The 57,671-nt window shown below is 57.6% G+C and carries 50 protein-coding genes and 2 pseudogenes (2 of these 52 running past the window's edge); 26 read left to right on the top strand and 26 right to left on the bottom strand.

Translation table 11 applies throughout. The annotated features are described in order from the left end of the window. The 12 genes from hpxK to btsR all read left to right on the top strand — a co-directional run. A protein-coding gene (hpxK, locus tag FEM41_RS12065; protein WP_138096208.1) for an allantoate amidohydrolase crosses the window boundary here: on the top strand, positions 1 to 318 show its final stretch. Its footprint begins 948 nt before the window's first position; 318 of the gene's 1,266 nt are visible here — the last part of the coding sequence; its start codon lies off the left edge, out of view; the stop codon is at positions 316 to 318. Between the two features lie 100 nt (positions 319 to 418). Further along, positions 419 to 634: a hypothetical protein gene (locus tag FEM41_RS12070; protein WP_138096209.1), complete on the top strand. Its 216-nt coding sequence runs from the start codon at positions 419 to 421 to the stop codon at positions 632 to 634. Positions 635 to 885: 251 nt separating this feature from the next. Then, entirely contained in the window at positions 886 to 1,062 is a 177-nt protein-coding gene (locus FEM41_RS24530; protein WP_168198794.1) for a hypothetical protein, read from the top strand. Next, on the top strand, positions 1,055 to 1,747 hold the full coding sequence (gene lapG, locus FEM41_RS12075; protein WP_206665527.1) for a cysteine protease LapG: 693 nt from the start codon (positions 1,055 to 1,057) through the stop codon (positions 1,745 to 1,747). The genes FEM41_RS24530 and lapG overlap by 8 nt, the downstream gene beginning before the upstream one ends. Positions 1,748 to 1,756: 9 nt before the next feature. Continuing rightward, a complete protein-coding gene (lapD, locus tag FEM41_RS12080) occupies positions 1,757 to 3,700 on the top strand; it encodes a cyclic di-GMP receptor LapD (protein ID WP_138096210.1) in 1,944 nt (647 codons plus the stop codon). Between the two features lie 23 nt (positions 3,701 to 3,723). After that, complete coding sequence (locus tag FEM41_RS12085) at positions 3,724 to 4,065, top strand: tryptophan synthase subunit beta (RefSeq protein ID WP_138096211.1); 342 nt, start codon at positions 3,724 to 3,726, stop codon at positions 4,063 to 4,065. Between the two features lie 92 nt (positions 4,066 to 4,157). Continuing rightward, positions 4,158 to 10,241, top strand: coding sequence for a retention module-containing protein (locus FEM41_RS12090; protein ID WP_138096212.1), 6,084 nt, complete (start codon positions 4,158 to 4,160; stop codon positions 10,239 to 10,241). Between the two features lie 193 nt (positions 10,242 to 10,434). Beyond that, positions 10,435 to 11,793, top strand: a complete 1,359-nt coding sequence (locus tag FEM41_RS12095) for a TolC family outer membrane protein (protein ID WP_138096213.1) — start codon at positions 10,435 to 10,437, stop codon at positions 11,791 to 11,793. 83 nt (positions 11,794 to 11,876) lie between these two features. Further along, positions 11,877 to 14,063, top strand: coding sequence for a type I secretion system permease/ATPase (locus FEM41_RS12100; RefSeq protein WP_138096214.1), 2,187 nt, complete (start codon positions 11,877 to 11,879; stop codon positions 14,061 to 14,063). After that, complete coding sequence (locus FEM41_RS12105) at positions 14,050 to 15,414, top strand: HlyD family type I secretion periplasmic adaptor subunit (protein ID WP_138096215.1); 1,365 nt, start codon at positions 14,050 to 14,052, stop codon at positions 15,412 to 15,414. Before FEM41_RS12100 ends, FEM41_RS12105 begins: the two co-directional genes overlap by 14 nt. Positions 15,415 to 15,563: 149 nt before the next feature. Beyond that, complete coding sequence (locus FEM41_RS12110; protein WP_138096216.1) at positions 15,564 to 17,255, top strand: sensor histidine kinase; 1,692 nt, start codon at positions 15,564 to 15,566, stop codon at positions 17,253 to 17,255. Further along, complete coding sequence (gene btsR, locus FEM41_RS12115) at positions 17,249 to 17,968, top strand: two-component system response regulator BtsR (RefSeq protein WP_138096217.1); 720 nt, start codon at positions 17,249 to 17,251, stop codon at positions 17,966 to 17,968. The genes FEM41_RS12110 and btsR overlap by 7 nt, the downstream gene beginning before the upstream one ends. A gap of 4 nt (positions 17,969 to 17,972) precedes the next feature. Here btsR and FEM41_RS12120 read toward each other — a convergent pair whose 3' ends face one another. From FEM41_RS12120 to rutA, 10 genes are all read right to left on the bottom strand, one after another. Further along, entirely contained in the window at positions 17,973 to 18,281 is a 309-nt protein-coding gene (locus FEM41_RS12120; protein ID WP_138096218.1) for a CcdB family protein, read from the bottom strand. 2 nt (positions 18,282 to 18,283) lie between these two features. Further along, entirely contained in the window at positions 18,284 to 18,523 is a 240-nt protein-coding gene (locus tag FEM41_RS12125) for a type II toxin-antitoxin system CcdA family antitoxin (protein WP_138096219.1), read from the bottom strand. Between the two features lie 124 nt (positions 18,524 to 18,647). Then, positions 18,648 to 20,801 (bottom strand): carbon starvation CstA family protein, encoded by a 2,154-nt coding sequence (locus FEM41_RS12130; protein WP_138096220.1) that lies wholly within the window; start codon positions 20,799 to 20,801, stop codon positions 18,648 to 18,650. A 267-nt stretch (positions 20,802 to 21,068) separates the two neighbouring features. Beyond that, positions 21,069 to 22,391, bottom strand: coding sequence for a solute carrier family 23 protein (locus FEM41_RS12135; RefSeq protein ID WP_138096221.1), 1,323 nt, complete (start codon positions 22,389 to 22,391; stop codon positions 21,069 to 21,071). Positions 22,392 to 22,401: 10 nt separating this feature from the next. Beyond that, positions 22,402 to 22,917 (bottom strand): flavin reductase, encoded by a 516-nt coding sequence (locus FEM41_RS12140; protein WP_138096222.1) that lies wholly within the window; start codon positions 22,915 to 22,917, stop codon positions 22,402 to 22,404. A 10-nt stretch (positions 22,918 to 22,927) separates the two neighbouring features. Next, positions 22,928 to 23,518 (bottom strand): malonic semialdehyde reductase, encoded by a 591-nt coding sequence (locus FEM41_RS12145; RefSeq protein ID WP_138096223.1) that lies wholly within the window; start codon positions 23,516 to 23,518, stop codon positions 22,928 to 22,930. After that, complete coding sequence (gene rutD / locus FEM41_RS12150) at positions 23,515 to 24,324, bottom strand: pyrimidine utilization protein D (RefSeq protein WP_138096224.1); 810 nt, start codon at positions 24,322 to 24,324, stop codon at positions 23,515 to 23,517. The genes FEM41_RS12145 and rutD overlap by 4 nt, the downstream gene beginning before the upstream one ends. Continuing rightward, complete coding sequence (rutC, locus tag FEM41_RS12155) at positions 24,321 to 24,713, bottom strand: pyrimidine utilization protein C (RefSeq protein WP_138096225.1); 393 nt, start codon at positions 24,711 to 24,713, stop codon at positions 24,321 to 24,323. The genes rutD and rutC overlap by 4 nt, the downstream gene beginning before the upstream one ends. 10 nt (positions 24,714 to 24,723) lie before the next feature. Beyond that, entirely contained in the window at positions 24,724 to 25,422 is a 699-nt protein-coding gene (gene rutB / locus FEM41_RS12160; protein WP_138096226.1) for a pyrimidine utilization protein B, read from the bottom strand. Further along, on the bottom strand, positions 25,422 to 26,510 hold the full coding sequence (gene rutA, locus FEM41_RS12165) for a pyrimidine utilization protein A (RefSeq protein ID WP_138096227.1): 1,089 nt from the start codon (positions 26,508 to 26,510) through the stop codon (positions 25,422 to 25,424). The genes rutB and rutA overlap by 1 nt, the downstream gene beginning before the upstream one ends. A 307-nt stretch (positions 26,511 to 26,817) precedes the next feature. Between rutA and FEM41_RS12170 the strand changes: the two genes are divergently transcribed. The 3 genes from FEM41_RS12170 to FEM41_RS12180 all read left to right on the top strand — a co-directional run bounded on the left by FEM41_RS12170 (position 26,818) and on the right by FEM41_RS12180 (position 28,004). Continuing rightward, on the top strand, positions 26,818 to 27,126 hold the full coding sequence (locus FEM41_RS12170) for a monooxygenase (protein ID WP_138096228.1): 309 nt from the start codon (positions 26,818 to 26,820) through the stop codon (positions 27,124 to 27,126). A 97-nt stretch (positions 27,127 to 27,223) separates the two neighbouring features. Beyond that, positions 27,224 to 27,793 (top strand): hypothetical protein, encoded by a 570-nt coding sequence (locus tag FEM41_RS12175; RefSeq protein ID WP_138096229.1) that lies wholly within the window; start codon positions 27,224 to 27,226, stop codon positions 27,791 to 27,793. Then, entirely contained in the window at positions 27,777 to 28,004 is a 228-nt protein-coding gene (locus FEM41_RS12180; RefSeq protein ID WP_138096230.1) for a hypothetical protein, read from the top strand. The genes FEM41_RS12175 and FEM41_RS12180 overlap by 17 nt, the downstream gene beginning before the upstream one ends. Before the next feature lie 45 nt (positions 28,005 to 28,049). Here FEM41_RS12180 and FEM41_RS25175 read toward each other — a convergent pair. The 5 genes and pseudogenes from FEM41_RS25175 to FEM41_RS12205 form a co-directional block, all read right to left on the bottom strand. After that, positions 28,050 to 29,344, bottom strand: a pseudogene (locus FEM41_RS25175) (MFS transporter). A 166-nt stretch (positions 29,345 to 29,510) separates the two neighbouring features. Beyond that, the gene (locus FEM41_RS12190; RefSeq protein WP_138096231.1) at positions 29,511 to 29,978 is read right to left on the bottom strand and encodes a nuclear transport factor 2 family protein; all 468 of its coding nucleotides are present in this window, start codon (positions 29,976 to 29,978) and stop codon (positions 29,511 to 29,513) included. Positions 29,979 to 30,136: 158 nt separating this feature from the next. Beyond that, entirely contained in the window at positions 30,137 to 31,318 is a 1,182-nt protein-coding gene (locus tag FEM41_RS12195) for an OmpP1/FadL family transporter (protein ID WP_138096232.1), read from the bottom strand. A 179-nt stretch (positions 31,319 to 31,497) separates the two neighbouring features. Continuing rightward, entirely contained in the window at positions 31,498 to 32,883 is a 1,386-nt protein-coding gene (locus FEM41_RS12200) for an APC family permease (protein ID WP_138096233.1), read from the bottom strand. A gap of 386 nt (positions 32,884 to 33,269) precedes the next feature. Further along, on the bottom strand, positions 33,270 to 34,688 hold the full coding sequence (locus tag FEM41_RS12205; protein WP_138096234.1) for a glutamine synthetase family protein: 1,419 nt from the start codon (positions 34,686 to 34,688) through the stop codon (positions 33,270 to 33,272). Positions 34,689 to 34,901: 213 nt separating this feature from the next. Here FEM41_RS12205 and puuD point away from each other — a divergent pair, with 213 nt between their 5' ends. The 7 genes from puuD to ccdB all read left to right on the top strand — a co-directional run bounded on the left by puuD (position 34,902) and on the right by ccdB (position 41,067). Beyond that, positions 34,902 to 35,666 (top strand): gamma-glutamyl-gamma-aminobutyrate hydrolase, encoded by a 765-nt coding sequence (gene puuD, locus FEM41_RS12210; RefSeq protein ID WP_138096235.1) that lies wholly within the window; start codon positions 34,902 to 34,904, stop codon positions 35,664 to 35,666. A gap of 24 nt (positions 35,667 to 35,690) precedes the next feature. Continuing rightward, positions 35,691 to 36,248, top strand: a complete 558-nt coding sequence (gene puuR, locus FEM41_RS12215; RefSeq protein ID WP_138096236.1) for an HTH-type transcriptional regulator PuuR — start codon at positions 35,691 to 35,693, stop codon at positions 36,246 to 36,248. A 135-nt stretch (positions 36,249 to 36,383) separates the two neighbouring features. Beyond that, positions 36,384 to 37,874 (top strand): aldehyde dehydrogenase PuuC, encoded by a 1,491-nt coding sequence (gene puuC, locus FEM41_RS12220; protein ID WP_138096237.1) that lies wholly within the window; start codon positions 36,384 to 36,386, stop codon positions 37,872 to 37,874. Between the two features lie 2 nt (positions 37,875 to 37,876). Continuing rightward, positions 37,877 to 39,157, top strand: coding sequence for an NAD(P)/FAD-dependent oxidoreductase (locus FEM41_RS12225; protein WP_138096238.1), 1,281 nt, complete (start codon positions 37,877 to 37,879; stop codon positions 39,155 to 39,157). A 174-nt stretch (positions 39,158 to 39,331) separates the two neighbouring features. After that, a complete protein-coding gene (locus FEM41_RS12230) occupies positions 39,332 to 40,417 on the top strand; it encodes a malate/lactate/ureidoglycolate dehydrogenase (RefSeq protein WP_138096239.1) in 1,086 nt (361 codons plus the stop codon). A gap of 121 nt (positions 40,418 to 40,538) precedes the next feature. Next, positions 40,539 to 40,757, top strand: a complete 219-nt coding sequence (gene ccdA / locus FEM41_RS12235) for a type II toxin-antitoxin system antitoxin CcdA (RefSeq protein WP_138096240.1) — start codon at positions 40,539 to 40,541, stop codon at positions 40,755 to 40,757. 1 nt (position 40,758) lies between these two features. After that, positions 40,759 to 41,067, top strand: a complete 309-nt coding sequence (gene ccdB / locus FEM41_RS12240) for a type II toxin-antitoxin system toxin CcdB (protein ID WP_138096241.1) — start codon at positions 40,759 to 40,761, stop codon at positions 41,065 to 41,067. A 41-nt stretch (positions 41,068 to 41,108) separates the two neighbouring features. On the opposite strand, the gene FEM41_RS12245 is transcribed toward ccdB, so the two are convergent. Both FEM41_RS12245 and FEM41_RS12250 read right to left on the bottom strand, forming a co-directional pair. Next, complete coding sequence (locus tag FEM41_RS12245; RefSeq protein WP_138096242.1) at positions 41,109 to 42,452, bottom strand: NCS2 family permease; 1,344 nt, start codon at positions 42,450 to 42,452, stop codon at positions 41,109 to 41,111. Then, entirely contained in the window at positions 42,433 to 44,265 is a 1,833-nt protein-coding gene (locus FEM41_RS12250) for an adenine deaminase (protein ID WP_138096243.1), read from the bottom strand. The genes FEM41_RS12245 and FEM41_RS12250 overlap by 20 nt, the downstream gene beginning before the upstream one ends. Positions 44,266 to 44,392: 127 nt before the next feature. Here FEM41_RS12250 and FEM41_RS12255 point away from each other — a divergent pair, with 127 nt between their 5' ends. Then, positions 44,393 to 45,304, top strand: coding sequence for a LysR family transcriptional regulator (locus tag FEM41_RS12255; protein WP_138096244.1), 912 nt, complete (start codon positions 44,393 to 44,395; stop codon positions 45,302 to 45,304). A 7-nt stretch (positions 45,305 to 45,311) separates the two neighbouring features. Here the strand turns inward: FEM41_RS12255 and FEM41_RS12260 are convergent, their stop codons facing one another. From FEM41_RS12260 to FEM41_RS12270, 3 genes are all read right to left on the bottom strand, one after another. Then, entirely contained in the window at positions 45,312 to 46,190 is an 879-nt protein-coding gene (locus FEM41_RS12260; protein WP_138099178.1) for a dihydrodipicolinate synthase family protein, read from the bottom strand. A gap of 31 nt (positions 46,191 to 46,221) precedes the next feature. Continuing rightward, entirely contained in the window at positions 46,222 to 46,584 is a 363-nt protein-coding gene (locus FEM41_RS12265; RefSeq protein ID WP_138096245.1) for an antibiotic biosynthesis monooxygenase family protein, read from the bottom strand. Positions 46,585 to 46,655: 71 nt separating this feature from the next. Further along, on the bottom strand, positions 46,656 to 47,348 hold the full coding sequence (locus FEM41_RS12270; RefSeq protein WP_138096246.1) for a B3/B4 domain-containing protein: 693 nt from the start codon (positions 47,346 to 47,348) through the stop codon (positions 46,656 to 46,658). 43 nt (positions 47,349 to 47,391) lie between these two features. Between FEM41_RS12270 and FEM41_RS12275 the strand changes: the two genes are divergently transcribed. Further along, positions 47,392 to 47,994 carry a helix-turn-helix domain-containing protein gene (locus FEM41_RS12275; RefSeq protein WP_138096247.1) on the top strand — a complete coding sequence of 201 codons (603 nt, stop codon included), beginning with the start codon at positions 47,392 to 47,394 and terminating at the stop codon, positions 47,992 to 47,994. Positions 47,995 to 48,169: 175 nt separating this feature from the next. Further along, positions 48,170 to 50,281 (top strand): TonB-dependent receptor PqqU, encoded by a 2,112-nt coding sequence (pqqU, locus tag FEM41_RS12280; protein ID WP_138096248.1) that lies wholly within the window; start codon positions 48,170 to 48,172, stop codon positions 50,279 to 50,281. 51 nt (positions 50,282 to 50,332) lie between these two features. Here the strand turns inward: pqqU and FEM41_RS12285 are convergent, their stop codons facing one another. Genes FEM41_RS12285 through admX form a run of 3 tightly spaced genes read right to left on the bottom strand, consistent with a single transcriptional unit; the run spans position 50,333 to position 52,895 of the window. After that, positions 50,333 to 50,686, bottom strand: coding sequence for a RidA family protein (locus tag FEM41_RS12285; protein ID WP_138096249.1), 354 nt, complete (start codon positions 50,684 to 50,686; stop codon positions 50,333 to 50,335). A gap of 1 nt (position 50,687) precedes the next feature. Continuing rightward, positions 50,688 to 51,935 carry a D-amino acid dehydrogenase gene (locus FEM41_RS12290; RefSeq protein ID WP_138096250.1) on the bottom strand — a complete coding sequence of 416 codons (1,248 nt, stop codon included), beginning with the start codon at positions 51,933 to 51,935 and terminating at the stop codon, positions 50,688 to 50,690. A gap of 45 nt (positions 51,936 to 51,980) precedes the next feature. Continuing rightward, a complete protein-coding gene (admX, locus tag FEM41_RS12295) occupies positions 51,981 to 52,895 on the bottom strand; it encodes an HTH-type transcriptional regulator AdmX (protein WP_138096251.1) in 915 nt (304 codons plus the stop codon). A gap of 234 nt (positions 52,896 to 53,129) precedes the next feature. Between admX and FEM41_RS12300 the strand changes: the two genes are divergently transcribed. Beyond that, positions 53,130 to 54,563, top strand: a complete 1,434-nt coding sequence (locus FEM41_RS12300) for a gluconate:proton symporter (RefSeq protein ID WP_138096252.1) — start codon at positions 53,130 to 53,132, stop codon at positions 54,561 to 54,563. A 140-nt stretch (positions 54,564 to 54,703) separates the two neighbouring features. Here FEM41_RS12300 and FEM41_RS12305 read toward each other — a convergent pair. The 3 genes and pseudogenes from FEM41_RS12305 to malF all read right to left on the bottom strand — a co-directional run. Further along, positions 54,704 to 55,644 (bottom strand): annotated as a pseudogene (locus tag FEM41_RS12305) (Rpn family recombination-promoting nuclease/putative transposase). Positions 55,645 to 56,181: 537 nt separating this feature from the next. Continuing rightward, a complete protein-coding gene (malG, locus tag FEM41_RS12310) occupies positions 56,182 to 57,072 on the bottom strand; it encodes a maltose ABC transporter permease MalG (RefSeq protein WP_138096253.1) in 891 nt (296 codons plus the stop codon). 14 nt (positions 57,073 to 57,086) lie between these two features. After that, positions 57,087 to 57,671, bottom strand: partial view of a maltose ABC transporter permease MalF gene (malF, locus tag FEM41_RS12315; RefSeq protein ID WP_138096254.1) — the final stretch only. 951 nt of this gene lie beyond the right edge of the window; the window shows 585 of its 1,536 coding nt (coding positions 952-1,536); the start codon falls outside the window, past its right edge; it ends in the stop codon at positions 57,087 to 57,089.

Below are 57,671 nucleotides of genomic sequence, written 5' to 3' on the forward strand. Positions count from 1 at the left end.
GACATCGCCCAACGTCGCGGTGTGCAATTTAGCGCTGAAGAGTATTACCGGATGGCGGCAACGCGCTGCGATCCCGAACTGCAACAGCGGCTGGTACAGGCGGTATCCCGGGTGCAGGGGCGTGCGCTGTCGCTCCCCAGCGGCGCCGGGCATGACGCTATCGCTATCTCAGGCTGCTGGCCCGTGGGTATGCTGTTTGTACGCTGTCAGGGCGGTATCAGCCATCATCCGGCGGAATCGGTCATGGCTGCGGATGTGGCGCTGGCCATTGAGGCATTCTGTTATGCGGTAAATGCTGTTGCATGCGGTGATTCTTAATGGGAATTTCATTGGGCGTTTCGGCGTCTGACTAAAAATAGCGCAAGGCTGTTAAAAATATGTTTTTATCAGCAGCGTGGAATGCGTATCAGGCATTCGCATGAAGACTGATTTTGTTTGGTGGTTGGGTTTAAGAAGAATCTTGAGTTTTTTTATTCTGGTGATTATTTCTTCTGTTGTTAATAGTTTTGGGTGGGATTATTTCACCAGGAAAACGCCTGAGCCTGCAGTGGGTGTGTTGCGTGGTTTTTCTTCAATTATTTGTTTTTTAATCATTTATTTCTCTTGTTGGCAGAGCGGTATGCTGGGTTGGTAATGACATTACTTCAGGCTTTACTTTACCTTGCTTAAATAATCGGCCAGAATAACCCTGTCTGAAAAATTACAGTAGCGACAGACGGTTATGATTTAATTTTATGTTCATTAGCTGTATTTAACCTGTTGCTTTTTTATTGTGCGATTTCTTCCATTACGTTAAAAACAAGATGCGGTTAGCTATTTTTTGTGCCGGTCGGGCACTCAATTCGGCTAATGATTAACGATCGTTATCCGCGACAGGATACCCTGATGTCACTAAGTCATTTGCCTGGGTTGATTCGACCGGCGGCAGCGCAGCTGCGGGCCGCGCCATTGCCTGAGCCCTGTCCTGACTGGACGATCGTTGATGTAGTGCACTCTCTTTCCGGCTATGTCGCCTGGAGCAAGTCTTTGCGGCAGCGGTTGCCAGAGGTTCTCCATGCGTGACGGGCTGCTGCGAACAGTAACGCTGCGCCGCTGGATGGCTGTCTGGCTGCTGGCTCTGCTGGCGTTTTCACCCCAGCTGGCCGCCAGCTGGGACTTCGTTGCCATCAATGCCCGGACCCAGAAGCTGTACGGCCCGGCAACGCCTGCTGCCCAGCGGCGTATCGATGAATGGGCTGCGCTGGTAAGTCGGCCCGTGAATGGTGATGTGCAGGGGGCGCTTAACCGCGTAAACCGCTTTTTTAACAGTCGGATGGCGTTTCGCGATGACCGCGTGGTATGGGGTCAGCAGGATTACTGGGCCACGCCCGTCGAGTTTTTACGTAAGGGGGCCGGCGACTGCGAGGATTACGCCATCGCCAAATATTTCTCGCTACGGAAAATGGGGATTCCGGCCAGCCAGCTGCGCATCACCTACGTTAAGGCGCTGCGCCTGAATCAGGCGCATATGGTGCTGACCTGGTATCAGACGCCGGACGCTATCCCGCTGGTCCTTGATAATCTTAACGGTACCATTTTACCGGCGACTCAACGTCCGGATCTGCTGCCAGTCTATTCGTTTAACGGCGCCGGGCTGTGGTTGCCGAAGGCGGATGGCAGCCGCCAGGTGGGCGACAGTAAGCGCCTGTCGCGCTGGCAGGATCTTCTGACCCGGATGCGTGCGGAAGGGTTTTCCATCAATGAATAGGAAGTAGCCATGTCTCTTTATAAACAGCTACTGATTGGCATTTGTCTGTTCGCCATCGTGGTGTTCTGCGGCAACTTTTATGTGGCCCTGGAGTCATCACGCGAGCAGTACCATAACCAGCTTGGCGCCCACGCTCAGGATACGGCGACGGCGCTGGGGGTTTCACTGACGGCGAATATTGACGATCCCACCATGACGGATCTGCTGGTCAGTTCGATTTTCGACAGCGGCTACTTCTATCGTATTCGGGTGGTCAGCCTGAAAACCCAGAAGGTACTGACTGAGCGTCACGGAAAGCCGCAGGATGCAGGGCTGCCCGGTTGGTTTGTGCGGATGGTGAACCTTAACCCGGGGAAGGGTGAAGCGATTGTGATGCGCGGCTGGACCCAGTATGCCCGGGTAGAGGTGGTCAGCCACCCGATGTTCGCGCTTCAGCGTCTGTGGGAAAGCATGGTGAATAGCTTCTTCTGGTTCGCCGGGTGCAGTTTGCTGTGCGTAATAGGCGCCACTGTTTTCCTGCGTCGCCGTTTGCGTCCGCTAAACTATATTGTGAAACAGGCCACGGCCATCAGCCACCGTGAGTTCCTGAGCCTGCCGACCCTGCCGAAAACCCCGGAGCTGCGGCGAGTGGTGGAGGCCACCAATATGATGGTGATGCAGCTCAAGGCGCTGTTTAGCGAACAGGCGCAGCGTACCGAGACGCTGAGGCAGGAGGCCTATCACGACAGCCTGACCGGTCTGAATAACCGCCGGGCCTTCGACATCCACCTGCAGGCGAGACTGAGCGATGAAGATAAATCCACCGGACATCTGTTGCTGGTGCGGGTTCAGGATCTGATGGGGCTGAACCAACGTATGGGCGGCGGGAAAACCGACGAGCTGCTGAAGGCCGTAGCCGGGATGCTGGGCGAAACCCAGAAGCGTTTCTTTCCCACGGACGGTTTTCTGGCCCGTATCCGTGGCGGCGAATTCGCCCTGGTCGGGCAGGAGATTCTGCCGCAGGAGATGGAGAACCTGGTCAGCCAGCTCGGCACCCAACTGAAAGCCTTGTATGAAACCGGCATTAGCGATGTTTCGCCGGTGGCGCATCTGGCGCAGGTCACTTTCCAGTCGGGCGATGCCTCACAGGCTGTGCTGAGGCAGGCGGATCAGTCGCTGGCCGAGGCCGAAACCCGAATGCGCTTCTTCGCAAACCCGGTAGTAGCGCAGGTCACTGACGTTGATGGCGATCGTCATAGCTGGTTCGCCCGGCTGACGGCGGTACTGGATGCGGAGTCATTTGAGCTGTTTTCCCAACCGGTGTTTGAGTGCAACAACCAGCGGGTGGTGCTGCACCACAAAATTCTGGCGCGGATTAAAACGGCGGAAGGGGAAACCCTGCCCGCCAGCCGCTTTATGCCGTGGATCCACCGGCTGGCGCTGGGTCAGCGTATGGATCAGGTAATGCTGAAACAGACGTTGCGCGAAATGGATCGCACGGACGGCGTGCTGTCGCTCAGTATCTGCGGTGAAAGCGTGGCCGACGACGAAAGCCTGGAGGCGCTACTGCTGCCGTTGAAGCAGACGCCGACGCTGGCGGCCAGGCTGACCCTGGAGCTGGATGAAAATGAACTGCCGGATGCCGAGCGCATGAGCGAAGTGGTCCGGCGCCTGAAAATGGTGGGCTGCCGCCTGGGGATCCAGCACTTTGGTGGGCAGTTCCATCTCATCGGCAACCTGCCCCAGTGGGGGCTGGCCTGGATCAAAGTCGACGGCAGCTACGTACGCAATATCGATACTGAAGAAGATAAACGTCTGTTTATTGAAGCGATTTACTGGGCCACCCGGCAGATTGATTTACCGCTGATAGCGGAGCGAGTGGAAACGGCCGGCGAGCTGGCGATACTGGAACGTATTGGCTTGTACGGCGCTATGGGGCGCTACTTTGCCGATGCCAGTACGCTGCGCGGTTAATCGTTTATCAAGGAGTCGTACCTATGTATTACATCGAACGAGATGCCGCAGGGCAGATAACCCGGGTGGATAGCACCCCTTTTACCGGTATGACGGAGCATAGCGAAGCCCGCACAGCGGAGCTCGACAGGTGGCTGAAGGCCCAGGAGGCCAGAGAGGCGTCGCTGCGCAAGCTTCAGCAGAGCGATCTGGAGATGGTTCGCGTACTGGAAGACCTGATTGAAGTGTTGATGAGTAAAGGGGTGATTAGCATTACCGATCTGCCGGAAGCGGCTCAGGCCAAACTGATTAACCGCGCCCAGGCGCGCCGGAGTCTGAGCGGTCTTGAGGGACTGATCGATGACGATGATGAAGGGCTTATTTAGGGCATCGGCGGCGCGTTCCGGCGCTGAGCGTCATTTGCTGTTCCATTTTTGATCCGGATGGATCGGTTTTGAAGTGACTGAGAGAAGATAGCATGAGCGGTGTTGCGGGCATTATAAAAGCCGTTATTGGGCAGGTTTTCGTGGTTTCCCCCGATGGCAGCCAGCGTTTGCTGGTGGAAGGCGACAGAGTTTTTGATGGCGAACAGGTGATGACCGGCGCGGAAGGGGCGGTCACTATCGCGCTGGCGGACGGTAAGACGCTCGATCTGGGGCGGGATTCGGTATGGAACAGTAGTGGTATTACCGCAAGCCAGGCCGCTACCGATCAGGTGGATGAAGTGGCCGCGTTGCAGCAGGCCATCGCCGACGGGCAGGACCCGACCCAAACTCTGGAAGCTACCGCAGCCGGTCCGCAGGTCGTGAATAATGACGCTAACCCCGGCGGCAGCGGCGGCGGATCCCATACCCATGTGGTGCTCGATCTGACCGGCGAAATCGTCGACCCCACCGCAGGCTATCCGACCGAAGGTATTGATTTTCCCGATGGCGCGCCGCCGGAAGAACTGACTTATTTGCTGAATGATGATGGCGATGCGGATGCGGATGCGGATGCGGATGCGGATGCGGATTCGGATTCGGACGCCGACAGTGACTCCGATTCGGACAGTGACTCCGACTCGGACAGTGATTCCGACTCCGACAGTGACTCGGACGCCGACAGTGACTCCGATTCAGACAGCGACTCTGACTCGGACAGCGACTCTGACGCCGACAGCGATTCCGACTCAGACAGTGATTCCGACTCGGACAGTGATTCCGACTCGGACAGTGACTCGGACTCTGACAGCGATGCTGACTCCGACAGTGACTCCGATTCGGACAGCGATTCAGACTCCGACAGTGACTCCGACTCGGACAGCGATTCCGATTCGGACAGTGATTCTGACTCTGACAGCGACTCTGACGCCGACAGCGATTCCGACTCAGACAGTGATTCCGACTCGGACAGTGACTCGGACTCTGACAGCGATGCTGACTCCGACAGTGACTCCGATTCGGACAGCGATTCAGACTCCGACAGTGACTCCGACTCGGACAGTGATGCTGACGCCGACAGCGATTCCGACTCGGACAGCGATTCCGATTCGGACAGTGATTCTGACTCTGACAGCGATTCGGATTCGGACAGCGACTCGGATTCGGACAGTGACTCTGACTCTGACTCTGACAGTGATTCCGACTCTGACAGCGATTCGGACTCGGACAGCGATTCCGACTCCGACAGTGACTCCGATTCGGACAGTGATTCGGACTCTGACAGTGACTCGGACTCGGACAGCGATTCTGACTCGGACAGCGATTCGGATTCGGACAGCGATTCTGATTCAGACAGCGACTCCGATTCGGACAGTGACTCTGACGCCGACAGCGATTCCGACTCAGACAGTGACTCTGATTCCGACAGTGACTCCGACAGCGACTCCGATTCGGACAGTGATTCCGATTCGGACAGCGATGCTGACTCCGACAGCGACTCCGATTCGGACAGTGATTCCGATTCGGACAGCGATGCTGACTCCGACAGCGATTCCGATTCTGACAGCGACTCAGACTCCGACAGTGACTCGGATTCGGACAGCGATGCTGACTCCGACAGCGACTCGGATTCCGACAGCGATGCTGACTCGGACAGCGACTCTGACGCCGACAGCGATTCCGACTCGGACAGTGATTCTGACTCTGACAGCGATTCCGATTCCGACAGCGATTCGGATTCGGACAGCGACTCGGATTCAGACAGTGATTCAGATTCCGACAGCGACTCGGATTCCGACAGCGACTCCGACTCAGACAGCGATTCTGACGCCGACAGTGACTCCGATTCCGACAGCGATTCAGACTCCGACAGTGATTCGGATTCTGACAGCGACTCAGATTCGGACAGCGATTCTGATTCAGACAGCGACTCCGATTCGGACAGTGACTCTGACTCTGACTCTGACAGCGATTCGGACTCGGACAGCGATTCCGACTCCGACAGTGACTCCGATTCGGACAGTGATTCGGACTCTGACAGCGATTCCGACTCGGACAGTGATTCTGACTCTGACAGCGATTCCGATTCCGACAGCGATTCGGATTCGGACAGCGACTCCGATTCGGACAGTGACTCTGACGCCGACAGCGATTCCGACTCAGACAGTGACTCTGATTCCGACAGTGACTCCGACAGCGACTCCGATTCGGACAGTGATTCCGATTCGGACAGCGATGCTGACTCCGACAGCGATTCCGATTCTGACAGCGACTCAGACTCCGACAGTGACTCGGATTCGGACAGCGATGCTGACTCCGACAGCGACTCGGATTCCGACAGCGATGCTGACTCGGACAGCGACTCTGACGCCGACAGCGATTCCGACTCAGACAGTGATTCCGACTCGGACAGTGATTCTGACTCTGACAGCGATTCCGATTCCGACAGCGATTCGGATTCGGACAGCGACTCGGATTCAGACAGTGATTCAGATTCCGACAGCGACTCGGATTCCGACAGCGACTCCGACTCAGACAGCGATTCTGACGCCGACAGTGACTCCGATTCCGACAGCGATTCAGACTCCGACAGTGATTCGGATTCTGACAGCGACTCAGATTCGGACAGCGATTCTGATTCAGACAGCGACTCCGATTCGGACAGTGACTCTGACTCTGACTCTGACAGCGATTCGGACTCGGACAGCGATTCCGACTCCGACAGTGACTCCGATTCGGACAGTGATTCGGACTCTGACAGCGATTCGGATTCTGACAGCGACTCGGATTCGGACAGCGATGCTGACTCGGACAGCGATTCTGACTCCGACAGCGACTCCGACTCGGACAGCGATTCTGACTCGGACAGCGACTCGGACAGCGACTCCGATTCCGACAGTGACTCGGATTCGGACAGCGATGCTGACTCGGACAGCGATTCGGATTCGGACAGCGATTCGGATTCTGACAGCGACTCAGATTCGGACAGTGATTCTGATTCGGACAGTGATTCAGACTCCGACAGCGATGCTGACTCGGACAGTGACTCGGACTCGGACAGTGATTCCGACTCGGACAGTGATTCAGATTCAGACAGCGATTCCGACTCCGACAGTGACTCCGATTCCGACAGTGATTCTGACTCGGACAGCGACTCGGACAGCGACTCCGATTCCGACAGTGACTCGGATTCGGACAGCGATGCTGACTCGGACAGCGATTCGGATTCGGACAGCGATTCGGATTCTGACAGCGACTCAGATTCGGACAGTGATTCTGATTCGGACAGTGATTCAGACTCCGACAGCGATGCTGACTCGGACAGTGACTCGGACTCGGACAGTGATTCCGACTCGGACAGTGATTCAGATTCAGACAGCGATTCCGACTCCGACAGTGACTCCGATTCCGACAGTGATTCTGACTCCGACAGTGACTCGGACTCTGACAGCGATGCTGACTCGGACAGCGACTCTGACGCCGACAGCGATTCCGACTCAGACAGTGACTCTGATTCCGACAGTGACTCTGACTCGGACAGCGACTCTGACTCCGACAGTGACTCCGATTCGGACAGCGACTCAGACTCCGACAGCGACTCAGACTCTGACAGTGACTCGGACGCTGACAGCGATTCGGATTCTGACAGCGACTCGGATTCGGACAGCGATGCTGACTCGGACAGCGATTCTGACTCCGACAGCGACTCCGACTCGGACAGCGATTCTGACTCGGACAGCGACTCGGACAGCGACTCCGATTCCGACAGTGACTCGGATTCGGACAGCGATGCTGACTCGGACAGCGATTCGGATTCGGACAGCGATTCGGATTCGGATTCCGACAGCGACTCGGATTCGGACAGCGATGCTGACTCTGACAGCGATTCCGACTCGGACAGTGATTCTGACGCCGACAGCGACTCAGACTCTGACAGCGATTCGGATTCGGACAGCGACGCTGACGCCGACAGTGATTCCGATTCAGATAGTGACTCGGACTCTGACAGCGATGCTGACTCCGACAGCGACTCCGACTCGGACAGTGATTCTGACGCCGACAGTGACTCCGACTCAGACAGCGACTCGGACTCGGACAGTGATTCCGACTCGGACAGCGATTCGGACTCTGACAGCGATTCGGACTCTGACAGTGACTCGGACGCTGACAGCGATTCGGATTCTGACAGCGACTCAGACTCCGACAGCGACTCCGATTCCGACAGCGATGCTGACTCGGATTCAGATGCTGACGCAGATGCCGACGCTGATAGTGATTCAGATGCGGATGCGGATGGAGACACAGATTCCGATGTGCACTTAACGGTGACGGTGACGCCTGGGGATAAAACGACGGATACGACAGATGATGACATCATCCACGTTAACGGCGGGGCTGGAGATCCGAACGGTTATGACATCCAGAATGGTCAGATTGTCGCGATCGGCTCGAATGTAAATATCTGGCTGACGCCGGATAGCCCGGATGGTGCCATTAAAGGCGATCTTGTCCCTCAGTGTGACGATCCGGATTCACAGATCCACTATTACGATGATTCGGGTAACGCCAATGCTGGCGATAGCAGTTCGGGCACCACCGATATCTTCGTCGTGGGCGATCATACCGGCGGCTACTATCAACAGAGCGACTGGCCGGACTCTCAGTACGAGTTCCGTCCGATCAACGGCATAACCGGCAACGGTAACGTGCCTGAGGGTGATGCCGGTAAAGACTATGTCTTCGTTGCTGGTGGTGATAGTAATGATTACGACACTAGCGGCGTTAATAACCCGAATAACGGCACCAATAACACCTGGGATAATGTCCATATCAATGGCGGATCCAGTGCGTTAGCCAATATCAATATCAACCATATCGAAGATGTCGTTTTTGCTGATGGCGAAACTAATGGCGGTGGGGCGACCACCACCACGGAGGTGACGCTGAATGTGGATGTGGATCTGGACAGCACTGATGCAGACGACCATTTAACCAGCATCACGGTGAGCGGTCTGCCTGAGGGGGCGACCTTTACGGGGAATTATCAGGATGTCACCTGGGATGCCAACAGTGGCACCTATACGCTGACCTTTGATGAAAATACCACAGACTATTCCGGTCAGGTCTCCGTCACGCTGCCGGACGGGCAGGATTCGCTGGGGGATCTCGAACTGGAAATTCACTCCACCGCGGACGATCAGCACGATACCGATTACACCTTTGATGGCGATACCGGTGAGCAGATAGAGAGTCATGGTTTGCAGGCCACCAGCCTGAACGGCGTAGAGAGTGAGCATCATGGCGAAGCGATTTCGGACGACAGCCACGAGCCGGACCACAGCGATTCCCACGAAGCTGGCGCTGATATTTCGCAGGATTCGGACCACGGTGATTCCCTGAACAGCGGCACTGATGTTTCGCAGGCGTCAGAGCACGGTGATTCCCAGGATAGCGAGACTGACGCTTCACAGAGCCAGGATCCTGTCGATTCCCAGGATTCAGGTGCTGATGCTTCGCAGACAACGGAGCATGGCGACACTGCGGATAGTAACACCGACGCTTCTCAGGGGCAGAGCGATGCTTCCAGTGGCGAACTAAATGATGAACAGGCCGATCAGACTCAGAATGAGACTAACACCGGCTCAAACAATGAGCCCGCCCAGTCTCATGGCGACAGCGCTGACGACAGCCATACGGATAACGCGAACGATACCGACCATTCATTGCTGATTGATGATGACAATCTGCTGATTCAGCAGGGCGATAGTGCGTCTGTAGAACAGACCAGCGATGCTCACAGCGAGGCATCGCTCAGCAATCTGCTGGGCGATGAGTATGACAATACCCACGCTGCTGGCGAGGAGAGCGCTGCCGACTCGCAGACCGATACCGGGCAGGAGGCTGGCGTGACGCTGAGTGATGCCGAGCCGATTAACTTTGCCGATGTCATTAGTGACGACGAAGATGGTAACGATCTGAGCGCGCTGATTAAGGTCACCGGTGAAGACAGCGCCAGCGAGCCTGACCACGTTCCGGCGGAATCCGGCGCGCTTGATGGTGAAGGGGGCGACAGCGGTTACGACGGCGGCCATGACGACCACCTGGATAACCTGATAGCCAAACCCGACCCGCATGCCTGATGCGTGTGGCGCAGTTTTTCCATAACAAGGAAAACAGCGGCTATATTTTTTAATGATTTCAATAAGTCAAAAAACAGGATTCAGGTGAGGGAGTACCTGAACATTTCATGATGATGGATAGCTAATCAATAGAAACTTCTGCCTGTACTGCCTTGCCTGCATGTGGGGTAGTCCGCAAGAGAAGGACGTGATAATGAATCGTGGTAGTCAATTTTTTGTAGGGGCATCGCTTTCACTCCTGACGGCCAGCCTGGCGCAGGCCACCACCCTGGAGCAGGCGATTAAACAGACGCTGACTTCGCATCCGCAGGTGAGCGCCTCGGTTAACAGCCGCTATTCAGCGGATCAGGATTTACGGGCGGCGCAGGGAGGATATCTGCCTTCTCTGGATGTCACGGCGGGAACCGGTTGGGAACAGACCGATAACACCTCTACGCGCGGCGCCGACGATCACCGCCGTAATTTGCACCGTAGCGAATCCAGCATCAATCTGACACAAAATGTCTTTAATGGTTTTGGCACCACCAGCGAAGTGGCCCGCCAGCGGGCAACCGTGGATTCCCGGGCCTGGACCGTGATGAACACCAGCGAAAATACGGCGCTGGCGGCTATCCAGAGTTACCTGGATGTACTGATGCGAAAGCGAATGGTTGGGCTGGCAGAAGAGAATCTGAAAAACCACGAGCGGGTGTTCGATCAGATCAAACTGCGTACCGAGCAGGGAGTAGGGCGCCAGGCAGACTATGAGCAGGCGGAGGCACGACTTTCCCAGGCCCAGAATAACCTGCTGACGGAACAGACCAACCTGGAAGACTCCATCGCCACTTACCACAGCGTGGTGGGGGCCGATCCTCTGGATCTCGCTATGCCGACAAAGCTTGCGGCTCCGGCATCGCTGGAAGCGGCCCGCAAATCGATGCTGAAAAACAGCCCGCTGCTGAAACAGGCCGACGCCGACGTGGAAGCGACACATCAGCAGTACGAAGCGGCGAAATCGAAATTTTACCCCAACGTGAATGTTGAGGTGGGACGGCGTATGGATAACAACGTTGACGGCACCCGCGGGCACGACCAGGAATGGCAGGCGATGGTACGCATGCGCTACAACGTTTACAACGGCGGCACCGACCAGGCGACGCTCAGCTCCTATGCTTACAAGATGCGAGAAGCGAAGGATGTGAAAAACAACGCGCTGCGTCAGCTCAACGAAGAGCTGCGCCTGGCGTGGAACGCTTACCAGAACGCCGAGCGCCAGTTGCCGATTGCCAAAAACTATGCCGAACGCAGCCAGGCGGTGCGCAGCGCCTATCAGGAACAGTTCAGCCTGGGCGACCGTACGCTGCTGGATATGCTGGACAGTGAAAATGAAGTCTTCACCGCGAAGCGACGCTACGTGGAGCTGCAATTTCTGGAAATGTTTAACACCTATCGCATCAATGCCCGTACCGGCGAGCTGCTGAGTGCGCTGAAAATTCAGGCGCCTTCCGCAGCCCAGGCCATTGATACGACGGCGGCTTCCATGCCGCAGGATTCACTACCCGATATCGAATAACGCCTGGGTTATTTCATCTCGTGATAACTCTGTATTTCCCTGTGTCGGTGCGGCGTAATGCCGCCCGCACCTGAGGGCCGACTATGACACCAGACACCGATTCCCGGGATCTTAATGGTTCCGATTCAGATGACATTATCAGAAACGATCCACGCCAGAACCATGACGATCCGCTGCTGGATTGCCTGATGATCATGTGCAGGCTGCACGGTATTACCACCAGTCGCAATATCCTGACCGCCGGGTTACCCCTGAAGGCCAATACCCTGACCCTGAGTGCGCTGCCCCGGGCCGCAGGGCGCGCCGGGCTCAAAGCGCGGGTGATTCAGCGCCCGCTGGCCAATATTCAGGCTATCTCTCTGCCGGCCATTATTCTGCTGAACAATCAGCAGGCGGCGGTACTGACCGGCTGGGACGAGCAGCAGCAGGCAAAACTGCTGAGCGCCGACACCGAAGGCGGCGAACTGCGGGTGCCGCTGGAAGAGCTGGAAGCCAGCTATAGCGGTAAAACGGTGTTCATGCAGCCGGAGCATGACTACGATTCACAGCCCACGGCGACCATTCCGCGTACCAAATCCTGGTTTCAGGATACGCTGCGGCTGTCGAAGCTCCTCTATCTGGATGCCGTGGTCGCCAGTTTTCTGATCAACATCATCGCTCTGGCGGCACCGCTGTTTGTGATGAACGTCTATGACCGGGTGGTGCCGAATCAGGCCACCGCTACCCTGTGGGTGCTGGCTATCGGCATTACCATCGCCTTTGTTTTCGATTTCGTATTAAAGATATTGCGCGCTATCTGCCTGGATATTGCCGGTAAGAAGACTGACCTTATCGTTTCCGCCGGGCTGTTTGAACGGCTGCTGGGCATGAAGATGAAGCTACGACCGGCGCGGGTGGGGAGCTTCGCTCAGAACTTTCAGGAGTATCAGTCGCTGCGGGACTTTCTCTCTTCGCTGACGCTGACCGCGCTTATCGATTTTCCGTTTACCCTGCTGATTCTGCTGGTGATCGCCATTATCGGCGGTCCGCTGGTGCTGATTCCGCTGCTCTGTTACCCCCTGGCGATACTGATTAACTGGATGATTCAACGACCGCTGATGTCCAGCATTCAGAAATCCTTCCGGCTCTCTTCCGAGCGTCAGGCGATGCTGGTGGAAACCCTGACCGGCCTGGATGCGATTAAGGTCAATAACGCGCAAAGCGAACGTCAGTATCTGTGGGAGCAGATTATCGGCCAGTTGAGCAAGCTGGAACTGCGGGTGAAGTCGCTCTCTTACGTGGCGGTGAACTTCACCTTCTGGCTGCAACAGGCCAGCGGCGTGGCGCTGATTGTCGCGGGGGTGTACACCATTATGGGCGGCAACCTCACCACCGGCGGGCTGATTGCCTGCTATCTGCTGCATCGCCGGGCCATGCTGCCCATCGGCCAGTTCTGTAGCCTGATGACCCGTTACCAGCGGGCCAGAATGACCAAGGGCACCATCGATCGCATGATGAGTCTGGAACAGGAAACTCAGGAAGACGAAGTGCCGCTGCGTCGCGAATCCCTGTCCGGCGCCATTGAACTGCGGGACGTAACCTTCTGCTACCCGGGCAACCGCTATACCTCGCTGAATAATATCTCTCTGACCATTACGCCGGGCGAGAAGGTGGGGATTATTGGCCGCACCGGCTCCGGCAAGAGTTCGCTGGCCAAACTGCTGCTGGGCTTTTACCAGCCGGATGCCGGTAGCGTGCTGATCGATGGCATCGATGCCCGCCAGCTCGATGTTCACGACCTGCGCCATAACATCGGTTACGCCCCCCAGGATATCCATCTGTTTAGCGGCACGCTGCGCGATAACCTGGTCTATGGCGCCAGCTACGTGGATGAAGAAACCATGCTGCGGGTGGCGCGCCTGACCGGAGTGCATGAATTCGCCCGCCGTCACCCTTCCGGCTACAACATGCAGGTAGGCGAGAGGGGGATGAACCTTTCCGGCGGCCAGCGTCAGGCGGTGGCGCTGGCGCGATCGCTGCTGCTCGATCCGCCGATTCTGCTGATGGACGAGCCGACCAGCTCCATGGATAACACCAGCGAAGATCTGATCAAGAAAGCGCTGGTGCCGGTCGTTGCCAGCAAAACGTTGCTGCTGGTGACGCACCGCGCCTCGCTGCTGAGCCTGGTGGACCGGTTAATCATTCTCGACAACGGCAAAATCATCGCCGATGGACCGAAAGAGAGCGTGATGAGCGCGTTGAAGAAGGGGCAAATCCATGCGAATCGTTGACAGGCTTCGCCGCCTGATGAGGTGGCTGTCCGGGGATAAACACGCCGAACAATTTACCACTAACGAAGTGAATAAAGCGCTGCTGGATGACTCGCCCCAGGTGGTAAGGGTGACTATCTGGGCCATTCTGGCGTTTATCCTCGTCATGCTTATCTGGTCGTCGCTGGCCAGTATCGACGAAGTGACTCGCGGGGAAGGGCGCACCGTGCCCTCATCGCGGCTGCAAAAGATCCAGAACCTGGAAGGGGGGATTGTCTCTCAGGTTTATGTACATGAGGGGCAGATAGTCAAACCCGGCGAACCGCTGGTGCGGCTGGATGACACCCGCTTTCGCTCCAATGCCGGTGAAACCAAAGCTGACCGGCTTTCTCTGGAGGCCCGCATTCAGCGGCTGACCGCGCAGCTTAACGATGCGCAAACCCTGACCCTGGCGCCGGAGATAGTTAACCAGGCGCCGGAAATCGCCGATGGCGAAATGAAACTGTTTACCAGCGTGAAGAATCGTATTCAGGGCGAAATTGGCGGTCTGGAAGAGCAACTGGTGCAGAAGAAACAGGATCTGCTGGATTTTCGGGCCAAAGAGGGACAATACCGCAACAGTCTGAGCCTGCTGCGTCAGGAGATCAGAATGTCTGAGCCGCTGGTGGCGAAGGGGGCTATCTCCAAAGTGGAAGTGCTGCGCCTGCGCCGTTCAGAGGTGGAAACCCGCGGTCAGCTGGAATCGGTGACTCTGGCTATTCCTCGTGCCGAAGCCGCCGTGAAAGAGACCGAAAGCAAGATTGCCGAAACCCGTGGCCGCTACCGCAGCGAGGCGCTCTCGCAGCTAAACGAAGCCCGCACTGAACTGAGCAAGACCCAGGCTTCAGGTAAAGCCATTGAGGACAGGGTTAACCGAACCCTGGTCACTTCGCCGGTGCGCGGTATTGTGCAGCAGGTGTTGGTGAACACCATCGGCGGCGTTATTCAGCCTGGCAGCGATATGGTCGAGATCGTCCCGCTGGACGACACCCTGTTGGTTGAGGCCAAAATCCGGCCCCAGGATATCGCCTTTCTGCATCCCGGCCAGGAGGCCAGCGTCAAGTTTACCGCCTACGACTACACCATCTACGGCGGTCTGAAAGGAAAACTGGAGCAGATAAGCCCGGATACCGTGACGGATAAAGAGGGCAATAGCTACTACGTCATCCGTATCCGCACCGACAAAAACCACCTGGGCAGCGATAACAAACCGCTGTTGATTATTCCGGGGATGGTGGCGTCGGTGGATATTATCACCGGCAGAAAGACCATTCTTTCCTACCTGCTGAAGCCGATTCTGCGCGCCAGGGCCGAGGCGTTTCGCGAGCGGTAATCACTCTTTTTATCCCCCTCTCCCTCCGGGAGAGGGACGGGGTGAGGGTAAAAGACCGCTTCAGCGTGCCATTTTTTGGCGGAATTCAAAGAAAACCTTAGATTTCCAGGATATGTTACCGGGTCGTGTCAGGAAGAGGTCGGCCAGGTATGTACGGATTTAATTTAGTGTTACTGCTGCTACAGCAGATGTGCGTGTTTCTGGTCATCGCCTGGCTAATGAGTAAGACCCGCCTGTTTATCCCCCTGGTGCAGGTCACCGTGCGCCTGCCGCACAAATTTCTGTGTTACGTCGTTTTCTCTATTTTCTGCATTATGGGCACCTGGTTCGGGCTGCATTTCGAGGATTCCATTGCCAACACCCGCGCCATTGGCGCCGTGATGGGGGGACTGCTGGGGGGCCCGGTGGTGGGCGGCCTGGTGGGGCTTACTGGCGGATTGCATCGCTACTCGCTGGGGGGCATGACGGCGGTCAGTTGTATGATTTCCACCATTACCGAAGGGCTGCTGGCGGGGTTGATGCACCGCTATCTGATCCGGCGCGGGCGGGCCGATAAAGTTTTCAGTCCGCTAACGGCGGGCTGCGTCACCCTGGTGGTGGAAGTCATTCAGATGCTGATTATCCTGGCGGTGGCCCGGCCGTATCAGGAAGCGCTCAACTTGGTCAGCAATATCGCCGCGCCGATGATTATTACCAACAGCGTAGGTGCGGCGCTGTTTATGCGCATACTGCTGGACCGGCGGGCTATGTTTGAAAAATATACCTCGGCTTTTTCCGCCACCGCGCTGCGGGTGGCGGCAGCCACCGAGGGGATTTTGCGCCAGGGCTTTAACCAGGAAAACAGCCTCAAAGTGGCTCAGGTGCTGCATCACGAGCTGGATATCGGCGCCGTGGCGATTACCGATTGCGAAAAGCTGCTGGCCTTTATCGGCACCGGTTCCGATCACCATCTGGCCGGGCGCCCGGTCTCTTCCGGGTATACCTGGCGTGCGATAGAGACCGGCGAAGTGGTCTATGCCGACGGTAATGAGGTGCCTTACCGCTGTTCTCTGCATCCCAACTGCAAACTGGGATCCACTCTGGTGATTCCCCTGCGCGGCGAAAACCAGCGGGTGATTGGCGCCATTAAGCTTTATGAAGAGAAGAACCGGTTGTTCAGCTCCATTAACCGAACCCTGGGCGAGGGTATCGCCCAGCTACTGTCGGCCCAGATTCTGGCGGGGCAGTATGAGCGCCAGAAAGCGCTGCTGGCCCAGTCCGAGATCAAACTGCTGCACGCTCAGGTGAATCCTCACTTCCTGTTTAACGCCCTGAATACGCTAAAGGCGGTGATTCGCAACGACAGCGAGCGCGCCGGACAGCTGGTGCAGTATCTCTCGACCTTCTTCCGTAAAAATTTGAAACGCTCGTCAGAGGTCGCCACGCTGGGCGACGAGCTGGAGCACGTTAACGCCTATCTGCAAATTGAACAGGCGCGCTTTCAGTCCCGGCTCCATGTGGCGCTGGAGGTGCCAGAGGATCTAAAGCAATATCAGCTTCCGGCCTTCACCTTACAACCCATCGTAGAAAATGCCATTAAGCACGGCACTTCGCAGCTACTGGGCGACGGCGAAGTGATGATTCGCGCCAGTCTTGAGCAACAGAACCTGATGCTGGTGGTGGAAGATAACGCCGGGCTGTATTGCAGTGACAATATCAGCCATCAGGGCCTGGGAATGAACCTGGTGGATAAGCGTCTGCGGGCGCGTTTTGGCGACGACTACGGCATTTCCGTCGCCTGCGAGCCGGAACAGTACACCCGTATCGTGCTGCGGCTGCCCGTTGAGGAGAGGATATGTTAAGGGTACTGATTGTCGATGATGAACCGCTGGCCAGGGAAAACCTGCGGGTTCTGTTGCAGGATGAAAGCGATATCGAAATCCTGGGGGAGTGCGCCAACGCCGTCGAGGCCATTGGCGCGGTGCACCGGCTGCGCCCGGATATTCTGTTTCTGGATATCCAGATGCCGCGCATTAGCGGGCTGGAAATGGTCAGCATGCTCGACCCGGAACGGCGCCCGTGGGTCGTCTTTCTGACCGCGTTTGACGAGTACGCCCTTCAGGCCTTTGAAGAGCACGCCTTCGACTATCTGCTCAAGCCCATTGAGGCGGCCCGACTGGAAAAGACGCTGAACCGCTTGCGTCAGAGCCGTCAGGCCCAGGATCTGTCGCGGCTGCCCGGGGGAGAGCCGCCGCTGAAGTTTATCCCTTGTAGCGGCCAGAATCGTATCTGGCTGTTGCCCATCGACGATGTCGCTTATGTCAGTAGCCGCGCGGGCGGGGTCTGGGTGGCCAGTAAAGAGGGCAAGGAAGGGGCCACCGAACTGACGCTGCGTACCCTGGAAGAGCGCACGCCGCTGCTGCGATCCCACCGTCAGTACCTGGTGAATATGGCGCATTTACAGGAAATTCGCCTGGAGGATAACGGCCTGGCCGAACTGCGGTTACGTAACGGTCAGACCGTGCCGGTCAGCCGCCGTTACCTTAAAACGTTGAAGGAGGCGTTGGGGTTGTAGGGGGTTAGAATCCATCCAGCATAAAATCCAGCGCGGCCTTGATTTCCTGGCGCCAGGGGCTGGCATCCATGACCTCGTTACCCAGTTGAGTACGCCGGACGCTGGCCATTTCATGGGTCATGACCAGATAGTCGTGACCTTCAATGGCAATCAATGGTGTCAGGCGTTTTACCGGTTGTGTACGCATCTGCGTAGCCGGGAATAGGGGAATAACCAGGAGAGTGTGCAACTCATCGATAATATTGCTTTGAACATCAAGCAGATAAGGGTACGCCTTGCTGTTGCCGTTATTACGATAAATTCGATATTGCATCGTTAAAATGTCCGGTCATCGTCAGACAGCAGTCCATGCTCATCGGAAATTCGGTTGAGCTCCTGGAGTCCGGCGCGGTTTTCCCGTTTCCATGCCTCTTCTTCATTTTTGCGAATTTCGTGCTTTAGCGCTTCCGCCAGGGTTGCGGACAAATTGATCCCGGCAGCTCTGGCCTGCTGCAGTAGCCAGGGTTCCAGCGTTACGCTGATGGTCTTTTTAGGTTGGGCATAAGCTTGTGACATGGGTTTTTCTCCATAGCAACATGTGTAGTTAACACATGTGAGCAGTATGGTGGCAGGCTATGGTTGAATCAAGAAATAAAAAAAGGGGCCGTCACCAGCCCCTTTGACAATTCACCTCGCGGCATTAATGCCCCGAAGAGACCTTCACACCGCCTTCCGGAATCGGAACGTACGGCGTTTCTTTGTCGGTGCGCTCCGGATTATTACGCACCTGTAGCCAGGTCTTCACGCCATAGAACAGGATGCTGTACACCACCACCAGGAACAGAATGCTCAGGGTGGCGTTGGTGTAGTTGTTCACCACAATGTGGTTCATATTGGTAATCTGCTCTGCGGTCAGGCTGGAACCCTGCTGTGCGATCTGCTCCTTATACAGCCGGGCCATATAGAAGAAGCCTTCCATCTGCGGGTTGTTGCTGAACAGCTTAAGGCCCAGCGCCCAGGTGGTGCAGATAAGCAGCCAGATAGCCGGCAGCATGGTGACCCAGATGTAGCGGGTGCGCTTCATCTTAATCAGGATCACGGTGCCCAGAATCAGCGCCACGGCGGCCAGCATCTGGTTAGAGATACCGAACAGCGGCCACAGGCTCTTCACGCCGCCCAGCGGATCCACCACGCCCTGATACAGCAGATAGCCCCACAGCCCTACGCAACCGGCGGTGCCGACGATACCGGCAGGCAGCGAGTTGGTTTTCTTCAGGAACGGAATAAAGTTACCCAGCAGATCCTGGAGCATAAAGCGACCGGAGCGGGTACCGGCGTCCAGGGCGGTCAGGATGAACAGCGCTTCGAACAGAATCCCAAAGTGATACCAGAAGCCCATATCGGCCGCCGGAATGATCTTATGGAACACGTGGGCGATACCGACTGCCAGGGTCGGTGCGCCGCCTGCGCGGTTCAGCACCGAAGGTTCACCGATATCCTTCGCGGTTTGCAGGATCTGCTCCGGCGAAATCACAAAGCCCCAGGAACTGACAGTCGCTGCCGCATGGACCGTGGCCTCTTTCAGTTGGGCCATAATCATCGGCGCCTGATCGGTGCCCAGTTCATGCAGGTTCGGCATGGTAATGCCAAGACCGGCTGGTGGAGTGTTCATGGCGAAGTAAAGACCCGGCTCGATAATCGATGCCGCCACCAGCGCCATAATGGCGACGAAGGACTCCATCAGCATGGCGCCGTAGCCAATGAAACGGGCGTCGGTTTCACAGGCCAGCAGCTTAGGCGTGGTGCCGGATGCGATAAGCGCATGGAAGCCGGAAACCGCGCCGCAGGCGATGGTGATAAACAGGAACGGGAACAGCGCCCCTTTCCACAGCGGACCGGTACCGTCGATATACTGAGTCACCGCCGGCATTTTCAGATCCGGGTTCAGGATCACAATCCCCAGCGCCAGACCGACAATAACCCCAATCTTCAGGAAGGTGGCCAGATAGTCGCGCGGCGCCAGAATCAGCCAGACTGGCAGCAGAGCGGAGACAAAAGCGTAACCGATCAGCGCATAAGTGATGGTGGTGTCTTTAAAGGTCAGCGCCGGTCCCCAGTAAGGATCGTGGGCGATAACGCCGCCAAACCAGATGGAAGCCACCAGCAGCACAATGCCGATAACGGAAACCTCACCCACCCGGCCCGGGCGAAGAAATCGCATATAGATGCCCATAAACAGCGCAATCGGCACCGTGGAGCAGACGGTAAATACCCCCCACGGGCTTTCGGCCAGGGCTTTCACCACAATCAGCGCCAGCACCGCCAGGATGATAATCATGATCAGGAAGCAGCCGAACAGCGCGATGGTGCCCGGAACCCGGCCCATCTCTTCTTTGATCATCTCACCCAGCGAGGCACCGTTACGGCGCGAGGAGATAAACAGCACCATAAAGTCCTGCACTGCGCCCGCCAGCACCACACCGGCCAGCAGCCACAGGGTTCCCGGCAGGTAGCCCATCTGGGCGGCGAGTACCGGCCCCACCAGCGGACCGGCACCGGCAATGGCGGCAAAGTGGTGACCGAACAACACATAGCGGTTGGTGGGCACGTAGTTAAGGCCATCGTTGTTGATGACCGCAGGGGTGGCGCGCGTCGGATCGAGCTTCATGACCTTCTGCGCGATATAGAGACTGTAATAGCGATAAGCGACCAGATAGACCGACACCGAGGCGGCGACTATCCAGAGTGCGCTGACGTGTTCGCCGCGCCGTAGCGCAACCACCGCCAGACAGCACGCACCGAATATCCCCAGTGCGACCCAGGGGATGTGCCTGATGAGTTTGTTGTTATTCATAGGGACCTGCTTGTCTTTTTTTTGCTGTTTGTTGACTAAGAGAAGGCCGCACTGACTCCTGTCGCGGCCGGGGGTAAAAAAGGTTTTTTTAAGCGTTGGCCCGTATAGTCGCAAATTTGTACAGCGGTCTGGGGGAAAGTTGATTAAGCGGTCGTATGGCGTGGCGAACGGTTGCTGCGTCGCCCGAGCGGTTATCCGGCGTCGCTAACGGCTTGAAATATGTGATTAATGTCTCATAAAACGGGCCGCCGGACGGCAGCCCGGGGTTCAGGTATCGCCAATGGTTGATGCATTACTGGCGCGAGCGCGACGGCGGCTCAGCAGCGCATTAAGGGCGATGGCGCTGAAGGTTGCCGTGCCGATGCCGCCCAGGGTGAAGCTTCCCAGCGACAGGGTAAAGTCACCGGCGCCAATCGTCAGCGTGACGGCCACCACGATCAGGTTATCGTTACGGCTAAGATCGACCTGGTTCTGTAGCCAGATTCGGGCACCGGCCACGGCTATCAAACCAAAGACCACGATAGAGGCGCCGCCAATAACCGGCGCGGGAAGGATGTGGATGAGCGTGCCGAATTTTGGCGAAAAACCCAGCGCTATCGCGATAACAGCGGCGGCAGCGAACACCAGCGTCGAATAGACCCGGGTCACGGCCATCACCCCGATGTTCTCAGCATAGGTGGTGACCCCTCCGCCCCCCACGGTGCCGGAAAGTATGGTCGCCAGCCCGTCGCCAATAAAAGCGCGCCCCATCCAGGGATCCATAGAGCGCCCGGTCATTCCCGCCACCGCTTTCAGGTGGCCGAGGTTTTCCGCAATCAGAATCATGGCCACCGGCGCAATCAGCATGATGGCCTGACCATCGAAGGAGGGGGAGCTCAGATGAGGCACGCCAAACCAGGGGGCGGCGGCCAGCGCCTGAAAATCCATCGGCTTACCCAGATCTAAAAAACGGGTCAGCACGACATATAGCAGACAGGACAGCAGTAGGCCGACCAGAATCAACAATCGCTGGATCATGCCGCGGCTAAAGACCGCCACCAGACCGATACAGAGTACGGTGAGCACCGCCATCCAGCTATCGAAGGCGCTGGCTGAAACGCTGCGAACCGCAATCGGCGCCAGATTCAGTCCGATGGCCATTACCACGGCACCGGTGACCACCGGCGGCATCAGGCGTTCTATCCAGCGGGTGCCCGCCCTGAGTACCGCCAGCCCGGCCAGCGTATAGACCAGGCCACAGGCGATAATACCGCCCAGCGCTACCCCGATATTGGGGTTTGCCCCCTGGCCGTTAAATCCGGTTGCCGCAATCACCACGCCGACAAAGGCGGCGCTGGATCCAAGGTAGCCCGGAACCCGCCCGCCGGTAATCACAAAAAACAGTAATGTGCCAATACCGGACATCAGCACCGCCAGATTGGGGTCAAAGCCCATCAGTAGCGGCATCAGCACGGTGGCGCCAAACATCGCTACCGTGTGCTGAATCCCCATCATCAGGGTCTGGGGGAGCGGCAGCCTTTCGTCCGGCGCCACTATCCCTTGCGGGTCGTCGGCCGGTTTACGCCATTGTGGAAACCCGATGCTGGCCATCTTTGCCTCCTTATCCCGGAATACCGGGGAGCGGCTGCCCGATGCCGGGCAGGGGGTGCCAGGTGCGGTCAAACCAGACCAGACCGTGGCTGTCGTCGTTGCGGGTAATGGCGTTAATGGTGCAGAACAGAATATCGTGAGTGCCCACGTTCACGACCTGGCTGACCTGACAGTCGCACGACAGCAGGGCGCCTTCCAGCCGTGGGCAGCCGTCCACGCCGTCGTTCCAGCGTGCGGCGGCGAAGCGTTCCTCCATTGGCGTTTTACCGCCGAAACGGAGCGCCAGATCCTGCTGACCCGCCGCCAGAGTGTTGACGCACAGGTGGCGATGGGCCGTGAACACCGGCCAGACCGAGGCGCTACGGTTCAGGCAGATAAGCAGCGTGGGCGGCGAGTCGGTAACGCTGCATACCGCTGAAGCGGTAAAACCGGCCCGACCGGCGGGACCGTCGGTGGTGATGATATTGACTGCCGCGCCCAGGCGGGACATGGCGTCGCGAAAAGCGGCTTTATCAGGACGGATCATCGTTCGCTCCTTACATCAGTTGGCAGGCATCTTCGAATCCCAGGCGCGGCAGGCGTGGGTGCAGGCACTGCTCATCGCCGTAGCCAATGTTGATCAGCAGATTGCTTTTCCAGAGGCTGTCAGCAAAAAATTCACGATCGACCCGATCGCGATCGAAACCGGACATCGGCCCGGTATCCAGCCCCAGCGCCCGGCAGGCGAGGATCAGATAACCCGCCTGCATCGCGCTGTTACGCATTGCGGTTTCTTCCACCAGCTCAGGGCTGCCGGTAAACCAGGCGCGGGCATCGGCCCAGGGAAACAGCTCCGGCAGGCGATCGTAGAAGGCGTCGTCCCAGGCGACGATAGCCGTCACCGGCGCGCTCATGGTTTTATCCAGATTTCCGGCGGAAAGCGCCGGTTTTAGCCGCGCTTTTCCTTCAGGCGTGCGGATAAACACAAAGCGGGCTGGCGAACAGTTGGCCGAGGTGGGGCCCATGCGCAGCAGCGCATAGATTTCACGGATCTTCGCCTCGGTAACCGGCGTATCGCGCCAGACGCTGTGGGTTCTGGCGTTCAGAAACAGGCGTTGTAGCGCTTCGGGCGTTAAGGCTTCATTCATAACATTTCCCCGGAAATGGATAGATGGGGTGCCATATGGCGGCTTAACCAGGTGCGGATAAGGGCGTTAATCGTGGCGCTTTGGGTGATATTGCAGGCGTGAGCGCCCTGGTCGACAATCTCCAGTTGGCTATGGGGAAGGGCGGCGTGTAGCTCCTGGCTACACTGCCAGGGCACCAGCAGATCGTCGCGGGCGCCAACGATCAGGGCCGGTTGCTGGATCGTCGCGACCAGTTCCCGGAAGTCTGCCGCTTTCAGAGCCTGAAGACGGCGATTCAGGTTATGGACGCCCTTGAAGTGTCTGGCCTGCTGCCGGGCCTCATGCTCCAGTTGTGCCTCGTGTTCGCTCAGCCAGGGGGCGGGGTAGAGGAACAGCGGCTGGGCCGCTATCCAGGCTTCAGCGCCCCTGGCGGCCAGTAGCGTTTCACGCAGGACAAAGCAGCGGCGGGTGCGGGCGCTCAGAGAGAGCCAGCCGTTGATAACGATCAGGGCGCTGAGCGACCGGGGGGCATCGAGCGCCAGTTGCAGACCGACCAGCCCACCCAGCGCGTGCCCCAGCACCGCATAATGCCGGATCCTGGCCTCCGCCAGCGCCTGGTGGAGTTCCGCGGCCATGGCCGCCAGGCTGTAGTCGTCTGGCAGGGTGGCCGGGTTGTCTCCGGTGCCGCGCTGATCGTAGCTCACCAACTGGAAGACTTGGTCCAGCGGCTGTTGGGGGCGCCAGTAGCCGGCGGTGCCGCCCAGGCCGGAAATCATCACCAGCACCGGCGCATCAGGAAACGGCGCCGGGCCGATATTCAGCTTCATGGCCGCCTCCCTATATGGGCCACGCTGGCGATCTCCACCAGCGCTTCCGGTTTGACCAGCCCGCACTGGATACAGAAGCGGGCCGGTTTGTCGCCGGGGAAAAATTCGGCGTATACCTCGTTAATCGCGGCGTAGTTTTGCCAGTCGGTGATAAAGATATTGTTGAAGGTCACATCGTCCATCGTGCCACAGGCAGTTTCGATCACCGACTGGATTATCCCGAGCACGTGGCGGGTTTGAGCCTTTGGGTCGTTGGGGTACACCACATTGTTCTGCGCGTCGAACGGCAGGGTGCCTGATACATAGACCACGCCATCGGCTTCGGTGCCTGGTGAATAGGGGGCCAGCGGCACGCCGCTTCCGGGGGGGACGATAATTTGTTTAGGCACAGGCGGCTCCTCAGGCGATACGGGCGACGGCGGCAGGCGTCAGGGCATCGCAGAAAGTGGCGACATCGCTGACCCAGCCGAAGAAGGTTTCAATATTGAACAGCGCCGCCTTCTGGGCGAACGGTGGTCCGGCCTGGTGGGTGGCGTCTTCCAGTACCACGCCGAAATACTCCAGGAAAAAGCCGTCGCGCAGCGTGGATTCCACACAGACATTGGTGGCGATGCCGGTAAAGGCCAGATGGCGAATGCCGCGGCTGCGCAGGATGCTGTCCAGCGGGGTATTAAAGAAGCCGCTGTAGCGGGGTTTGGGCAGCACGATATCCTGGGGTTCCGGCACCAGTTCATCGACCAACTGGTAGTCCCATCCTCCTTTTGCCAGCAGCTTGCCCTGTAGTTCCGGGCGCTGGCGCATGGTTTTCAGGGCGTTGGATTTATGCCAGTTGGGGGAACCCGGCCCCCCGGCCTCAACGTAGTTCTCATCCCAGCCGTTCTGGAACCAGACAATTGGCATTCCGGCCGCGCGGGCCGCAGTAACCGCGCGCCGAATTTGCTCAATCACTGGCCGGGTGGCGGAAACATCGAAACCGGCCAGATCCAGATAACCGCCCTGGCTGGCATAGGCATTCTGCATATCGACAACAATCAGCGCCCCCTGAGCGGGATCGAATTCCAGTGCTTCGGGACGGGCGGGAAGGGTAATGGCGCTCATCAGGCCACCTCCTGGTTGAGGGTGATATGGCTGCGGGATTGCATCAGCGGCTGGATGCGTTCGCCGAACGCTTCGATGCCGGAAAGGAAATCGTCAAAGGTGAGCAGAATGCCCCCGGTGCCTTCGACGGTGGCTACCTCGTCCAGCATCCGGGCCACGCTACGATAAGAGCCGACCAGGGTGCCCATATTGATATTGACCGCCGAGGTGGGATCGGCCATCTGGCGCACGTTGGTGTCACTACCGGAACGGGTATCCTTCTGGCTCTGCTCGGTAAGCCAGGAGAGCGCTTCATGGTCAGCGCCTGCCTTGTAGTGCTCCCATTTGGCCCGGGCCGCCTCATCGGTTTCGTCGGCGATAACCATAAAAAGGACACAGGAGCTGACCTGACGACCGGTCTGGTCAGCGGCCTGTTTCATTCGGGCCGCGGTGGGCGCAAACGCGGTGGGGGTGTTGACGCCTTTGCCAAAGCAGAAGTTAAAGTCGGCATAGCGGGCGGAAAAGGCCATACCTGCGTCGCTCTGTCCGGCGCAGATGACCTTCACCGGCCGGGCAGGGCGCGGGCTCAGGCGGCAGTCATTCATGGTAAAGAAGTCGCCCTTCAAATCGCTTTTCCCGGTGCCCCACAGGTCACGCAGCACCTGAACGTACTCGGTCAGATAGTCATAACGGCGGGAGAAATAGTCGTCTCCGGGCCAGATGCCCATCTGTTCATATTCGGCTTTCTGCCAGCCGGTGACCAGATTAACGCCGAAGCGCCCTTCGGCGATGGAGTCGATGGTGGAGGCCATACGCGCCACAATAGCCGGTGGCAGGGTGAGGGTCGCCGCGGTGGCGTAGAGCTGAATGCGGGAAGTCACCGCCGCCAGGCCCGCCATCAGCGTGAAAGATTCCAGGTTGTGATCCCAGAATTCGGTTTTACCGCCGAAACCGCGCAGCTTAATCATGGAGAGAGCAAAGTCGAACTGGTAGTGCTCGGCTTTCTGGACAATAGCCTTATTCAACTCAAAGGTCGGTTGATACTGAGGGGCATGGGTGGAGATCAGCCAGCCGTTGTTACCGATGGGAATAAAAACACCGATTTTCATTGCGAACCTCACTTTGTCGTCATGAAGGGGCGTCGGGCAACGGAACGTTGCGCCCGAGCCATCTGTTCATGACTCACAGAGCAATTAGGGTGCCAGTTTTGTAAAATTGTTTTTTATCAAATTGTTAAGTGATTTCCTTGCCAGAAAGGGGAGAGCAAACTGGACCGTATGGTCAAAATTAATGCACAAAATATGCGCACGCTTGCGCGTAAATGGTGCGCAGGATCACGATTCTCTGTGGATGGTTCATCTGCTTTATCAGGTCGGTGGGATAATCGGCTAGTGTTACCCAGGAAGGAGAATAACAATGGCAAAACTCATACAGATTCACTTCGATTTCAGCGGCCCGTTTGGGGCGCGGATGGCGGCACAGCTTAAGGAGCTGGCCGAATCCATTAACCAGGAGCCGGGATTTATCTGGAAGGTCTGGACCGAAGATGCTCAGCGCCAGCTGGCGGGGGGCGTCTACCTGTTTGAAGATGATAAGAGCGCCCGGGCCTATATGGCTAAGCATACTGCCAGGCTTCAGGCCATGGGCATTAACGAGGTGGTCTGCGAGCTGTTTGACGTTAATGAGCCGCTGACGGCGATAAACCATGGCGTTACGCAGCGGTAAGCATAACCCTAATGATCAAAGGTGGTGTTGATACATCCTTTGGCGGCGGCCCGTTGTTACTCAGGCATGATAAAAATCTCCAGGAAGGAGGCGATAGGTGCGTATTGAGGAAGAGGAATACCTTGATGATTACAGGTTGAGAAGAAAGAAATTTATTTATGATCGTCGGGTTCATCATAGTTATGTTTTTTCTGCTGGTCATCAGTTCTACATGGTTATTGTTGGCAGTCTGGTTGATGAGGACATATTTACCCGAATAGGTTATGAGATGCCGAATGGTATTCCTTTCCCTGGTAATGGTATGGCTGAAGTGTACTTTGATGTCTTTGATGGAACGGATATCTCTGGTGACTTCAGGCACGTACAGTTCGCTGGCCTGGGGAGTGCCATTGTCCTTCAGACTGTCTCCCTGGCGTTGATCTCCCATTTTGAGACCTTTAACGTGGGTGGTTTCGTTTTTCAGGCGGCGGCTGGAGGTGTGGTTGACAGGGGGCGTAGCATCTCACTGGAAGAGACTTACGACTACATCCTTGGGTTAAAAAATGAACCGAGGTATAATCAACATACTGGGTTGCCAAAAAAGATTCCGCGCTCACTGTTACCAGAAGAGTTACGAGCATATAAACATGTTGTCGAAGGGAGGGCATGCTATGCCATATTGTCGTAAGCAATCTCGTTCAGTTCCTTTCGCCTGGGACTACAACAAAGATAAGAGAGTGTTTAAGGCGTTGGTCGATGCCGCAGTGGTGAATGCAAATGAACCCTTTGAGTCGAAGTATTTGTTTGAAAAAAATGGAAAAAATAACCACTCTTCATCGACCTTGTTGAGAATGAAGTTGAAACAAAAAGCGCTTAATCGCAAGCTATGTGAAATCTGAAGGCTCCGTAAGGAGCCTTTCTTTTATCACACGCTAAATCTCCCCTTACTCGCTTTTCTGCCTTCCGTCGTTTGCCTCTATCGGCTTAATATCTTTCAGAACAAAGAGATAGATAAGCGCCCCGGCCAGACAGGCGCCGCCTGATACTGCCAGCGCCGGAATAAAGGAGCCGTTGTTGCTGGCGATCAGATAGCCGGTCACCACCGGGCCAAGAATGCCGCCGCAGTTGGCGATCGCGTTCTGCATTCCCGCCAGCAGCGAAGTCATATTGCGCGGCGCGATATCGCCTGGCAGGCACCATAGCGCCGATGCGGCGAAGGCCAGACCGGTATAGGAAAGGCACAGCAGCGCCAGCATGCCCTGAGTGGATTCGGTAATCCCCGCCAGGGCGATGCTGGTGGCAAGGAGCATGCCGCCGACCAGGTTTATCTTGCGGGCGATATTCAGGTTGCCGGTGCGGGCGTACAGATAGTCGGTAAACCAGCCGCCGATATACTGGCCGACAATGCCGCTCAGCGGCGGCAGCATGGCGGCAAAGCCCATCTCCACCAGACTCATGCCGCGTTCGTTCATCAGGTAGGTGGGGAACCAGGTAATAAAGAAGAAGATGGCGTAGTTCAGCATAAAGAAGCCCGCGCACATGGCGATGACGTTGCGGTACTTAAACAACTGATACCATTTCATGGGAATGCGGTTATCGATCCCCTCTTTTTTGGCCTGTCCGCTGCGGATCCAGTCGAGTTCATCCTGGCTCACGGCCGGGTGGCTTTCCGGATCGCGGTAGACCCGCAGCCACCATATCGCCCACAGCAGCCCCAGCCCGCCGCACAGATAAAAGGCGGCATGCCACCCCAGGTGGCAATGGCCCACACCACCAGAGGCATGGCGAAGGCGGTGCCGAATTTGGAGCCGCTGTCGAACAGCGCCACGACTTTGCCGCGTTCGCGGTCCGGGAACCATTTGGCGGTAACGCCGTTGTTGCAGGGGTAAGCCCCGGCTTCGCCGATCCCCATAAAGACCCGGGCGGAAACAAAGGCCAGCGGCGTGCGGGCCAGGCCGGTTGCCATGGTTGCCAGCGACCACCAGATCACCGATACCGCCAGAGTCCGACGCTGGCCGAAGCGGTCAGCCAGATACCCCGCTGGTATCTGACACAGGGCATAGCTCAGGAAAAAGGCCGACATAATCCAGCCCATCTCTTCGGCATTCAGCGCCAGCTCTTTTTCAATCACCGGCGCCGCCGCCGACATCACGGTGCGATCCAGATAGTTAATGATGGTGGCGAACAGCATCAGGATGGCGATATGGAACCTGACGTTGGTCTTGCGGATGGCCTGCATAATCGGGAACCTGTTGGTATGGTAGCGTGTTATGAAAATGTAAACCACTGTGCCGCCACGGAAAGCGCAGGCGCGTAAAAGTGCGATCGCGGTTACAGGATTTCCTGTTAATACAATGCTTTTTGGTATGGCATGGCGGCGCGGAGAGTACCGCGCCGGAGGAGGATCAGAACATGGTGTTGGCGTTTTGCGCTTTATCCGCCACCGCCTGGATAACGTCCCAGTGCTCGACGATCTTACCGTCGCGAACCCGGAAAATATCCACTACCGCTTCACCGCGATCGCCGTCGCGCTCCGTGGAATGAACGTGCAGCCAGACCCTGTCGCCATCGACGGCGCTGCGTACGATACGCGCCCGGGCGCCGGGGTTCTGTCGGAAATAGTCGCGGAATCCTTCCACAAAGGGCCTCTTGCCGTCCGGCACCTGGGGATTATGCTGCCGGTAATCTTCCGCCACCACCCGGGCGGCTGTATCCACCTCGTGGCGGTTAAAAAAGTCGTTATAGAAATTAATCACCAGCTGGCGATTTTTTTCCTGCTGAACGGGGGAAATATTCTGCGCCAGGGCGCTGGAGCAAAAAGCTGCCGCCAGCAGCGTCGCCGCCATCGCCATAGGTTTTACTGCACTTTTCATACCCGGTTTCTCTTTGTGATGGCGCGGGGAAGCCCCGGCCATAAATAACCCAATAGCCGATATAACATGCTGATGAATAAAGAGTCTGTGTATCAGACCCGGCTTATTATTAGCAAAAGGCCGGGGGCACCACAAGTAGTTACCTTAGGGTAATAGTTTCAAAACTGATAGCTGTAGTTGACGCTGGCAAACCAGAAGTAAGGATGACTGTATTCGCCTTTAATCATCTGGGGCGACTGCACTTTTGACGACTGCATATGCAGATATTCCACGGCGAAACCGATATTGCTGGACGGCGTAATCTGGTACTGGGCGCCGGTCGCGAAACGCCATTCATCGCCGGTCGGCAACGACAATGACACATCGCTCTGGGAATCGTAGATGGTGCTGTCAAACGCGATGCCGCCATTAATGCGCCACTTCTCATTTGGCCGGTACTGAACCCCCAGCGAGGTATGCCAGGAATCCTTCAGGCGGTTGCTGTGGGTGAGATCCCGGTTACCGGCCGAGATTTCCGGGCTGCCAAACTGGCTCCAGTCCTGCCAGCCTAAATCCCCCATGACGGACCACTGGCGGTTAATATCATGCACCAGACTGACCATAATCTGCTGGGGTGCCCGCACCTGGGCGGAGAGCGGCAGGCTATTTTCCCTGTTCGGCAGGTTAGGGAAGCGAGCGGTGCTATCGATATCGAAGTCGTAATCGGTTTTGCTGGTCCAGGTAATGCCCATACGGGTCTGATCGGTCAGATCCATCAGTAACCCAAGCTTGTAATTCATGGCCCAGTCGCTGTCATGCTGGCGTTCATCGCTGCCGTTAAGGTCGCGTCTCAGGCTCAAATAGCCGTAGTTAATACCGGGACCGAAACCGACAGAGACTTTATCGCTCAGCTTCCAGGCAATGGAGGGGCTGAGTGTAACGCCCACCATTGTTGCTTTATTGATTAACCGTTCTCCCGCCCAGTTGCCAAAGTCCAGACCGAGACCAAAGTTACCGTACATACCGATACCAGCATAGAGGTTGTCGCTCAGACGTTGGCTGTAGAACAGGCTGGCATTGGGAAACGGCCGCATGACGTCGCCAGGATCTCTGCCGTTATTCTCCATATCGTAGGAGACATCGCCGTTCATCACCTGAACGCCAGTGGTTAACATATGGTCCGGCAGGCGGGTCATGCCCGCCGGGTTGGTGGCAATGGTCGAGGCGTCCTGGGCTCGAGCGGCCTGCCCGGCACCGGCCAGCGCGGTATCCTCAGTGCCGATTTCATAAAAGTAGAGCGCGCTGGCCTGGCTCATGCCCGAGAACAGCAGCCCATAGCAACAAATCGCGAGTTTTTTCATAGCGTACCGGCTTAATAGTGTGATGATGAGAGTTCAACCTGACGATAGACAATAAAGCGTCGTTGCGCTTAATTTTTGCGCGCCGGAATAGTAACAAAGGAGAGAGCGGAAAGCGGTGAATGTCAGATTTAGCGCTACTTAATAGTAGAGGCCGGGTTCGACCTCTACTAAAGCACAGGTTAATCCAAGACCTGCTCGACCTTAGCCGCATCGTACTGCGGCGGCGGTTGATGGAAGCGGCGGGTCAGCCAGGTCAGGTACAGTAGTCCCAGCGCGGCCCATACCAGTCCCAGCGTCAGGGACGTGGCCTCAAGATTGATCCACAGCACGGCGACGGTGGCGGCGCCCACCAGCGGCAGCACCAGGTAGTGGAACTTCTCTTTGCGGGTTTTATTACGGCCTTCCCGGCGATAGAAGAAGTTAAATACCGAAAGATTAACGAAGGTGAAGGCCACCAGCGCCCCGAAGTTAATCAGCGCCGTGGCGGTCACCAGGTTGAAGAACTGCGCCGACAGCGCGACGATACCCACCATAATCACGTTCAGCGCCGGCGTGCGCCACTTCGGATGTACATAACCAAAGACCCGCTCCGGGAAGACCCGGTCGCGCCCCATCACATACAGCAGTCGCGAGACGCTGGCGTGGGAAGCCAGTCCCGATGCCAGGGTGTTGATAAAGGTGGTACACAGGAAGATTGACTGAAACAGCTTGCCGCCGACGTACAGGGCAATTTCCGGCAGCGCAGCGTCGGGATCCTTAAAACGCGCGTTGTCCGGGAAGAACAGCTGCATGGCGAACGAGGCGACGATAAAGATAAACCCGCCGTAGAGCGCGGTCAGAAATATCGCTTTGGGGATCTTTTTGGCGGCGTCTGGCGTCTCTTCCGAAAGCGTAGTCACTGCATCGAAGCCCAGAAACGAAAAGCAGACAATGGTCGCACCGGTGATAATCGGCAGCAGGTGGGCGTTTTCGCTGATAAACGGCTGTAGCGACCAGACGGTGCCCACTCCTTCGCCGCGCCGTAACCCGTGAACCACCAGGAAGATAAAGACGGCGATAATAGCCACCTGCACCAGCACGAACAGGGTATTAAAGTTGGCGACCAGATTAATGCTTTTCAGGTTAGCCGCGGTCAGGATAATCACAAAACCCACCACCCAGATCCAGGATTCCACTTCCGGGAACAGCGCGGTCAGGTAGATTTTCGCCAGTAGCACGTTAATCATTGGCAGGAACAGATAGTCGAGCAGCGACGACCAGCCCACCATAAAGCCAACGTGGGGGCCAATGGACTTTTGAGCGTAGGTATAGGCCGAGCCCGCCTGGGGGAACTGGCGTACCAGCTTGCCGTAGCTGATGGCGGTAAAGAGCACGCCCGCCAGCGCCAGCAGGTAGGAGGCCGGAACATGGCCGTTGCTGACCCCGGAGACGATGCCGAAGGTATCGAATACCGTCATTGGCGTCAGATAGGCCAGGCCCATCATCACCACCTGCCAGAGCTTCAGGGATTTGCGCAGCTGCGGTTTGGCGACGGCGGCGGTATTGAGCGAGGTGTTAGTGGACATGGCGCGCCCCCCCTTTGCCGGTAACGATTTGCTGTAGTGTGATCCTTATTGCAAACCGCCTTAGCAAGGGGGTAAATCGCGCTGTCGGGAACCAGGGAAACGCGCCGGTATTCAGGCATTCAGTTGGCCCATATTCACTGTGGCCCGGGCGCAGGCCCTTAAGCGGCGGGTAAGCTGAGAACGGCATCATGTTCTTTCCTCGTCAAAATCTGTCTGTTATCGGAAGACCCGCTGCCGCCTGCGCTCCCTGGACGGCATTCGGAAAATGTCCCTGCGAACGTCGGCTGTGGTGGGCCTCGCGTTGGGAAAATTATGACGGCCCGGTTCCACTCAGGCCGCATGATGCTACTGATTATTTGCCCCCGACGGGAGCGTTTTTTACGCCCTCAGGCGTTTTTTAGCATCCAGTCGATTTCGGTGTCGGTAATCAGACGTTCGAACTGGGTGAGTTCGTCGTTTTTACAGGCCAGCCAGACGTGGCTGAAGCGTTCCCCCAGCTGCTCGCGCAGCGTCTGATGGCTGGCGAAGGTCGATAGCGCATCGCTCTGACGAATGGGAAAGGGCACGCCTTCCTGTTCCAGACCGTTGCCTTCCACCCGTGACGGCAGCGGCAGTGTGTTGTCCAGACCGTGCAATATGCCGGCCAGTATCGCGGCCATCACCAGGTAGGGGTTGGCATCGGCGCCCGCCACCCGGTATTCCACCCGGTGGTTGTTGCGATCGCCGCAGGGAATACGCAGCGCTACGGTGCGGTTGTTGTGGCCCCAGGAGGCCTGAGTCGGTACGTACATGCCGGGCTGAAAGCGACGCCAGGAGTTCACATTCGGCGCCAGAAGCGTCATGGAGGCGGGCATCAGATCGATCATACCGGCCAGCGCGCGCTTCAGTAGCGCCGAATCTTCGCCGTTATCGTCCGCCAGTACGTTGTGGCGCTGGCTGTCGACCAGGCTGATATGGATGTGCATACCGCTGCCGGCGTGCTCTTCGTACGGCTTGGCCATGAAGGTGGCGTGCATATCGTGTTTTTCCGCCACCACTCGCACCAGGCGCTTAAGGGCCAGGGCGTCGTCACAGGCATCCAGCACGTTATCGGTATGGTTAAGGTTGATTTCGAACTGTCCGGGAGAGGCTTCGGCTACCGCACCGTCGGCGGGAATGAGCTGCAGGCGGGCCAGCTCGTCGATGTCGTTCAGTACCCGGGCGAAGTGATTCAGGTTATCCACCGAATAGACCTGACTCTGGGTATTGCGGTCCTGGGTGCCTGGGGCGCAGGGGGGTTGCAGATAGCCGTCGGCATCGCGTTGCTTATCCAGCAAATAGAACTCCATCTCTACCGCTACCACGGGGAACAGGCCGCGGCTGCGCAGCTGCTGCCAGAGCCGGTTGACAACGTTCCGTGGTTCAACGTCAAAGGGAGTGCCATCTTCATCCAGCATCGTCAGCAGCAGCTGGGCGATGGTTTGTGGTTCGGCGGCAGAAGGGGTCAGAGTGCCCGGCACCGGGATACAGGTGCGATCCGGTTCTCCCAGCGCCTGGCCCAGCCCGGTCTCTTCGACCACGTTGCCCAGAATGTCCATGGCGAACACCGATGCCGGAAAATAGCAGCCTTTGTCCAGTTTATGCAGGCCGGAGACCGGAATACGCTTGCCGCGGAAGCAACCGTTAAGGTCGGTCAACAGCACATCCACGTACTGGGTTTCCGGATAGCGTTCCAGATAGCGTTTTACCTCAAGGCCGAACGCGCTACTTCGCCTCTCTTCAGAATGCTGAATAAAGCTCTCAACTTCCAGGATATTGGTTTCCATGATTCACCATCGTTGTCTTGGTTGCGAACGGTTTGGACGACTGTTAAATATAATGTCCGTTCTGTTGAATTTGTATCCAGTCAATATGTTTGTCAAATGTTAATTTAAGTTTGAAAAATGGTTATTGCACTGCTAGATTGTGAAAATATTGAACGGAAAGTGGCAAAATGGAAGTGTTTTGGAAATAATTTAGTCCAGCATGTGAGGCCGATCATGGGCAATATATTTGACATACCGACTATTGGTGTTGTGATGTGCAGGAACAGGATTAAGGGACACGAGTCCCAGACCCTGCAAGAAAAGTACCTGGATGCGGTTTTATTTGCTGGCGGTCTGCCGATTGCGCTACCGCATGCGCTGGCTGAACCCCAGCTTCTGGTGGCGCTACTGCCCAAACTCGACGGTATTTTCCTGACCGGAAGCCCCAGCAACGTGCAGCCGCACCTTTATGGTGAAAACGGCGATGAGCCTGACGCCGATCCCGGGCGTGATCTTCTGAGCATGGCGCTAATCGACGCCGCGCTCGAAAGGCGCATCCCCCTTTTCGCCATCTGCCGGGGGATGCAGGAACTGGTTGTCGCCACCGGGGGGACTCTGTATCGTCGCCTGTTTGACGAACCGGCGTTTCTCGAACACCGCGAGGATCCGGAACTTCCGGTGGAACAGCAGTATGCGCCTTCCCACGAAGTGCAGGTGCAATCGGGCGGGTTACTTTCGCGTTTGATACCGGGATGCAGTACCTTTTGGGTGAACTCATTACACGGGCAGGGTGCGAAAACGTTAGGCCCGCGGTTGTGTATTGAGGCGCGCGCGCAGGATGGACTGGTAGAGGCGGTCAGCGTTCACGACCATCCCTGGGCGCTGGGCGTGCAGTGGCATCCGGAATGGAACAGTCGCGAGTATGAACTTTCGCGTCTGCTGCTGGCGGGCTTTATCAGCGCCTGTCAGAACTATCACGCTGAAAAACAGCAGGTTTGACCATAATTTTAAGGAAATACGCATATGAGCGATCAGGCCCTGGCTCCGGGGAAGCGTCTGGCGGAAATTCGCCAGCAGCTGGGTCTTTCACAGCGCCGGGTGGCGGAACTGTCGGGGTTAACCCACAGCGCCATCAGCACCATCGAACAGGACAAGGTCAGTCCCGCCATCAGTACCCTGCAAAAATTGCTCAGGGTGTATGGACTGTCGTTGTCGGAGTTCTTTGCCGAGTCGGATAAACCCGACCAGCCCAGGGTGGTGATTGAACAGCAGGATCTGATCGAGATCGGCAGCCAGGGGGTATCGATGAAGCTGGTGCATAACGGCAACCCCGAGAGGCAGCTCGCCATGATGTTTGAAACCTATCAGCCTGGCACCACGACAGGGGAGCGGATTAAGCACCAGGGGGAAGAGATAGGTACGGTGCTGGAAGGCGAAGTGGTACTGACCATCAGCGGTCAGAGCTACCACCTGACCGCCGGGCAGAGCTATGCCATCAACACCGGAATTCCCCACAGCTTTAGCAATACATCGGCGGGTATCTGCCGCATTATCAGCGCGCATACCCCCACCACATTCTGATTTCTAAAGTGGCCTGATTCATTCAGGCCTTTGGCTGGCTTTTACGGGAAATATTTCCCGGGGCCGCCTGCGGCCGCCTTTTGCCGCAAACAGAGCGATGACCTGTTATATCCAATTGAAAATTAAGGGGTAATTATGGACTTCCATTCACAGGAATACTGGCAGGAAAAGGCGCGTCATTGCGTGCCGGAAGGGCGTCTGTTTATTAACGGTGAATATTGCGCGGCCCGGGACGGAACAACCTTTGCCTGTATTAATCCTGCCACCGGCCAGACTCTGGTCGAGGTGGCACGCGGCAAAAAGGAGGACGTGGACAGGGCGGTGGCCGCCGCGCGGGCGGTCTTCGAACGCGGCGACTGGTCCCGGGCGGCGCCTGCGCAGCGCAAGGCGGTGCTCAACCGGCTGGCCGATTTAATGACGCAGCACGCCGAAGAGCTGGCGCTGCTGGAAACCCTGGATACTGGCAAACCGATTCGCCATAGCCTGCGCGACGATATTCCCGGCGCCGTGCGCGCCATTCGCTGGTACGCCGAAGCTATCGACAAGGTCTATGGCGAAGTGGCGAACACCGGGGAGGATGCCCTGGCGCTGATCGTTCGCGAACCGGCAGGCGTGGTGGCCGCAGTGGTGCCGTGGAACTTCCCGCTGATGCTGGCCTGCTGGAAGCTGGGGCCCGCTCTGGCAGCGGGCAACAGCGTGGTGCTGAAACCGTCGGAGAAGTCTTCACTCAGTGCGCTGCGCCTGGCGGCGCTGGCGCAGCAGGCGGGGCTGCCGGACGGCGTGCTCAGCGTGATTAGCGGCTACGGCCATGAAGCCGGGCAGGCGCTGTCGCAGCATATGGATGTCGACGTGATGGCCTTTACCGGCTCCGGACGCACCGGGCGCCAGCTACTGCGTGACGCTGGCGACAGCAATATGAAACGCGTCTGGCTGGAAGCGGGCGGCAAGAGCGCCAACATCGTTTTCGCCGACTGCCCGGATCTGGAAAAAGCCGCCGCCGCTACGGCCGCGGGCATCTTCTATAACCAGGGACAGGTGTGCATTGCCGGTACTCGCCTGCTGGTAGAAGAGAGCATTGCCGACCGTTTCCTGGAACTGTTGAAGCAGCAGGCGCAAAACTGGCTGCCGGGGGATCCTCTCGATCCCGCATGCGCCATGGGTACGCTAATTGACAGCGCTCACGCTGACAGCGTGCACGGTTTTATCCGCGACGGTGAAAACAGCGGCGCGCAGCTACTGCTGGACGGGCGTGACTGTGAGCAGGTCGCGAGCCTGGGACCAACTATCTTCGCGGTCAGCGACCCGACCCTGCGTCTGTCCCGGGAAGAGATTTTCGGCCCGGTGCTGGTGGTCACGCGCTTCGACAGCGAAGCGCAGGCGCTGGCGCTTGCCAATGACAGCGACTACGGCCTGGGTGCGGCGGTCTGGACCCGCGATCTCTCCCGGGCGCATCGCCTGAGCCGCCGTCTGAAGTCCGGGGCGGTATTTGTGAATAACTACAACGACGGCGATATGACGGTGCCTTTCGGCGGAGTGAAGCAGAGCGGCAACGGACGCGATAAATCACTGCACGCGCTGGATAAATTCAGCGAACTGAAAACCATCTGGATTGCTCTGGAGTGTTAATCATGACTGAACATACCGAAAGTTATTATGCCGCCAGCGCTAACGAATATGCGCCGTTTCCCGCCCTGACGGAGTCCATTCACTGTGATGTCTGCGTGGTGGGCGGCGGTTTTACCGGGCTCTCATCGGCGTTGCATCTTGCCGAGCAGGGCTATGACGTGGTGGTTCTGGAATCTGCGCGGGTCGGTTTCGGCGCCAGCGGGCGCAACGGTGGGCAGTTGGTAAACTCCTACAGCCGTGATATCGATGTGATTGAAAGCAGCTATGGAGCCGATGCCGCAAAAATGCTGGGCAGCATGATGTTCGAAGGCGGTGAGATTATCCGCGAGCGCATCAGTCGCTACCGGATCGACTGCGACTACCGCGAAGGTGGGCTGTTTGTCGCTCTGAATCACCGGCAGATGTCGACACTGGAAGAGCAGAAGGCCAACTGGGAGCGTTACGGCAATAGCCAGTTAACGCTGCTGGATGAAGAAGCTATCGGCCGCGAAGTGGCGAGCGAGCGCTACGTCGGTGCGCTGCTCGATCGCAGCGGTGGCCATATTCACCCGCTCAATCTGGCGATTGGCGAGGCTCAGGCCATCAAACTGAATGGCGGACGGATTTTCGAACAGTCGCCGGTGGTGAAAATCGAACATGGTTCACCGGCGATCGTAAAAACGGCCCACGGCCAGGTAACGGCGCGCTATGTGTTGATTGCTGGTAACGCCTATCTGGGCGATAAGCTGGAGCCTAAACTTGCGAAGCGCAGCATGCCGTGCGGCACGCAGATTGTCGCTACCGCGCCGCTGCCCGCCGATGTGGCGAAAAAGCTTATACCAGCCAATTACTGCGTTGAGGACTGTAACTACCTGCTGGATTACTATCGCCTGACGGCGGACAACCGGCTGCTGTACGGCGGCGGCGTGGTCTATGGCGCCCGGGATCCGGATGACGTGGAACGTCTGATCGTCCCGAAGATGTTGAAGACTTTCCCGCAGCTGGAAGGGGTGAAGGTAGACTACCGCTGGACCGGCAATTTCCTGCTTACCATGTCGCGGATGCCGCAGTTTGGGCGGCTGGAGAATAATATCTATTACATGCAGGGCTACAGCGGGCACGGCGTGACCTGTACCCACCTGGCCGGCAGACTGATCGCCGAAGCGCTGCGCGGCGATGCCGAACGCTTCGACGCCTTCGCCCGTCTGCCGCACTATCCGTTCCCGGGGGGCCGCAACCTGCGCATTCCCTTTACCGCTATGGGAGCCGCGTACTACAGTCTGCGGGACCGGCTGGGCGTGTAGCGGCTTACGCTTCCGTCGCCGTGGGCCGACAGCGCAAGGGCGGCGGAAGGGTTTTCTTTATGGCGCCGAATCAAATCTATGACTCGCTTATTGATCTCCTGCCCCTCTGCGCGCAGCATAGCCTGTTGAAAAATAACAAACGCAACCTATCCCCGGCACAAACAGGAGCTCACCATGAATAGTGGACATCGCTTCCACGCGCAGACGTTGCACGACTTTATCCAGGCTATTTTCCGTCAGATGGGTAGCCATGAGCAGGAGGCGCAGCAGGTTGCCGATCATCTGATCGCCGCAAACCTTGCCGGACACGATTCGCACGGCATTGGGATGATCCCCAGCTATATCCGCTCATATTCACTGGGACATCTGCAAATTAACCAGCATGCCAGCGTGGTGAAAGACGCCGGTGCGATTGTGACGCTGAACGGCAATGGCGCCTTTGGTCAGGTGGCGGCCCACGAGGCGATGGCGCTTGGCATCGACAAAGCGCGTGAGTTCGGTATTGCGGCCGTCGCCCTGCACAATTCCCACCATATCGGACGTATTGGCTACTGGGCTGAACAGTGCGCAGCGGCGGGTTTCGTCTCTGTTCATTTTGTTAACGTGGTGGGTAATCCGATGGTTGCGCCATTTAATGGCCGCGATAGCCGGTTCGGAACCAACCCGTTCTGCGTTGTTTTCCCGCGCAAAAACGACTTCCCGCTACTGCTGGATTACGCCACCAGCGCTATCGCTTTCGGTAAAACGCGCGTGGCCTGGCACAAAGGCGTTTCGGTGCCGGAAGGGTGCCTGATTGACGCAGACGGGATACCGACTACCGATCCCGCCGTGATGCAGGTTTCGCCATTAGGTTCGCTGTTGACCTTCGCACAGCATAAAGGCTATGCCCTGGCGGCGATGTGCGAAATTATGGGCGGAGCGCTTTCCGGCGGGAAAACCACCCATCAGGAGACATTGCAGGATAGCGCGGACGCCATCCTCAACTGCATGACGACAATTATCATCAATCCGGAACTGTTCGGCGCGCCGGACTGCGAACAGCAGACCGAGGCCTTTGCCGGGTGGGTTAAAGCGTCGCCGCATGCCGACGATGCGCCGATTCTGTTACCCGGCGAATGGGAAGTGAATACCCGGCGGGAACGTCTGGAGCAGGGCATTCCGCTGGATGCCGGTAGCTGGCAGGCGATTTGTGAAGCGGCGCAGCAGGTGGGCATGAGCGAAGAGAGGCTACAGACGTTTCGCCAGCGGCTGGGATGCTGAATTAACCGTTAGCAGGTAGCGGCCGCGCCTCCAATAGCGGCCTGGCGAATTATGTCACTGCGGCTGCAGAGGAAAGTATATACTGTATCGCATACCCGAATTACATACCGGAGCGTGCATCATGAAACAGCGGATCACCGTGACCGTCGACAGCGATCACTACCAGCAGCTTAAGGAGGCCGGGGTCAATATCTCAGGACTGGTCAGCGCCGCCATGGAACAGGAAGCCCGGCGGTTGCGCGCCGAACGCTGGCGGGCCGAAAACCTTGAAGGGATGGCCGAGGTCGCCCGCTTTATCGAACAGAATGGCTCGTTTGCCGATGAAAACAGGGACTGGTGAGATGCAGTACCGTGTCTATGCCTATAAGCGGAAGGAGAGCCGCTACCGCCTGTTCGTCGACGTCCAGAGCGATATAGTGGATACCCCAGGCCGAAGAATGGTGATCCCATTGGTTAGCGCCAGCCTGCTGTCAGAGCGCGTTTCCCGTGAACTGTATCCGGTGGTTCGATTCGACGGTGATGACTACCGACTAATGACCACTGATATGGCCAGCGTGACCATCGCCGTGACTGGCCGGGAACTGGCCGATCTCAGCCATTATGAGAATGCGATTAAGGATGCGATAAATCTGATGTTCTGGGGGATCTGAGCCCCGGGCGGTTTGCCGCCCGGGGGAGACGAAAGAGGCTGTCAGTGTCTTACCAGCGTGGCAAAGTAATAAATCAGCGGAATCGCCAATATCCACAGTCCCACCGGAATGTCGCGCCATTTGCCCGCAACGGCTTTAATGGCGATATAGAACAGTAGCCCACCGGCGATACCGGTACCGAAACTGTTGGCGATAAGGGTAATCATCACCATCATCAGTACCGGCAGCCCATCGGTAAAGTTGCCAAGTTCGACTTTACGCAGGCCGCTAAACATATTCAGACCAATCAAAATCAGCGCTGGCGCTGTGGCTTCTTTAGGGATCATCAGCGCCACTGGCGTGAACAGCAGCATCAGCAGGAACATGGTCGCCGCCGCCAGGGCGGTCAGCCCGGTTTTGCCGCCTGCTTCCGCCGCCGCCGAAGATTCAATCAACGCGGTCGCAGCCGGAATGCCGACCCATGGCCCCAGCGCGGCGGCGATAGAATCCACCATAAACGGGCGATTGATATGCGGCATATTGCCTTCGTCATCCAGCAGTCCGGCCTCACCGCCTACCGCCAGCGTTGTCCCCATAGTGGAGAAAAATTCTGACGCGAAAAAGACGAATAAAAAAGGCAGAAAGGCAATGTTCAGCGCGCCTGTCAGGTCAATCTCGCCCAGCACCGGCGTAATGGGATGCGGCAGGTCGATAAAGCTGGCCGGAAGTTGGGTAACGCCTGCCGGTACGCCGACCAGGGTGGCGAACAGAATGGCCCATAAAATGGCGCCCGGCACCCGACGCGCCTGTAGTGCAATGGCCAGAAACAGGCCACTCAGCGCCACCAGCGCGCCGGGCGACAGGAAGTCGCCCAGCATCAGCGCGTTGGTTTTAACGTTAGCCAGCACCAGCCCGGCGTTACGAAATCCCAACACCGCAACGAACAGGCCGATGGAAGCGGTCAGGCCCAGTTTGATCGACTGGGGAACCGAGCGGGTCACGACTTCACGCAGCCCGAATTTGGTCAGCAGGAAGAAGAGAATCCCTGACCAGCAGGCGATGCCGAGGCCGATTTGCCAGCCGATGCCGGCGCTGTCCGAAAGAGTGACGCCGACCAGCACCGATCCGCCGATTCCCGGTCCGACGATAAACGGCAGGTTGGCGTAGAAGGCCATCAGCAGCGAACCGATAACGAATACCACGATGGTTCCTGTGGTGGCGGCGCTTTTATCCATACCGCCGCTGGCCAGCAGGCTGGGGATCACCACCAGTAGATAAGCAGCGGCAAGAAAGCCGGTAATGCCGGCCAGACATTCGGTACGTACGCTGCTGCCGCGAGTATACAGCGCAAAGCGCCGCTCCAGCCAGTTGGCCGGTGCGGGCGAGTTAACAGTGGTATTGGCCATTATTTGGCTCTCCTGGGCTATCATCTTGTTGTTGTGCGTCAGTCGGTGTTTCCCGACAGTCAATGACAGGATCGACAATCTGGCGGGTGGCGCCGTCGGTTAATCCTAAATCGGTCAGATGTGGGCCGGCGTTACAGGCCAGACAGGTGCCTTCGATCGCTTTAAATACCCGGTATGGGGGTTCCCAGTCGGCAATATCGGCACTACGCTCGCGCAGTTCGCGGAAGGCGGCGGCCAGTTCGGCAGGGGGGCTGTCGGAAAGCATTCCGGCTATCGGCATGGCCACATGAGCGATAAGCGAGCCGTTTTGCGTAAGCGCCATGCCGCCGCCGCTGGCGATAAGGGTATTGGCGGCCAGCGCCATATCATGTGGGCAGCGGCCTAGCACGACCAGGTTGTGAGAATCGTGCGAATAGCTGGTGGCGATGGCGCCGCGCAGCTCGCCCCAGCCTTCCAGTAGCGCTATTTGCGGCTTTGCGTCGTGGCGGCCGTGGCGGTGTTGAACCCAGATAAAGCTAAATCCGTCAGGCAGTTGCACGCAGCCGTTACGGATCAATACCTCTGCTTCTCCCCACCGGGTAAAGCGCGCGCCGCAAATATGGCGCAGTCGCGCCTCGCCGTGCTGAATATTTCCGATACGCAGGGTGAAATCCCCGGGCGCTAGCGGGGCCAGGCGCAGGGTATCGCGTGGCGGCGCTGTTTGCGCGCCAGTTACCGATTCCATCATGACGCCGTGCTGCGCGACCTGACGACCTGCCACATAGACGCGCTGTGCCTGGAGTTGATCCAGAGAGTCGAAAACCACCAGGTCGGCGCGCCGACCGGCGGCAATCAGGCCGAGATCGTTACGCTGCAGGCGGATGGCGGCGTTGAGCGTGGCGAAACGTAACGCATCCACGGCTGGTAGCCCGTGTTCGATTAACAGATTAAGGAGTGCAACGATACCGCCTTTTTCCAGCAGGATGTCCGGCGGTACATCGTCGGTACACAGGGTTATCTGGGAAGAGAGATGCGGCAGCGTTTTCAGCGCCGCCACAATTTCCGGCAGCAGATAGGGATGCGAACCGCGTATCTCCAGGGTCAGCCCGGCGCGCAGCTTTTCCAGCGCGTCCGCGCCAGATGTGAGTTCATGATCCGAGGTTACGCCAGCCGCCAGATAGGCCTGGAGATCCTGGCCGCTCAGGCCCCGGGCGTGCCCTTCAATCAATTTACCGCTACGTAGTCCGGCCTCCAGAATATCCTGCATCCGCTCACTGCCGTGCAGAATGCCATGCATATCCATGACTTCCGCGACGCCGCGCACTTCATCCCAGGCGAGCATGGTCTGCATCTCTTTGCCGGAAAATTCCGCCCCGGAGCACTCCAGCCCGGGTGTGGACGGCACGCTGGAAGGCGCGGCCACCATTACCTGCAGTGGCAGGTTGCGGCTGGATTCGACGGCATAGCGGACCCCTTCGATGCCCAGCACATTCGCCAGTTCGTGAGGATCCCAGAATACAGCTGTGGTTCCCTGAGCCACGACGATTTCGGCGTAGCGCGCCGGCGGCAGGTGGGAACTTTCCAGATGCACATGGGTGTCTATCAGTCCGGGAGTAATCCAGGCGCCGGAAAGAGTATGGGTTTGATGCGCATCATGACGGCTGCCGGGAGGGTGGACGCTGGCGATAAGTTCGCCGACGATGCCGATATCAGCCGGACGCGTTTCGCCGGTGGCCATGTCGACGATCTGAGCGTCGGTCAGTAACAGATCGAAGGCGATTTCGCCACGAGCCGCCTGTACAGCCCGGCGGCGGGTTTCAACTGAGGTGGGCATAAAGGTTCCCGGCAAAAACGGACAGAGTCGCTACTTTAAAAGCAGCGCAATCGTTTGCCCAGCTGAATAAATTTATCGGCCGATAACAAAACGTTATGCTGGATAAAAATGACACCGGAATCGCCCCATGACAGAACCCTGGCAGCGCCTGCCCGCGCTTTCGCTTAAGCAAATCCAGTACTTTGTGACGCTGGCCGAGTTGCGCCATTTTACCGATACCGCCAGTCGGCTGGCGATTAGCCAGCCCGCTTTGAGCAGCGCGTTGCGTCAGATTGAAAACGTACTCGGCGGAAAGCTGGTTAACCGCACGGCGTCGGCGGTATCGTTGACCGAACTGGGTATGGCGATTTTACCTCATGCCCGGCGGGTGCTTGGCGCGGCGCAGATGGGGTTTCACGATATGCAGCAGGTGGTGGAAGCCGGCGGCGATGGTACGGTACGGATCGGCCTGATTCCGTCAGTCAGTTCACTGCTGTTTCCCGTTATTCCGCAGCGCCTGACTCAGGTGTTTCCGCGGCTGCGAGTAGAGTTTCTGGATCGCGCGAATGATGCGCTTATGGAGAGTCTGCAACACGGACGGGTGGATTTTGGCGTCGGCGCGCTGGATAGCACGGTGCCGGCTGCGCTCAACGCTTTTCCGCTGCGTGAGGATCCCTTTGTCGCGGTGCTGCACCGCGACGATCCGCTGTCCCAGTCGGTGCACCTTCCCTGGAAACAGCTTGGCGCGCGCGATATCGCGATGTTCTCAACCGGCAACGGTCATCGTCTGGTGGCATCGCTGGTCGAGAGTCAACGCCTGACCCTGGCGGTGCGCTACCGGGTGGATTACATCGAAACGCTGTACGGGCTGGTGCGTTCACGACTGGCCGTCGCCATTCTGCCTCACCTTTACACCACGCATCTTAACGACCCTAAGCTCAGGGTGGTGCAGTTGCAACAGCCAGAACTGACCCGCACCGTGGCGCTGTTGCGTCATTCACAACCGCTGCCGCCGCTGATTGAACAGTGTTTTCATCTGTTACGCAGCGCGCTGCGTTAAACGGAGATTATGCCAGTCCCAGCCGTTTCAGAACTTCAGCCAGCTCCTGGCGCGCTTCCCCTTCCAGCGCCCGCAGTGGGGCCGGTAAGCAGGGGGGGGCCGCCAGCCCCAGAATTTCGGCAGCGCTGGCGATGCAGCGCAGGCTTCCAAAGCGGGTAAACAGCGCCCATAGCGGCGTCAGCCTCTCTGAAAGGGCGATGGCCCCGGGCGGTTCGGCACGGGTTATCTCCAGCGCCTGATCCGGAAACAGCCCGCCGATCACTGAATACCAGGCGTCGCATCCGGCATTCAGACCGGTGGCGGCGCAGGCATCGCCGCTAACGCCCTGAGTGATATGAGCGGGCAGTAGCGCGCGCAGTTTCTCGACCCGTTCCCTGGCGGCATTAGGGTTGGCGGGGCCTCCCGGAATTTTAAATGACGCCACGCCCGGCAGCTCGGCAATGCGGGCGTACAGGGCGTCGCTAAACTCGAAGCGGGTGACTCTGGGATTGTCATAGACGCATAGCGGCAGGGAGCTCTGGTGGGTGACCGTCTCATACAGATGAAACACCTCCTCTTCCGTTAACGGCTGGTAAGAGAAGGGAGCCAGCAGCACTCCGCTGGCCCCTGCCTGTTCGGCATCCCGGGCCAACTGGACGACTTCCCGGGTGCTCAGGGCGCTAATACCAACGATCACCGGAATACCTTCGGCGGCGGCTATCGCCCACCGGGTAACTTCAGCGCGTTCCTGCTGGCTTAAGTAAGGGGCACAGCCGGTGGAGCCCAGTATGCTGATGGAATCGACCCCGGCGCGGCGTAACCGCGCAATCAGGCCGACAAACGCGGCTTGATCAGGGAGCCCGTCGCGCAGGGGGGTTAACGGAAAGGCGCTCAGGCCGGTAAAAATCGACACTCAACCTCCGGAATCGGGGGAGGATTTATTGCCCCGAAGTTTCAGGAATACCGCTATAGCGTAGCGGATAATTCGCCAGAGGATGAGAAAGATGATGGTTATGGGCGCCTTCTATCTGCGCAATGATCACCTGGTAACCTTCCAGCCAGCGCCCGTTCTGCTGTTTTGCCTTCTGATGCTCAACGTTGGTCATCAGGATTTCCATGGCTTCCCGGCTGCGCCAGTAATAGTTATTGATGATGCGGCCGCTGGCGGTATCGGTATAGCTTTCCATACCGATAAAATCAGTCAGGGTTTTGGTGAAGTTTTCAATCCAGCCATCGAGACGGTAAAAGTCGTCGTCGTACTCCCCTTTGTCGAAGATAAAGCTGCTGAGAAACAGGGTCATATTTTGTTCCTTAATGCGTGAACGACACAATTTGTCGTACATAAAGATCCAGTGTGCCAGCCGGGTAGCCTTTATGCCTGAACGCCGATCAAGGTTTTACTGATGCTGGCGCCGGGCATCATCCGTATCAGCCCCTCGCACAGTTTGTCTCCCGCTTCCTGCAGGGCGTCCAGCGGCATCTCCGGCAGGCTTTCCAGAATAAACCACATACGTTCGTCATCGGCGCACAGGCGGGTTCTGACGCCCTGACGCCAGTTCCAGCGTCGGCAGGTGACGCCTTTATCGTCGCACCATACCACTTCGCCGGGTTCCGGTAGCTCGTGCGACAATTCGCCCTCTTTCACGGTGTCGAAAAGCTCGGTGCCGTTAGCGATCTTCAGTCGCGGTTCGCCCACGTAAGCTGCAATATTTTCCCCGCCGACCGGAATAGCGTATTCAATACTGATGGCGTTATAGAGATCGACCACCGGATCGATGGCGGGCAGGATGCCGTCGCGCTGAACGCGTTTTAATAACGCTGCGGCGGAGCAGGGCGTGCGTTTGGGTTTGGCGCCAAAGGCTTTAAAGACCTCGTCCCAGGCGGCCAGATGCGCCTGTGCCCAGGGGGCGCCACCCTTGGCAGCCACGGCGCAGGCGTGATTCAGCGCCTGCTGGCCGACATGCGGATTCTCGACAGGGGCGGCAGTTACCGCGATGCTGAGCGCCCGAAAGCCGGGGGCCAGAGTGGCGATTTTCGGGTCGATTGACGGGGTTACGCAAAGCATATGATAATCCTGTATTGACTGTTTTATACCATGGTAATGACCGATGACCAAAAAAGTCAATAAATCGACCGATTCGGGTGCCGATATTGAACGCGTCAGCGAAGCGGTTTCGCTGCGGATAAAAAACACCCGCAAGGCGCAGCGGCTGTCGCTGGATGAGCTTTCAAGACGCGCAGGCGTCAGTAAAGGGATGCTGGTGGAAATCGAGAAGGGCAGCGCCAATCCGAGCATCGCCATTCTGTGTAAGGTGGCGGCGGCGCTAGGGCTGTCGGTGGCCGATGTGGTGAACGTGACCAGCACGCCAGCGGCGTACCTGATTGAGGCCGGGGAGATCCCAACGCTGTGGCGCGGCGAACAGGGGGGCTCCGCCCGACTACTGGCTGGTACCAGCGGGCCGAATATGATTGAGCTGTGGCGCTGGGAGATGTTTACGGACGAAGCCTTCAGCTCGCCCGGTCACCCTCAGGGGACGTTTGAGCTGCTGCACGTTGAAGAGGGAATCCTGACGCTGAGCCTCGGCGACAGAGAACTTAGCGTAGCAGCCGGTTGCTCTGCGGTTGCCAGAACCGATGTGGCCCACGCCTATGAAAACCGTCACGGCGAGCGGCTGGTTTTCACTATGACGGTCGCTGAACTGCATTCCTGAATGGCCGGTTTTTCATCGATGCCCTCTTTTACGAGATCGGGGGCCAACCAATGTGAGCGGAATCCTGATATTGGACTATACAGTTATCGGGAATGCCCGGTACTCTGTGATTACGCTTTTGCTTTTATCGTTTCCTTATTTCAGGACGAACACTTTTCGCGTTACGGATAGCACTATGAAAAAAATACTCGTCGGCATGCCGCTGATACTGGCTCCCGCTACCGCCGTTCAGGCGGCTAATGGTGTTGAGAAAGAACAAACCATGGTAGTGACAGCGGCGCCGGACCGTGGGCTCTCGCCGCTTACGGCACCGGGTGCGGTGAGCGTCGACTATGGCGACGACCTGCGCCAGGCCAGGCCGCAGGTCAACCTCTCGGAAGGGCTGAGCGACGTGCCCGGATTACAGATCCAAAACCGTCAGAACTATGCTCAGGATCTCCAGCTTTCCCTGCGCGGCTTTGGCTCCCGCTCCACCTTTGGGGTACGCGGTATCCGCATCTATCAGGACGGCATTCCTTCCACCATGCCTGACGGCCAGAGCCAGATCTCTAACGTGGATTTAAGTTCGGTGGAAAGCATTGAAGTATTGCGCGGCCCCTTTTCCGCGTTATACGGCAATGCCTCCGGCGGTGTGATTAATATCACCACCGAACGCGGTCGCCAGCCGACCACGCTTTCCACCAGCAACTATTACGGCAGCTATGGCAGTTGGCGCAGCGGCGTCCGGCTGAGTGGTGCGACGGGGGAAGGCGATGCGCCTGGCGATCTCAACTACGATCTCACCACCTCGCGTTTTTCCACCCACGGCTTTCGCGACCACAGCAGCGCTCACCGCGATCTGACCAATGCGAAGCTGGGGGTCAATATTGACGATCGCAGCAGTCTGACCCTGAGCTTTAACAGCGTCAATATTAAAGCTAACGACCCGGGTGGGCTGACGCGGGAAGAGTGGCGCAGCGATCCGCATCAGGCGCCGCGAGCCGAGCAGTACAACACCCGTAAAACCGTCAGCCAGTCCCAGCTTGGCCTGCGCTATCAGCGTGCCGTTACCGATAATGACGACTTCAGCATGACGGCCTGGGCCGGGATGCGCGAAACCGTGCAGTATCAGTCTATCCCGTATTTTGTTCAGCAACGTAGCCGCCAGCACGCCGGGGGCGTTATCGATCTGACCCGCCATTATCAGGGCATCGATACCCGCTGGACTCACCGCATGACCGAAGGGCCGCTGCCGGTATCGTTTACCGCTGGTATCGATTACGAAACCATGACCGAGCAGCGCCGGGGCTATGAAAACTTTATCTACAGCAACGGCCACTACACCCTGGGGGAGAAGGGCGATCTGCGCCGCAAAGAGCGCAACCTGATGTGGAACGTCGACCCCTACTTACAGACCTCGTGGCAGCTAACCGAGCGCCTGACGCTGGACGCCGGGGTGCGTTACAGCTCCATCTGGTTCGACTCTAACGACCACTATGTGGTGCCGGGCAACGGCGACGACAGCGGCGAGGCCAGCTATCACAAATGGCTGCCCGCCGCGGCGCTGAAGTACACGCTGACCGACGCCTGGAATGTCTATACCTCCGTTGGGCGCGGCTATGAAACGCCGACCATCAACGAACTTTCATACCGTAACGATGGCCAGAGCGGCCTGAACTTTAAACTGAAGCCTTCCACCAGTAATACGGTAGAAGTGGGCAGTAAGATGCGGGTAGGCAACGGGCTGATTAGCGCCGCGCTGTTTGAAACCAATACCAGCGACGAGATTGTGGTCGCCAGCAGTAATAACGGGCGCACCAGCTATCAGAACGCGGGCAAAACCCGGCGCCGCGGCGTGGAGCTGGCCTGGGATCAGCAGTTTATGGATAGCTGGCGCACGAAGCTTGCCTGGACGCTGCTGGATGCCACCTACCGTGAGGACGCAGGCGCCAATATCAAAAGCGGCAACCGAATGCCGGGAATCGCCCGTAACAGCCTTTACGCTTCGCTGGGCTGGTTGCCGGAACAGGGCTGGTACGCGGGCGGCGAAGTACGCTATCTGAGCCGTATTCAGGCCAACGACGCTAATAGCGCCTCGGCGCCGGGCTACACCACCGTGGGGCTGAATACCGGCTATAAATTCGTGAAGGATAACTGGCTGCTGGATGTCTGGGGGCGGGTCGATAACCTGTTCGATCGCGACTATGTCGGCTCGGTTATCGTTAACGAGAGCAACGGTCGTTATTTTGAACCGGCTCCCGGCCGCAACTATGGGGTAGGGATGACGTTAAGTTATCGCTTTGAGTGATAAAGAAGGAGGCCCCTCTCCCATCTGTCAGGAGGGGGCTTAGGGTGAAAATCAGGCTTTCACCGCCGTAATCATCACTTCAACCAGAATATCCGCACGCGCCATTTCCGCCTGAACTGCGGCGCGGGCAGGGCTGTGACCTTCCGGTAGCCAGGCGACCCAGGCGTCGTTAAAGGCAGCGAAATCGCGGGACATATTCTTCAGCCATACCTGAGCGGAAAGAATATGGCGGTTATCGCTGCCCGCTTCGCTCAGCAGGCTATCGATCTTCTCCAGCACTTCCCGGGTTTGCAGGGTGATGTCTTGTTCGCTGCTTTTCGGCGTCTGGCCTGACAGAAAAATCAGTTCGCCCCAGCTAACGCTGGCGGAAAGTCGCGGCTGGGGATTGTTGCGGGTTATTTTCATGTTATGGCTCCCATGTAAGGCCTTGTACAGAGATGGATGGCGCTTCGCCATGGATCAGCGAGCCAAGCACCGTCGCGCTTGCGGCGGCGAGCGTAAAGCCCAGGCTGCCCTGACCAAGGTTCATCCACAGATTTTGATAACCGGCGCGCCCCAGCATCGGCGGACCTGCCGGTGTGGAAGGCCGCATGCCGGTCCAGATTTCGGCCTGATCCAGCCCCTGTAAGTCAGGGAAGCTGGCGGCGACAATGCGTTTCAGCGCCTGGATACGCGCCGGGCGGATTTCATCGCCATCGTAACCGATGTCGACCATGGCGGCGATGCGCAGCCTGTCACCCAGCCGGGCGTAGACCACCTTATGACCATAATCGGTCACGCTGACGTCAGGCGCCAGGCCGGGTCGCTGCGGATAAGGCAGCGTCAGACTGTAGCCCTTCAGTCCGCACAGCGGCACCCGTATTCCGGCATTACCCAGCAGCGCGCCGCTGCCGTTACCGGCCGCCACCACGAATTCATCGCCGCCAATCGTGCCCTGGCTGGTTTCCAGCGCGCGAATCCTCTCCCCCTGGCGCTTCATCCCCTGTACTTCACAGCGGGTGGTCAGGGTAAAGCTGGCGCTGTGGGTCAGTTTTTCGAGCAGCGCCTGGCAGAATTTATAACAGTCTGCGGTTTCATCTTCCGGCGAATAGATACCACCGCGAATCTGTTTGCCGATATGGGCAAGGGCTGGCTCCAGCTTAATACAGTCATCGTGACTAAGATGCTGCTGAAACTGAGGATCGATACCCTGCACCGCTTTATTCAGGGAATCATCCTGACGGTGAATAATTAATTTTCCCGAGCGCCGCCAGTCGAAGTCCGCCAGAGTATCCTCATCGCGCCACTCCTGCATTATCTGGCGGCTGAGCAGCGCCAGACGCAGTATATGGGCGCCGTTGATTTTATTGGTCTGACGGCGGCAGGCCCGCAGAAATTGCAGCAGCCAGCACCACTGATCGGGTGACATTCTCAGGCGCAGGTTAAGCGGCGAGTCGGCTTTACCCATCCATTTTATGCCCTGTAACGGCACGCCGCGGTCGGCAAGGGGGGCCACATAGCGATAGCTGAGCTGGCCGCCGTTGGCGAAGCTGGTTGCCCGAGCGGGCAGGGCATTACGCTCCAGCAACTGAACCTGATGTCCGCTTTTAATTAACACCCAGGCCGTCGCTAATCCAATGACGCCGCCGCCCACCACTACAATACGCTTATTCATACCCTGACACTTCCGCTAATGAATGCGGTATTTATGTCAAAGCATTTACCCGTACTGCGCAATTGAATTTTTATTTTCGGGGTATAACTCCAGGTTAATTTCCTGAAGCTGATCGCGCAGCCGCTGGCAGAGAAAATCGACAAATTTTTGGGTAATTGGGCTCAGGGAGACATCTGCCCGGCGCAGCAGGCACAGGTTAATCATCAGCGGCGGGGTAATCGGGTGGATCATCTGCGGCGCCAGGTTGTGACGGGCGGAAAAGATATCGGTAATGCTGCATCCCATGCCGCGCTTCACAAATTCGGTGGCCATGTAGTAGGTCTGTACGTTCAGGCGAGTAGTGGCAAAGTTGCGGCGAGCGGCAATGGCGGCCGAGAGCGAATGAGCGCCGGGGTAGATCCAGCGCTGCTGGTCTATCTCTTCCATGGTGACCGCTCCCTGGCGATAGTCCCGGTCAATGTACACCAGCGGCGCCCGGGCGATAGCGGTAGCGGTAATCTCGCCCTGCTGGATAGGCTGAAAAGTGAGCGCCAGATCGATCTCCCGCAGGTCCAGTTTTTTGACAAGCGTCTCAGTATGATCGGTACTCAGCGTCATCACCAGATTAGCGTTCTGCTGGTAGAAGTCGGTGACGATTCCTGGCACCAGGCTCAGGCCCAGACTTGGCAGGCAGCCCAGCGCGATTTTGGCCCGCGGGTCCCGGGCCAGATTGTCCGCCAGTAGCCGCAGGTTATCCAGATCCCGGTAGACCGTTTGGGCCTTTTCGAACAGCGTCAGCGCTTCGCTGCTGGGCAGCAGCTTGCCGCGCACCCGCTGAAACAGCGGGAAGCCCAGTTTTTGTTCGGCGCTTTTCAGGGCCTTACTGGCGGCGGGCTGGGAAATATTCAGCGATTCCGCCGCCCGTGAAAGTGAACCGCAGGTCATCACGGCGTAGAAGATTTCCAGGTGGCGCAGCTTCATCAGGAGTTAACTCTGGGTTATAGGCAGCAGACAAAAAATCATTTTTGGCGGTCCAAAAATTAACATAAGTTTAATAACCAATCAGCAAAATATTTACTTTTACTGCTGAGTTGCTGCTCAGGCGGCGCCCATGATTCTCAGAACACCACCCGCTGTACCCATTACCCTCACCCATAACGATAACGAGGGAAGATAAGTTCTGAGCAGGCATTGATTTGGCATTTAAGGAACCTTATGAGTGACTCAACGCTTCCTGGCAGCCCACCTGCCGGGCGAAACCTCACCCGCAAAAATATTATTACCGGTTTGCTGCTGACGCTGTTTGTTGTGACCGCCATCTGGTGCCGGGCCCATCCCGGCCATGAGCTGGGGCTGCTGGGATTTACCCCTATTGTCGCCCTGGCGCTGCTGACCCTGGCGGGAATGGATATCGTGCTGGCGGTGATCTCGTCGATAGCGATCGCCATGATCATGACCTCCACCGGCCTGCCGGAAATGGGCGTCATGCTGGCAAAGTCCACCGGCTCTTTTATCGCTACCGTGGGGCTTATTATTATGCTAGGTGCCGGAGTGGGGGAGGTGGCGACCCGAACCGGCGCTGCGGTGGAACTGGTGAAGTTTGTGGTGCACCGGATAGGTCTTTCGAGCCAGACCCGGGTTAAGCTTGGCATTATGGCGTCGTCGGTGCTGATCTGCGGCGCGCTGGGCACCATGGCTGGCGGTAATGCCATTATCGTGGCGGTCATTATTCCGGTAGCGGCGGCGGTGGGCCTGACGCCGCCGACGGTGGCAGCGTTGATGATGACCGCCGGTTCGGTAGGACTGTTTACCGGCCCTTTTACTCCGAGTACCGTGACTATCCTTAAGCTGGGCGGGTTGAGCTATCCCGGATATCTGCTCTGCGTGGGGCTGCCGATGAGCGCCGTGACGCTGCTGACCGGCTGGCTGATGGCGGGCCAGATTCAGAAGATGACCGCAGGAAAACTGCGCTACGAGGTCGATTTCTCCGGTAGTGAGGAGAGCGAACAGAGCCCGGCCCGGCGGCGGCTCAGTCGCCTGAGCGCCCTGGCCTTTGCCGCTACTATTATCGTGATGGCGGTTGTTGGCGTGGTGATTCAGGCGGGCTTCAGCTTCGCGATTATCGTGATGCTGCTGGTGGCGTTAATCACCGGGCTGGTGGGTGGACTGGGGCCGTCGGCGATTTTACAGGCGCTCTATCACGGCTGCGGGCGGCTGGTATGGATGTTTCTTCTGTACTGGCTGTATAACCCGATTCTGGAGCTGATGGATGGTCTGAACGCCTACCAGGGGCTGCTGAGCTACACCCAGCCGCTGCTGGAAGGTATTTCCCCTGCCTGGCTGTGCTTCTTTATCTTCGCCTTTAATATCGTCGGCCACGTTCCCGGTGCCGCGGTAGCGCAGATGACCTTTACCCATAAGATCTTCGGCCCGATGCTGATGGCCGCCGGGGTGCCGCCCCAGGGAACCACTGCTGTATTGCTGGCGTCGAGTCAGGTGGACTGGTTTGGGCCGTTTCCGTCATCGGATATGTTTGGTCAGATGGGGCTGGCGCAGTCCACCCATCTGAAATATATGCTGTATAACGGTTGGGCTATTGTGCTGGCGAATATTGTTCTGTTTGCGGTGCTGTTTCATCTTCTGGTGTGAGTCTTTTAACGATGAATTTGGCGGAATATGGCTGTTCCGTCCGTTTTCAGCACTGTTGTTGAACGCTGTAAGTTTCCAGACGATAAACCATAAAAAAGCCACCGTCATCAATCACGGTGGCTTACTCATTGCTGCACGCTTCAGGATGCGAGCTGTGCAACAGCGCTTTCAGAAAGTCCGGTGGCCTCTATCACTGACTGCACGGGGAGCCCCATTTTCAGCAGGCTGCGGGCAACCTCCTGTTTCGCTTTTTGTTCCCCCAGTCTGATGCCTTCCCGGCGCCCCGTCTCGATACCCTTCTCTATTCCCTGCTGTTCCAGTCTTTGTGCGGCAGTCATAAAAAGTTCCTTATAGTGCGGCGACTGTTGGGCCATCTCCCTGAGAAACACTTGTGGTTGGGCCGAATCGCCGGTCTGTAACATCCAGTTCATTAACGTGGCCAGTTGGCTTTCCCCAGTTGGCTTTCCGTAGTGTATCCCGCAAGTATTAGCGTGACCAGTGGTTCCATAAACGCCACCAGATCGCGGGTGCGGATGTGTTTTAGGACCAGCTCCAGCATCGCCATACGGCGATGTTTCATGATGTCGTTATCCTCCAGCAGGCCAACATCAATTAACGGAAAGGGATGGGTATAGAGTTGATGCGCCACTTCCGGGTCATTAAACAATTCCAGCCAGTTCAGCGTCCCTGACCACGGCGTGGCGCGCCCGTGGCAAAACAGGAAAGGGACCACCAGCGGCAGTTGCGCGTGTCCTTTATCCAGATGGCGCTGCATCACGGCTATCGCATATCTCATCAGCCGAAAGGCCATATGACGATCCGGGCTGCTCTGGTGTTCAAGCAGCGTGTAAATATAGGCCTCGCCCGTTGTGGTTTTCAAAGACCAGAGCACATCGGCGAAATAAGTACGGAGATCTTCTTCAATAAAGGAGCCGGACTCCAGTTGTAGCGTATTCAGACAGCATATCTTGCGCAGCTCCGGCGGCAGATAGATCTCCAGAAAATCCCGGGCGGTATCGGTATGGCCCAGAAAGGTTTTAAACAGGCCATCATGCGGAACTGGTGAATCTGTTTTTTTCATGGTGCATCCCTGCTGTGCAGCGTTAACAAAACAACGGATGTAGCACAGGGTTTGTTCATAGGCCAGGCTCATATCTGCGTTCCCCGATCCCGCTCGTAAAGCTTTTCGTGAACCATGAAAAGGTTCATCGTGAATTGGTATGAAACTGGAGTTACCGCCGGGGAGCCCGGGTTGTCAGGGTGGTGGCGATTGAGCCACCCTGACCCGTTCACCGGTTCCGAAACCAACATAAGAGAAATCACCTTAAAGTGAACGGAACCTTCGCCAGCGCGGTATATTCCTCATGAATAAAGCACCACCGCAATCATATTTCTCCGTCAATAAAATAACACTGAAATCTCATCTAAATATTGCGAGACAGATTCAAAGCGCAGAAATACAGCGCATCGCTGATAATTTATTACAGGTAAAAAAAAGCGGCCTGTGGGCCGCTAAAAGCACATTGAAACGAGGGAGGCAGTGACATTGCCTTTTTCTCTGCCCGGCGCTGCACAGGGTAAAAAGCGCCGGGAGAGCCACAGGAAAAATGATGAGGCGTTACCCTTTAACCCCGCCCGCCGTCAGGCCGCTAACCAGCCAACGCTGGGCCAACAGGAAGACCACGGTGATAGGGATCGCTGACAGCACCGCCGCCGCCGCAAAATCGCCCCACAGATAGTTCTGCGGGTTCAGATATTGCTGCATGCCCACCGCCAGGGTGTAACTGTTCACGTCGCGCAGCAGTAGCGAGGCCACCGGCACTTCGGTAATCGCGGCGATAAACGACAGAATAAAGACCACCGCCAGAATCGGCACCGACAGCGGCAGCAGTACCAGACGGAAGGCCTGCCACGGCGTGGCGCCATCCAGCGCCGCCGCTTCTTCCAGCGAACTGTCGATGGTTTCAAAGTAGCCCTTGATGGTCCAGACGTGCAGCGCAATGCCGCCCAGGTAGGCGAAGATCACCCCGCCGTGAGTATTCAGACCAATCATCGGAATGTACTGGCCCAGTCTGTCGAACAGAGCGTACAGCGCCACCAGTGACAGTACCGCCGGGAACATCTGGAAAATCAGCATCCCTTTCAGCAGCGTCGCCTTACCCGGGAAACGCATACGGGCAAAGGCGTAAGCGCAGGTGGTAGACAGCGTCACAATGCCCAGCGCGGTAATTCCCGCTACCTTGACCGAGTTCCACAGCCACAGCAACACCGGGAAGGGCGGTGGCGTCACGCGGCCGTCGGCGTGCTCCACGCTAAAGCCCAGCGCCAGTCGCCAGTGTTCCCAGGAGATCTGATCGGGAATCAGACTACCGGTGGCGAAATTACCCGGGCGCAGTGAAATGGTAATGACCATCAGCAGCGGGAACATAATCGCCGCGATAAATAGCAGCAGCAGCAGGTGAGTACCGAACAGTCGCCATTTTTGAGATTTGGGTTGGACCATAGCCATGTGTTTGTTCTCCCTTAGTCAAACTTCATGCGCGTGGCTTTCAGATTCACGATGGCGAGCGCCCCCACCAGCAGGAATATCAGCGTGGCGATAGCCGCCGCCAGGCCGAAGTCCTGACCGCCGCCCCCTTCAAAGGCGATACGGTAGGTGTAGCTCACCAGCAGGTCGGTGTAACCCGCAGGCGTGGTGGTGCCCAGCCTGTCCGGCCCGCCGTTGGTCAGCAGTTGAATCAGAACGAAGTTGTTAAAGTTAAAGGCGAAGCTGGCGATCATCAGCGGCGTTAGCGGTTTAAGCAGCAGCGGCAGCGTGATGCGGAAGAAGTTCTGGAACGGACCGGCGCCGTCCATGGCCGAAGCTTCGTAGAGATCGTCAGGAATCGCCTTGAGCAGCCCCATGCACAGGATCATCATGTAGGGGTAGCCCAGCCAGGTATTGACGATAATCAGCATAGCGCGTGCCGTATTCGGGTCGGTGAACCAGGCCGGATTAATGCCGAACAGCGCGTTAAGCATCATGTTGATCTCACCGAAGCTCTGGTTGAACAGCCCCTTGAAGATCAGAATCGAGATAAACGACGGAACGGCGTAGGGCAGAATCAG

The organism is Jejubacter calystegiae (assembly GCF_005671395.1).
GTDB lineage: Bacteria > Pseudomonadota > Gammaproteobacteria > Enterobacterales > Enterobacteriaceae > Jejubacter > Jejubacter calystegiae.

Coding starts and splice junctions, on each gene's coding strand:
- admX (WP_138096251.1), bottom strand. CDS start 52,895: ATGAAGCTGCGCCACCTGGAAATCTTCTACGCCGTGATGACCTGCGGT.
- FEM41_RS24530 (WP_168198794.1), top strand. CDS start 886: ATGTCACTAAGTCATTTGCCTGGGTTGATTCGACCGGCGGCAGCGCAG.
- FEM41_RS12130 (WP_138096220.1), bottom strand. CDS start 20,801: ATGAATAACAACAAACTCATCAGGCACATCCCCTGGGTCGCACTGGGG.
- FEM41_RS12225 (WP_138096238.1), top strand. CDS start 37,877: ATGACTGAACATACCGAAAGTTATTATGCCGCCAGCGCTAACGAATAT.
- puuD (WP_138096235.1), top strand. CDS start 34,902: ATGGGCAATATATTTGACATACCGACTATTGGTGTTGTGATGTGCAGG.
- FEM41_RS12250 (WP_138096243.1), bottom strand. CDS start 44,265: ATGCCCACCTCAGTTGAAACCCGCCGCCGGGCTGTACAGGCGGCTCGT.
- FEM41_RS12275 (WP_138096247.1), top strand. CDS start 47,392: ATGACCAAAAAAGTCAATAAATCGACCGATTCGGGTGCCGATATTGAA.
- ccdB (WP_138096241.1), top strand. CDS start 40,759: ATGCAGTACCGTGTCTATGCCTATAAGCGGAAGGAGAGCCGCTACCGC.
- malG (WP_138096253.1), bottom strand. CDS start 57,072: ATGGCTATGGTCCAACCCAAATCTCAAAAATGGCGACTGTTCGGTACT.
- FEM41_RS12170 (WP_138096228.1), top strand. CDS start 26,818: ATGGCAAAACTCATACAGATTCACTTCGATTTCAGCGGCCCGTTTGGG.
- FEM41_RS12090 (WP_138096212.1), top strand. CDS start 4,158: ATGAGCGGTGTTGCGGGCATTATAAAAGCCGTTATTGGGCAGGTTTTC.
- pqqU (WP_138096248.1), top strand. CDS start 48,170: ATGAAAAAAATACTCGTCGGCATGCCGCTGATACTGGCTCCCGCTACC.
- FEM41_RS12290 (WP_138096250.1), bottom strand. CDS start 51,935: ATGAATAAGCGTATTGTAGTGGTGGGCGGCGGCGTCATTGGATTAGCG.
- FEM41_RS12230 (WP_138096239.1), top strand. CDS start 39,332: ATGAATAGTGGACATCGCTTCCACGCGCAGACGTTGCACGACTTTATC.
- FEM41_RS12285 (WP_138096249.1), bottom strand. CDS start 50,686: ATGAAAATAACCCGCAACAATCCCCAGCCGCGACTTTCCGCCAGCGTT.
- FEM41_RS12140 (WP_138096222.1), bottom strand. CDS start 22,917: ATGATCCGTCCTGATAAAGCCGCTTTTCGCGACGCCATGTCCCGCCTG.
- puuR (WP_138096236.1), top strand. CDS start 35,691: ATGAGCGATCAGGCCCTGGCTCCGGGGAAGCGTCTGGCGGAAATTCGC.
- FEM41_RS12300 (WP_138096252.1), top strand. CDS start 53,130: ATGAGTGACTCAACGCTTCCTGGCAGCCCACCTGCCGGGCGAAACCTC.
- FEM41_RS12255 (WP_138096244.1), top strand. CDS start 44,393: ATGACAGAACCCTGGCAGCGCCTGCCCGCGCTTTCGCTTAAGCAAATC.
- FEM41_RS12195 (WP_138096232.1), bottom strand. CDS start 31,318: ATGAAAAAACTCGCGATTTGTTGCTATGGGCTGCTGTTCTCGGGCATG.
- FEM41_RS12070 (WP_138096209.1), top strand. CDS start 419: ATGAAGACTGATTTTGTTTGGTGGTTGGGTTTAAGAAGAATCTTGAGT.
- rutD (WP_138096224.1), bottom strand. CDS start 24,324: ATGAAGCTGAATATCGGCCCGGCGCCGTTTCCTGATGCGCCGGTGCTG.
- FEM41_RS12120 (WP_138096218.1), bottom strand. CDS start 18,281: ATGCAATATCGAATTTATCGTAATAACGGCAACAGCAAGGCGTACCCT.
- FEM41_RS12100 (WP_138096214.1), top strand. CDS start 11,877: ATGACACCAGACACCGATTCCCGGGATCTTAATGGTTCCGATTCAGAT.
- FEM41_RS12145 (WP_138096223.1), bottom strand. CDS start 23,518: ATGAATGAAGCCTTAACGCCCGAAGCGCTACAACGCCTGTTTCTGAAC.
- rutA (WP_138096227.1), bottom strand. CDS start 26,510: ATGAAAATCGGTGTTTTTATTCCCATCGGTAACAACGGCTGGCTGATC.
- FEM41_RS12085 (WP_138096211.1), top strand. CDS start 3,724: ATGTATTACATCGAACGAGATGCCGCAGGGCAGATAACCCGGGTGGAT.
- FEM41_RS12180 (WP_138096230.1), top strand. CDS start 27,777: ATGCCATATTGTCGTAAGCAATCTCGTTCAGTTCCTTTCGCCTGGGAC.
- FEM41_RS12110 (WP_138096216.1), top strand. CDS start 15,564: ATGTACGGATTTAATTTAGTGTTACTGCTGCTACAGCAGATGTGCGTG.
- puuC (WP_138096237.1), top strand. CDS start 36,384: ATGGACTTCCATTCACAGGAATACTGGCAGGAAAAGGCGCGTCATTGC.
- ccdA (WP_138096240.1), top strand. CDS start 40,539: ATGAAACAGCGGATCACCGTGACCGTCGACAGCGATCACTACCAGCAG.
- lapG (WP_206665527.1), top strand. CDS start 1,055: ATGCGTGACGGGCTGCTGCGAACAGTAACGCTGCGCCGCTGGATGGCT.
- FEM41_RS12265 (WP_138096245.1), bottom strand. CDS start 46,584: ATGACCCTGTTTCTCAGCAGCTTTATCTTCGACAAAGGGGAGTACGAC.
- FEM41_RS12105 (WP_138096215.1), top strand. CDS start 14,050: ATGCGAATCGTTGACAGGCTTCGCCGCCTGATGAGGTGGCTGTCCGGG.
- FEM41_RS12125 (WP_138096219.1), bottom strand. CDS start 18,523: ATGTCACAAGCTTATGCCCAACCTAAAAAGACCATCAGCGTAACGCTG.
- FEM41_RS12095 (WP_138096213.1), top strand. CDS start 10,435: ATGAATCGTGGTAGTCAATTTTTTGTAGGGGCATCGCTTTCACTCCTG.
- FEM41_RS12205 (WP_138096234.1), bottom strand. CDS start 34,688: ATGGAAACCAATATCCTGGAAGTTGAGAGCTTTATTCAGCATTCTGAA.
- FEM41_RS12190 (WP_138096231.1), bottom strand. CDS start 29,978: ATGAAAAGTGCAGTAAAACCTATGGCGATGGCGGCGACGCTGCTGGCG.
- FEM41_RS12245 (WP_138096242.1), bottom strand. CDS start 42,452: ATGGCCAATACCACTGTTAACTCGCCCGCACCGGCCAACTGGCTGGAG.
- FEM41_RS12135 (WP_138096221.1), bottom strand. CDS start 22,391: ATGGCCAGCATCGGGTTTCCACAATGGCGTAAACCGGCCGACGACCCG.
- btsR (WP_138096217.1), top strand. CDS start 17,249: ATGTTAAGGGTACTGATTGTCGATGATGAACCGCTGGCCAGGGAAAAC.
- lapD (WP_138096210.1), top strand. CDS start 1,757: ATGTCTCTTTATAAACAGCTACTGATTGGCATTTGTCTGTTCGCCATC.
- FEM41_RS12200 (WP_138096233.1), bottom strand. CDS start 32,883: ATGTCCACTAACACCTCGCTCAATACCGCCGCCGTCGCCAAACCGCAG.
- FEM41_RS12270 (WP_138096246.1), bottom strand. CDS start 47,348: ATGCTTTGCGTAACCCCGTCAATCGACCCGAAAATCGCCACTCTGGCC.
- rutB (WP_138096226.1), bottom strand. CDS start 25,422: ATGAGCGCCATTACCCTTCCCGCCCGTCCCGAAGCACTGGAATTCGAT.